The organism is Paenibacillus sp. FSL H8-0283 (genome assembly GCF_045040675.1).
Classification (GTDB): domain Bacteria; phylum Bacillota; class Bacilli; order Paenibacillales; family Paenibacillaceae; genus Paenibacillus; species Paenibacillus amylolyticus.
Genome location: NZ_CP150295.1, coordinates 5,475,399 through 5,533,069, shown reverse-complemented (window position 1 = coordinate 5,533,069; position 57,671 = coordinate 5,475,399). Strand labels below are relative to the sequence as shown.

The 57,671-nt window shown below is 46.8% G+C and carries 49 protein-coding genes, 9 tRNA genes, 3 rRNA genes and 1 other annotated feature (2 of these 62 cut by a window edge); of the genes, 58 read left to right on the top strand and 3 right to left on the bottom strand.

Annotation, left to right across the window (positions count from 1 at the left end; all coding sequences use genetic code 11):
• The 39 genes from mreC to yajC all read left to right on the top strand — a co-directional run.
• Positions 1-60, top strand: the 3' portion of a protein-coding gene (gene mreC, locus MHI52_RS24445; protein WP_124117730.1) for a rod shape-determining protein MreC. 813 nt of this gene lie to the left of the window's left edge; the window shows 60 of its 873 coding nt (coding positions 814-873); the start codon falls outside the window, past its left edge; its stop codon occupies positions 58-60.
• Positions 60-593: a rod shape-determining protein MreD gene (gene mreD / locus MHI52_RS24440; protein WP_091037552.1), complete on the top strand. Its 534-nt coding sequence runs from the start codon at positions 60-62 to the stop codon at positions 591-593. Before mreC ends, mreD begins: the two co-directional genes overlap by 1 nt.
• A 74-nt stretch (positions 594-667) precedes the next feature.
• A complete protein-coding gene (gene minC / locus MHI52_RS24435) occupies positions 668-1,330 on the top strand; it encodes a septum site-determining protein MinC (RefSeq protein WP_017692615.1) in 663 nt (220 codons plus the stop codon).
• Positions 1,331-1,333: 3 nt separating this feature from the next.
• Complete coding sequence (gene minD / locus MHI52_RS24430) at positions 1,334-2,128, top strand: septum site-determining protein MinD (RefSeq protein ID WP_036605908.1); 795 nt, start codon at positions 1,334-1,336, stop codon at positions 2,126-2,128.
• A 150-nt stretch (positions 2,129-2,278) separates the two neighbouring features.
• Positions 2,279-3,130, top strand: a complete 852-nt coding sequence (locus MHI52_RS24425) for a M23 family metallopeptidase (protein WP_076320302.1) — start codon at positions 2,279-2,281, stop codon at positions 3,128-3,130.
• A complete protein-coding gene (locus tag MHI52_RS24420) occupies positions 3,123-3,983 on the top strand; it encodes a M50 family metallopeptidase (protein ID WP_036605910.1) in 861 nt (286 codons plus the stop codon). The genes MHI52_RS24425 and MHI52_RS24420 overlap by 8 nt, the downstream gene beginning before the upstream one ends.
• A 106-nt stretch (positions 3,984-4,089) precedes the next feature.
• Entirely contained in the window at positions 4,090-5,340 is a 1,251-nt protein-coding gene (locus MHI52_RS24415; protein ID WP_127548270.1) for an Rne/Rng family ribonuclease, read from the top strand.
• 56 nt (positions 5,341-5,396) lie between these two features.
• Positions 5,397-5,481 (top strand) — a sequence feature (ribosomal protein L21 leader region).
• Between the two features lie 14 nt (positions 5,482-5,495).
• Positions 5,496-5,807: a 50S ribosomal protein L21 gene (gene rplU, locus MHI52_RS24410; RefSeq protein WP_017692620.1), complete on the top strand. Its 312-nt coding sequence runs from the start codon at positions 5,496-5,498 to the stop codon at positions 5,805-5,807.
• Between the two features lie 14 nt (positions 5,808-5,821).
• Positions 5,822-6,151, top strand: a complete 330-nt coding sequence (locus tag MHI52_RS24405) for a ribosomal-processing cysteine protease Prp (protein ID WP_036605912.1) — start codon at positions 5,822-5,824, stop codon at positions 6,149-6,151.
• A gap of 23 nt (positions 6,152-6,174) precedes the next feature.
• Positions 6,175-6,486, top strand: coding sequence for a 50S ribosomal protein L27 (rpmA, locus tag MHI52_RS24400; RefSeq protein WP_017692622.1), 312 nt, complete (start codon positions 6,175-6,177; stop codon positions 6,484-6,486).
• Between the two features lie 90 nt (positions 6,487-6,576).
• Positions 6,577-7,374: a Spo0B domain-containing protein gene (locus MHI52_RS24395; protein ID WP_235193928.1), complete on the top strand. Its 798-nt coding sequence runs from the start codon at positions 6,577-6,579 to the stop codon at positions 7,372-7,374.
• A gap of 17 nt (positions 7,375-7,391) precedes the next feature.
• The gene (gene obgE, locus MHI52_RS24390; RefSeq protein WP_036673545.1) at positions 7,392-8,702 is read left to right on the top strand and encodes a GTPase ObgE; all 1,311 of its coding nucleotides are present in this window, start codon (positions 7,392-7,394) and stop codon (positions 8,700-8,702) included.
• 228 nt (positions 8,703-8,930) lie between these two features.
• Entirely contained in the window at positions 8,931-9,368 is a 438-nt protein-coding gene (locus tag MHI52_RS24385; RefSeq protein WP_017692625.1) for an ACT domain-containing protein, read from the top strand.
• Positions 9,369-9,426: 58 nt separating this feature from the next.
• Positions 9,427-10,713 carry a homoserine dehydrogenase gene (locus tag MHI52_RS24380; protein WP_017692626.1) on the top strand — a complete coding sequence of 429 codons (1,287 nt, stop codon included), beginning with the start codon at positions 9,427-9,429 and terminating at the stop codon, positions 10,711-10,713.
• A gap of 115 nt (positions 10,714-10,828) precedes the next feature.
• On the top strand, positions 10,829-11,899 hold the full coding sequence (gene thrC, locus MHI52_RS24375) for a threonine synthase (RefSeq protein ID WP_405157804.1): 1,071 nt from the start codon (positions 10,829-10,831) through the stop codon (positions 11,897-11,899).
• A complete protein-coding gene (thrB, locus tag MHI52_RS24370) occupies positions 11,896-12,864 on the top strand; it encodes a homoserine kinase (protein WP_340028530.1) in 969 nt (322 codons plus the stop codon). Before thrC ends, thrB begins: the two co-directional genes overlap by 4 nt.
• Positions 12,861-13,733: a prephenate dehydratase gene (gene pheA, locus MHI52_RS24365; protein ID WP_340934692.1), complete on the top strand. Its 873-nt coding sequence runs from the start codon at positions 12,861-12,863 to the stop codon at positions 13,731-13,733. Before thrB ends, pheA begins: the two co-directional genes overlap by 4 nt.
• A gap of 148 nt (positions 13,734-13,881) precedes the next feature.
• Complete coding sequence (gene ilvE / locus MHI52_RS24360; protein ID WP_017692630.1) at positions 13,882-14,766, top strand: branched-chain-amino-acid transaminase; 885 nt, start codon at positions 13,882-13,884, stop codon at positions 14,764-14,766.
• Positions 14,767-14,961: 195 nt separating this feature from the next.
• Positions 14,962-16,590 (top strand): LysM peptidoglycan-binding domain-containing protein, encoded by a 1,629-nt coding sequence (locus MHI52_RS24355; RefSeq protein ID WP_405157803.1) that lies wholly within the window; start codon positions 14,962-14,964, stop codon positions 16,588-16,590.
• Between the two features lie 544 nt (positions 16,591-17,134).
• A 16S ribosomal RNA gene (locus tag MHI52_RS24350) occupies positions 17,135-18,687 on the top strand.
• A gap of 367 nt (positions 18,688-19,054) precedes the next feature.
• A 23S ribosomal RNA gene (locus tag MHI52_RS24345) occupies positions 19,055-21,980 on the top strand.
• Between the two features lie 74 nt (positions 21,981-22,054).
• A 5S ribosomal RNA gene (rrf, locus tag MHI52_RS24340) occupies positions 22,055-22,171 on the top strand.
• The 16S, 23S and 5S rRNA genes sit together here with 9 tRNA genes alongside, the layout of an rRNA operon.
• A gap of 83 nt (positions 22,172-22,254) precedes the next feature.
• Positions 22,255-22,330 (top strand) — tRNA-Asn (locus MHI52_RS24335).
• Between the two features lie 4 nt (positions 22,331-22,334).
• Positions 22,335-22,406: transfer RNA gene (locus MHI52_RS24330), tRNA-Glu, on the top strand.
• 7 nt (positions 22,407-22,413) lie between these two features.
• Positions 22,414-22,489, top strand: a tRNA-Val gene (locus tag MHI52_RS24325).
• Between the two features lie 18 nt (positions 22,490-22,507).
• A tRNA-Met gene (locus tag MHI52_RS24320) sits at positions 22,508-22,581 on the top strand.
• 27 nt (positions 22,582-22,608) lie between these two features.
• A tRNA-Asp gene (locus tag MHI52_RS24315) sits at positions 22,609-22,686 on the top strand.
• A gap of 24 nt (positions 22,687-22,710) precedes the next feature.
• Positions 22,711-22,785, top strand: a tRNA-Gly gene (locus MHI52_RS24310).
• Between the two features lie 6 nt (positions 22,786-22,791).
• Positions 22,792-22,868: transfer RNA gene (locus MHI52_RS24305), tRNA-Arg, on the top strand.
• Positions 22,869-22,884: 16 nt separating this feature from the next.
• Positions 22,885-22,963 (top strand) — tRNA-Leu (locus tag MHI52_RS24300).
• Between the two features lie 7 nt (positions 22,964-22,970).
• A tRNA-Pro gene (locus MHI52_RS24295) sits at positions 22,971-23,044 on the top strand.
• Between the two features lie 203 nt (positions 23,045-23,247).
• Entirely contained in the window at positions 23,248-23,940 is a 693-nt protein-coding gene (locus MHI52_RS24290; protein ID WP_405157802.1) for a BofC C-terminal domain-containing protein, read from the top strand.
• A 306-nt stretch (positions 23,941-24,246) separates the two neighbouring features.
• Positions 24,247-24,750, top strand: a complete 504-nt coding sequence (gene ruvC, locus MHI52_RS24285; RefSeq protein WP_017686765.1) for a crossover junction endodeoxyribonuclease RuvC — start codon at positions 24,247-24,249, stop codon at positions 24,748-24,750.
• Entirely contained in the window at positions 24,747-25,361 is a 615-nt protein-coding gene (gene ruvA, locus MHI52_RS24280; RefSeq protein ID WP_405157801.1) for a Holliday junction branch migration protein RuvA, read from the top strand. The genes ruvC and ruvA overlap by 4 nt, the downstream gene beginning before the upstream one ends.
• Before the next feature lie 55 nt (positions 25,362-25,416).
• Positions 25,417-26,427, top strand: coding sequence for a Holliday junction branch migration DNA helicase RuvB (gene ruvB, locus MHI52_RS24275; RefSeq protein ID WP_036616868.1), 1,011 nt, complete (start codon positions 25,417-25,419; stop codon positions 26,425-26,427).
• Positions 26,428-26,532: 105 nt separating this feature from the next.
• Positions 26,533-28,620, top strand: coding sequence for a SpoIID/LytB domain-containing protein (locus MHI52_RS24270; protein ID WP_405157800.1), 2,088 nt, complete (start codon positions 26,533-26,535; stop codon positions 28,618-28,620).
• Positions 28,621-28,626: 6 nt separating this feature from the next.
• Positions 28,627-29,655 carry a tRNA preQ1(34) S-adenosylmethionine ribosyltransferase-isomerase QueA gene (gene queA, locus MHI52_RS24265; RefSeq protein ID WP_047844089.1) on the top strand — a complete coding sequence of 343 codons (1,029 nt, stop codon included), beginning with the start codon at positions 28,627-28,629 and terminating at the stop codon, positions 29,653-29,655.
• 43 nt (positions 29,656-29,698) lie between these two features.
• Positions 29,699-30,835 (top strand): tRNA guanosine(34) transglycosylase Tgt, encoded by a 1,137-nt coding sequence (gene tgt, locus MHI52_RS24260; RefSeq protein ID WP_036616872.1) that lies wholly within the window; start codon positions 29,699-29,701, stop codon positions 30,833-30,835.
• Positions 30,836-30,902: 67 nt separating this feature from the next.
• Positions 30,903-31,214, top strand: a complete 312-nt coding sequence (gene yajC, locus MHI52_RS24255; RefSeq protein ID WP_036616875.1) for a preprotein translocase subunit YajC — start codon at positions 30,903-30,905, stop codon at positions 31,212-31,214.
• Positions 31,215-31,339: 125 nt separating this feature from the next.
• Here yajC and MHI52_RS24250 read toward each other — a convergent pair whose 3' ends face one another.
• On the bottom strand, positions 31,340-31,732 hold the full coding sequence (locus tag MHI52_RS24250) for a TIGR04086 family membrane protein (protein WP_036616878.1): 393 nt from the start codon (positions 31,730-31,732) through the stop codon (positions 31,340-31,342).
• Positions 31,733-31,960: 228 nt separating this feature from the next.
• Here MHI52_RS24250 and MHI52_RS24245 point away from each other — a divergent pair, with 228 nt between their 5' ends.
• Positions 31,961-32,674 (top strand): YetF domain-containing protein, encoded by a 714-nt coding sequence (locus MHI52_RS24245; protein ID WP_405159422.1) that lies wholly within the window; start codon positions 31,961-31,963, stop codon positions 32,672-32,674.
• A gap of 3 nt (positions 32,675-32,677) precedes the next feature.
• Here the strand turns inward: MHI52_RS24245 and spoVB are convergent, their stop codons facing one another.
• Complete coding sequence (spoVB, locus tag MHI52_RS24240) at positions 32,678-34,300, bottom strand: stage V sporulation protein B (RefSeq protein WP_405157799.1); 1,623 nt, start codon at positions 34,298-34,300, stop codon at positions 32,678-32,680.
• Between the two features lie 227 nt (positions 34,301-34,527).
• On the opposite strand from spoVB, the gene MHI52_RS24235 reads away from it, so the two are divergent.
• The 6 genes from MHI52_RS24235 to MHI52_RS24210 all read left to right on the top strand — a co-directional run bounded on the left by MHI52_RS24235 (position 34,528) and on the right by MHI52_RS24210 (position 41,039).
• Positions 34,528-34,767, top strand: a complete 240-nt coding sequence (locus MHI52_RS24235) for a post-transcriptional regulator (protein ID WP_036617497.1) — start codon at positions 34,528-34,530, stop codon at positions 34,765-34,767.
• Positions 34,768-34,858: 91 nt separating this feature from the next.
• Complete coding sequence (secD, locus tag MHI52_RS24230) at positions 34,859-36,109, top strand: protein translocase subunit SecD (RefSeq protein ID WP_076252966.1); 1,251 nt, start codon at positions 34,859-34,861, stop codon at positions 36,107-36,109.
• The gene (secF, locus tag MHI52_RS24225) at positions 36,099-37,007 is read left to right on the top strand and encodes a protein translocase subunit SecF (protein ID WP_127551044.1); all 909 of its coding nucleotides are present in this window, start codon (positions 36,099-36,101) and stop codon (positions 37,005-37,007) included. The genes secD and secF overlap by 11 nt, the downstream gene beginning before the upstream one ends.
• A gap of 73 nt (positions 37,008-37,080) precedes the next feature.
• A complete protein-coding gene (locus MHI52_RS24220; RefSeq protein WP_353883341.1) occupies positions 37,081-38,040 on the top strand; it encodes a cation diffusion facilitator family transporter in 960 nt (319 codons plus the stop codon).
• A 40-nt stretch (positions 38,041-38,080) separates the two neighbouring features.
• On the top strand, positions 38,081-40,489 hold the full coding sequence (recJ, locus tag MHI52_RS24215) for a single-stranded-DNA-specific exonuclease RecJ (RefSeq protein ID WP_353883340.1): 2,409 nt from the start codon (positions 38,081-38,083) through the stop codon (positions 40,487-40,489).
• Between the two features lie 37 nt (positions 40,490-40,526).
• Positions 40,527-41,039 (top strand): adenine phosphoribosyltransferase, encoded by a 513-nt coding sequence (locus tag MHI52_RS24210; RefSeq protein ID WP_017686780.1) that lies wholly within the window; start codon positions 40,527-40,529, stop codon positions 41,037-41,039.
• Between the two features lie 153 nt (positions 41,040-41,192).
• Here the strand turns inward: MHI52_RS24210 and uraA are convergent, their stop codons facing one another.
• Entirely contained in the window at positions 41,193-42,509 is a 1,317-nt protein-coding gene (uraA, locus tag MHI52_RS24205) for a uracil permease (RefSeq protein ID WP_405157798.1), read from the bottom strand.
• A 373-nt stretch (positions 42,510-42,882) separates the two neighbouring features.
• On the opposite strand from uraA, the gene MHI52_RS24200 reads away from it, so the two are divergent.
• The 12 genes from MHI52_RS24200 to MHI52_RS24145 all read left to right on the top strand — a co-directional run.
• On the top strand, positions 42,883-45,060 hold the full coding sequence (locus MHI52_RS24200) for a bifunctional (p)ppGpp synthetase/guanosine-3',5'-bis(diphosphate) 3'-pyrophosphohydrolase (RefSeq protein ID WP_036616894.1): 2,178 nt from the start codon (positions 42,883-42,885) through the stop codon (positions 45,058-45,060).
• A gap of 12 nt (positions 45,061-45,072) precedes the next feature.
• Positions 45,073-45,534, top strand: a complete 462-nt coding sequence (gene dtd, locus MHI52_RS24195) for a D-aminoacyl-tRNA deacylase (protein ID WP_405157797.1) — start codon at positions 45,073-45,075, stop codon at positions 45,532-45,534.
• A gap of 76 nt (positions 45,535-45,610) precedes the next feature.
• Positions 45,611-45,778 (top strand): hypothetical protein, encoded by a 168-nt coding sequence (locus MHI52_RS24190; RefSeq protein WP_017686784.1) that lies wholly within the window; start codon positions 45,611-45,613, stop codon positions 45,776-45,778.
• A gap of 266 nt (positions 45,779-46,044) precedes the next feature.
• Entirely contained in the window at positions 46,045-46,551 is a 507-nt protein-coding gene (locus MHI52_RS24185; protein WP_036616900.1) for a type 1 glutamine amidotransferase domain-containing protein, read from the top strand.
• A 104-nt stretch (positions 46,552-46,655) separates the two neighbouring features.
• A complete protein-coding gene (locus MHI52_RS24180; RefSeq protein ID WP_036616903.1) occupies positions 46,656-47,102 on the top strand; it encodes a hypothetical protein in 447 nt (148 codons plus the stop codon).
• 631 nt (positions 47,103-47,733) lie between these two features.
• Positions 47,734-49,002 carry an SEC-C metal-binding domain-containing protein gene (locus MHI52_RS24175; RefSeq protein WP_405157796.1) on the top strand — a complete coding sequence of 423 codons (1,269 nt, stop codon included), beginning with the start codon at positions 47,734-47,736 and terminating at the stop codon, positions 49,000-49,002.
• 822 nt (positions 49,003-49,824) lie between these two features.
• Positions 49,825-51,078, top strand: coding sequence for a histidine--tRNA ligase (hisS, locus tag MHI52_RS24170; protein ID WP_405157795.1), 1,254 nt, complete (start codon positions 49,825-49,827; stop codon positions 51,076-51,078).
• 213 nt (positions 51,079-51,291) lie between these two features.
• The gene (gene aspS, locus MHI52_RS24165) at positions 51,292-53,070 is read left to right on the top strand and encodes an aspartate--tRNA ligase (protein ID WP_036616911.1); all 1,779 of its coding nucleotides are present in this window, start codon (positions 51,292-51,294) and stop codon (positions 53,068-53,070) included.
• 18 nt (positions 53,071-53,088) lie between these two features.
• Complete coding sequence (locus tag MHI52_RS24160; protein ID WP_282320412.1) at positions 53,089-53,847, top strand: tRNA threonylcarbamoyladenosine dehydratase; 759 nt, start codon at positions 53,089-53,091, stop codon at positions 53,845-53,847.
• Between the two features lie 259 nt (positions 53,848-54,106).
• Entirely contained in the window at positions 54,107-55,390 is a 1,284-nt protein-coding gene (locus MHI52_RS24155; RefSeq protein ID WP_405157794.1) for an NCS2 family permease, read from the top strand.
• A gap of 73 nt (positions 55,391-55,463) precedes the next feature.
• Entirely contained in the window at positions 55,464-57,263 is a 1,800-nt protein-coding gene (locus MHI52_RS24150; RefSeq protein WP_405157793.1) for an ABC transporter ATP-binding protein, read from the top strand.
• Between the two features lie 148 nt (positions 57,264-57,411).
• On the top strand, positions 57,412-57,671 hold the 5' end (the start) of the coding sequence (locus MHI52_RS24145; RefSeq protein WP_127551060.1) for a TetR/AcrR family transcriptional regulator. It continues 406 nt past the right edge of the window; the window shows 260 of its 666 coding nt (coding positions 1-260); its start codon is at positions 57,412-57,414; its stop codon lies off the right edge, out of view.

Sequence of the window (57,671 nt, the reverse complement as noted above, 5' to 3'; positions counted from 1 at the left end):
GCAAGTTTCCTTGACTGGAAAGAGCTGATTGTCATTATCCCGCCTGAGGTAAAAGAATAATGGTAACGCGCAAGCAAGTTTTGTTCCTGTTACTATTCGTTTTGTTCATTGCGGAAGGTACTATTTTGCCGCTGCTCATCCCTTCTGGCTGGCACATGCGTATTTCTGCCAATCTGGTCTATATCGTAATTTTGTTTATCGCTGTATATCATCATCGTCACACGGCACTAGTACTCGGTATATTTTTTGGACTATTGCATGACGTTGTATTCTACGGCGAGATGATTGGACCTTATGGATTCTCGATGGGATTATCGGCATATATGATGGGACTCATTTTTCAAGCACCGCGTGCGCCACTGCCGGTTATGGTATCGGTTGTCATTTTGGGAAGTCTGCTTAATGACACCATGCTATTTTTCCTGTACAAGCTCTTCCAACTTAACCACGTGACCTTTGACTGGGCGTTGATTGAATACATGATTCCTAATTTGTTCATTCATTTTGTGTTTGCCTTGATCATTTATGTCCCGCTTCGGAAACAACTGGAGCGGATCGGCAAGAGACGGAGCAAGACAGAAGAAGCTTCCTAAATACATTTATGGAGCGCAAAGCAGGAACTTGGGGCCCCGGGCACGAAATGTAATGAGATGGGAGGGACAGGCTTATGACGGTAAAATCGAATCACGTAACGATTAAAGGCATCCGAGACGGCCTGGTTTTCCTGTTGGACGATCAATGTGAATTCGAGGAATTGCTCTATGAGCTCCGCTATAAGCTGGAACACAGCCATCAAAATATTTTGACCGGACCGATTGTTCATGTGGATATCAAGTTGGGTGCCCGCGAAGTGACAGAGGACCAGAAAGAAGCAATCCTCGATATATTGAAGCAAAAAGGGAATTTGCTTATTCGATCCATCGACTCACCTGCACTCCAACCGGAGGTTAAAGGACCACCGCCAATTGTAACCATGTGTGGTATGGTGCGTTCAGGTCAGGTGCTTCATCATGAAGGAAATCTCCTGTTTCTTGGGGATATCAATCCGGGGGGCACAGTGACGTGTACCGGAGATATATATGTGTTGGGTTCACTCCGAGGTATGGCTCATGCCGGAATTGGTGGGGACGAGGAAGCGATCATTGCCGCTTCGGTATTTGCACCGACGCAGCTGCGGATTGCGGATATCATCAGTCGTCCTCCCGATGAATGGGAGAGCCGAGAGACCGGAATGGAATTTGCTTACTTACAGGACAATCAGATGCAGATAGACAAAATGAGCAATATCGTTCGGTTACGCCGAGATTTTAATGTGTTTAAAGGAGTGTAGCTCATGGGAGAGGCGATCGTGATCACTTCGGGTAAAGGCGGCGTGGGTAAAACAACCACCTCGGCAAACATCGGGACAGCGCTGGCGCTGCTCGGCAAAAAGGTTTGTCTGGTAGATACCGATATCGGCCTTCGTAATTTGGATGTCGTGATGGGACTCGAAAACCGTATTATTTACGATCTGTGCGACGTTGCGGACGGCCGCTGCCGTCTGAATCAGGCTTTGGTCAAAGACAAGCGTTTCGAAGAATTATACATGTTGCCTGCGGCGCAGACGAGAGACAAAAACTCAGTGTCGCCAGAACAGGTCAGGGATATTATCCTTGAATTGAAAAAAGATTTTGAATACGTCATTATTGATTGCCCAGCCGGCATAGAGCAGGGTTTCAAAAATGCGGTAGCAGGAGCAGATCAGGCCATCGTGGTCACTACACCGGAAAATGCTGCAGTGCGTGATGCGGATCGTGTCATCGGCCTGCTGGAGAGTTCGCACATTCAATCACCAAAGCTGGTGGTGAATCGAATTCGCAATAATATGGTTAAATCGGGTGACATGTTAGATATCGATGGTATTTTACAAGTACTTAATATTGACCTGATTGGCATCGTGCCTGATGATGAACTGGTCATCAAAGCGGCCAATTCAGGAGAACCTACGGTCATGAATCCGGATTCACTTGCGGCAATTGCGTATCGCAACATTGCACGACGCATTCTGGGAGATACGGTCCCATTGATGCAGCTGGAGCAGAAAAAGGGTGCTTTTACTCGTTTCAAAAAGTTCTTGGGAATGGGTTAACTCATTTAAATGGACTTATTCATTATCTGATTACATGACAGCCGTGGCTTATAGCCCGGCTTTTTTTTGTTACCTGCGGGCAGGCTTGTTCATATTATCAACCACCTCTTCATAGGATGTAGTAAACAAGCCTCGGCGGGAGGACATTCCATGAACACGAAACTCAGAATCAAGCAGAGACGAGAAGAACGTATCCGGCGACTGATGGATGGTGCCACTGTGGAGGTCTTACAGGAGCAGAAATTAGGTTCACTGTTGGACAAGAATGAGATCATACACCCAAAACCATTTACGCCGCCTAGTGAGGGGACACAGGAAAGAGATCCGGAATGGTTGTGGAAAAAAGAGAATGGTCATTTCGTTCCAGGGGGGCATTCGAGATTCAACCTGTTCAAGTCACTTCTCAAACGGACGGTTATTAGCGCTTTGATATTTGGCGGAGTATGGGGTCTATTTCAGTTGGATACATCGTGGACGACATCACCCAAAACAGTAATTGCGGATGCACTCCATCGGGATATGGATTTTGCCTCAGCAGCGGCTTGGTATGAACGGCATTTTGGAGGAACGCCTTCGTTTCTTCCGGTCCTCGGACATACGACGGATGCCGTGAACGGATTGAAAGTAAGGCAGTTACTGGGCAAACCGATCTCAGGCACAGTGGTTCAGCCATTCGCGCTGAGCATGAAGGGAATTGAGATCGTTCCGGATGCCGCAGGTGCAGAACTTATACAGGTCGCAAGTTCTGATGCTGGGCGTGTCATGGAGGTTATCGGAGATGCAGCAAGTGGATTCACAGTTGTCATCCAACATACAGGCAATGTCACGGCAATATACGGTCGGCTGAACGAAAGTGAAGTGAGCGTGAATGATTGGGTGGAAGCGGGGAATCCAGTGGGGAGTCTCAAGGCTACGGGTGGTGAACAACCGGCCACGCTCTATTTTGCAGTCAAAGAGGGGGAGGAGTACGTAGACCCGGCGGAAGTTGTTGCCCTTGATTAGGGTGTGGGGAGTCCATATTACGTTTCATCCGTTTTTTGTAATTATCATGATGGCCTCCCTTCTGACTGGACATTTTATTGAACTTATTACGTTGTTTGCCATCGTATTCATTCATGAATGTGGACATGCTGCGGCGGCAGCACTTCTGGGCTATCGTGTCTTGTCGATCCAGATGCTTCCTTTTGGAGGAGTTGCGGTTATCGAAGATGGAGGTACGATCACGGCCTACCGGGAAATCATGATTGCTCTGGCTGGTCCATTACAAAACATCCTGATGGTTGGCGTGGTTATGCTGTTGCAGTATGGCAATCTGGGCGATCCGGTATTTCTCAACTATATCATTCAGGGGAACCTGCTCATTGCCCTATTTAATCTGCTGCCTGTACTTCCTCTGGACGGAGGTAAAGTTGTTCAGGCACTTGTCAGTCTGTGGGCACCTTACTATACAACATTAATGTGGACTTACAGAATTAGCATTCTGTGTAGCGTAGGGGTTATTTTATATGCTATCAGCCGATGGTTTACTGGAGACTACGGCCTACCGCTCAACATTCTGTTAATCGGCCTTTTTTTGTTCTATTCCAACGTAACGGATTACCGAAATGTGCCCTATCGCTTTATTCGTTTTCTGATGAATCGAGAGGGTGCGTTTGCTCGTCACGCGGCTACTGGCAGTTTGGCGCAGCCAATAATCTCATTCCCGGCGAAACCTTTGGACACTATTTTGCGTCTATTAAAGAGAGAAAGATACCATATGGTATACGTGATGAACAGACAGGGTCGAATTATGGCCGTATTGCCTGAGCAACGGATTATCGGTTCCTATTTTCAACAAAATGGTAATAAATTGTAGTGTTCTGGTGGACCTGTTCTGAAATGGGTTAATATATGTACAATGAGAATTGAAAAGATACTGAAATGGATGTGGATGATTTGAATTGTCTTCTAGAGGTGAAGCCATGAAACAAATGATAGTACATAATGAACATAACCTCATGCAAATGGCGCTTCTGGAAGAAGGCAAAGCTGTGGAATTTACGGCAGAGCGTACACGTGATCGTGGACTGCTGGGTTCCTTTTTCAAGGGACGGGTCGTGAATGTGTTACCAGGTATGCAAGCTGCTTTTGTGGATATTGGTCAGAAAAAGAATGCGTTTCTCTATGTGGACGATGTGTTGCATCCCCATCTGGAGAAACAGCCCAAGGTGAAGCCTTCCATCTCGGAGTTGCTTCGTCCGGGTCAGGAAGTCATTGTTCAGGTTCTGAAAGAACCGGTAGGAGGCAAGGGAGCCCGGGTGACGACTCATTATTCACTCCCGGGCCGTTGGCTTGTCTACATGCCTGTTGCTGACTATGTAGCGGTATCCAAGAAAATTGCCCGTGAAGGGGATCGTTCCCGTCTTAAGGCACTTGGGGAGCAACTGAGGCGGGATGAAGAAGGACTTATTATTCGGACCGTATCTGGAGAAGAGCAGCATGAAGCCATTAAGTCGGACTTGGAAACATTACGTTCGCAGTGGTATCTGATTCGTGAAAAAGCGGACAGTTTGCCTTCACCAAGCCTCTTGCATAGGGATCATAGCATGGTACAGCGAATCATCAGAGATGTGTATACGCCAGGGAGTGACGAAGTCATCACTGATAGTGAAGGACAAGCCCGTGAGGTAAAAGCATTGCTCGAAGAGATTAGTCCTGGTCATCAACCCAAAGTACAGGTGTATCGGGGAACAGAATCCATCTTTGCTGCCTATGGTGTGCAGGAACAGTTGAATAAGGATTTTGCTCGGAAAGTGTGGTTGCCCGGAGGCGGATACATTGTTATTGATCATACCGAAGCTCTGACTGTAGTGGATGTGAACACGGGTAAATATACGGGAGCAGGCGGTGACAGTCTGGAAGAGACCGTGACAGAGACCAACATACAGGCAGCAGTGGAGATTGCCCGTCTAATGCGCCTGCGGGATATCGGTGGCATGATTATTGTCGACTTCATTGATATGGAGGAAGCTTCGAATCGGCATGAAGTCGCAGCAACCTTGGAGGGTGAGCTCAAGAAGGATCGGACCAAAGCATTTGTAATGGGTTGGACCAAACTGGGTTTGCTCGAACTTACCCGTAAGAAAGTGCGGGAAGAAAGTACGTTGCCCTATGTGGAGCCGTGTTCTTCCTGCCATGGAACGGGAAAAAGATATATTTCACCTTTGCATTGATTTTTGATATATTGCGTGATATAATCTTCAAGTATGTGTTTAGCCTAATGGTCTTGCACATGCTGTAACCGCACTGGCCGGGTATAAGAACAGTTCCGCAAGGACACTGTCACCTGAGAACGGGCGAGTCTGAGACATGAGGAGGTGCAAGGCAAATGTACGCAATTATTGAAACAGGCGGCAAACAGTACAAAGTCCAAGAGGGCGATGTTCTGTTCATCGAGAAATTGACTGCGAACGATGGCGAAAGCGTAACGTTCGACCGTGTCCTGGCTGTATCTAACGATCAAGGTTTGACAGCAGGTACACCATTGATTTCCGGAGCTACTGTAACGGCTAAAGTGGAGAAACATGGCAAAGGACAAAAGGTTATCGTATACAAATACAAACCTAAAAAGAACTACCATGTGAAGCAAGGTCACCGTCAACCGTACACTAAAGTAACTATCGAAACAATCAAAGCGTAAAGAAGGTGCGATAAGTGATTATCGTTCAAATCTTTCGTGATGAGGACGGGAACATCGAACGTTTTTCCATTGAAGGGCATGCTAATTTTGCCAAGCGGGGAGAAGACATCGTATGTGCCGGGGTATCCGCTGTTACAGTGGGTACGGTGAACTCGATTGAAACATTGACCGGTGTCGAAATGGATGCCAAGATGAAGAATGGCTTTTTAAGCGGTTCTTTACCTTTGTTAGAGAGAGGGGAAACCTGGTCCCAGGTACAATTGTTACTCGAATCCATGGTGGTTATGCTCTCTAATATTGCAGAGTCATACGGGAAGTATATTAAAATACAGCAATTCAAATAAGCAAAGAAGGAGGACAACCAATCATGTTGAAATTAAATCTTCAGTTATTCGCATCGAAAAAAGGTGTAGGTTCCACGAAGAACGGACGTGACAGTAATGCTCAACGTCTGGGTGTTAAACGTGCTGATGGTCAAACTGTAACTGGTGGTAGCATTCTCGTTCGCCAACGCGGAACGAAAATTCACCCAGGAACTAACGTTGGCATCGGTAAAGATGACACTTTGTTCGCGAAAATCGACGGCGTTGTAAAATTCGAACGTTGGGGACGCGATCGCAAAAAAGTAAGCATCTATCCTGTTAATGTTGCTCCTGTAGCAGCAGCAGTAGAAGCGTAATATCGGCATTCCGCCTAAGGAGCCTTCGGCATTTTTGCCGAAGGTTTTTTGTATTCAACGGTTATTCGATAATGAACTGGCAGAAGAGACATGTTATACTTGGTTACGGTGGGTGTAGACCAACCGAGTTTTGTAGAACGGGGAGAAGCCATGAAATCTTGGAAAAGAGTGCCGTGGATTGCGGCATGTTCACTTCTGATTCCTTTGGTTTTCGTTATGTTGTATCCGGCGATGATCTCAAGCGTCGTGTGCGCATTGTGGTCCGTCGCAGTATTGCTCATTTCTGTGAATGCGATGAAGAAACAGGCGGAGGCGGAACGCAGAGCCATCATACAATCCATGGAAAAAACAGCAATTGCTTCATTAAATCATCATCGACACGACTGGATGAACGACCTTCAGGTGTTATATGGATATCTTCGACTGGGCAAACTTGATAAATCCTTGCAATGTGTGGAAAGAATAAAAGAGCGGGTTACAGAAGAAAGCCGAATCTCCAGATTAGGTATTCCTTCCCTCGTATTTTATCTTCAGTCTTTTCGTGCCAGTGGAATTGCGCTGGACTTGCATGTGGAAATAGAAGATGAGTTGCAGCTTAGTGCTCTGGTCTCTCCCGAGGATGGCGAGTCACTTACCGGGGCGATTGCTGATGCAATCAGGGCCTATCAATATGGCGGCGGCCGGTCTTCTTGGGGAGAGGTTCGCAAACTGACCTTAAACTTCGGACAGGATCATGGAGATGTGGTTGTCCGACTGGACGGGGATCAAACACCCGATCCGGAAACACTGCGGCAGCTTACTGCCGTACTCAAAGGAAAAAAAGTCAGAACGGAGCAGTTTCCGTCTGAGGATACGTTTATACAATTCAGAATGCCGTGTGGAATATAGGAAGAAGGGGTTAACCAATGTTTGTAGATAAAGCGAAGATTTATGTAAAAGCCGGAGACGGAGGGGACGGAATTATTTCGTTCCGTCGTGAGAAGTATGTACCAAACGGCGGACCTGCCGGGGGCGATGGAGGCAGAGGAGCTGACATCATTTTCCGCGTGGATGAAGGTTTGCGTACGTTGATGGATTTTCGTTACCAGCGTCACTTTAAGGCCCCACGTGGTGAGAAGGGACGTAACAAAAGTCAGCATGGTGCAAACGCGGAGAACATGATTGTGCGCATTCCACCAGGAACTATCATCTTGGATGAAGACAGTGGAGAAGTACTGGCGGATATGACACGTCACGGTCAACAGGTTGTTATTGCTCGTGGTGGTCGGGGCGGACGAGGTAACATCCGATTTGCTACACCGAACAATCCTGCACCTGAACTTGCTGAGAACGGTGAAGAAGGACAAGAGCGTTACATCGTACTCGAACTGAAAGTGATGGCAGATGTTGGTCTGGTTGGTTTCCCGAGTGTCGGGAAATCCACATTGCTTTCTGTCGTTTCGTCAGCCAAGCCAAAGATCGGTGCATACCATTTCACAACCATTACACCGAATCTGGGTGTAGTCGGTGTAGGAGAAGGCCGAAGCTTTGTCATGGCTGATCTGCCTGGACTGATTGAAGGTGCGCATGAAGGAGTCGGACTGGGACATGAGTTCCTGCGTCATGTCGAGCGTACTCGTATTATTGTTCATGTCGTAGATATGTCGGGTTCGGAAGGACGCGATCCTTTTGAAGACTGGCAGAAAATCAATGACGAATTGAAGTTGTACAATCCGCTTCTCGCCGAGAGAACGCAAGTTGTAGCAGCTAACAAGATGGATATGCCAGACTCTGAAGCGAACCTGGAGCAATTTTTACAGCAAGTTCGTGAAGTGCAACCTGATATTGAAGTGATGCCAATTTCATCCTTGACTCGTAAAGGGATTCAAGAACTTCTGTATCGTGCAGCTGATCTGCTGGATCAGGCTCCAGACGAGCGAGTGGTTGAAGAGGTAGCAGATGTATCTGAACGTAAAGTATACAGTCTGGACAAAAAAGAAGACGATGGTTTCAAAATTGTGCGTGAGAATGAAATGTTCGTTGTCGAAAGTGCCAAGATTGACCGCATGATGAAACGGATGCAACTGAACTCGCACGAGGCTATACTGAAACTCGCACGTACACTGCGTTATATGGGTGTGGATGCTGAGTTGCGTAAGCGCGGAGCTGTAGAAGGCACCATCGTTCGTATTGGAGACTTTGAATTCGAATTCGTGGAAGGCAGCAGTTACTACTAAGTAGCCGTCTTCCGTGGAGAGACAGATTGATATAGGAACGCAGAGGAGTGGGAAGTTGACCCGCAACTCTGCGTTTTTTTGTTTTTTCCTGACATGGGAGAGGGATAAACTTGTATACTGTGAGGAACGTATTTCAAAAAATAGGCGTGTCATGTATTGCCCTTTTGTCATAGATCCTATATAATGTCCACTATATGAATACATGAGTCTTTGAGGAGAGGACGTTCTGTGAACGAACGCTATTACTTAGTACGGGAAGATATTTTACCAGAGGCAGTGGTGAAGACCATGCAGGTAAAAGAACTACTGGCTTCTGGGGATGTTAAAACAGTGCATGAGGCGGTTGAACAGGTCGGATTAAGCCGGAGTGCCTTTTACAAGTACAAAGATGGAATTCATCTGATCAACCAGCTTGAGCGCGAGAGAATTGTAACGATCTCCATTGATCTGGAGCATCAGTCGGGGATCTTGTCTCGTGTGCTTGGACATGTAGCTGGTTATGGAGCTAACGTACTCACGATTAATCAGAGTATCCCGCTTCAAGGAAGAGCCAATGTTGTCATTTCGGTGGAAACGACACATCTTCATGGCGAAATTGGTGAAATGCTGGATCGAATGCAAGATATGCCTGGAGTAAGACGTACACGTATTGTAGGCCAAGGGTAATTAGGCTTTAACATACAGGACTGACGGACAAGAATAGACATTAGGGGGTAGATCGTTAGTGAAACCGGTAAAAGTCGGATTGTTGGGTCTGGGAACTGTCGGAACGGGAGTCGTTCGCATTGTGGAAGGGAATCAGGAGGATCTGAGCAGTCAGGTTGGATCGCCGATTGTCATCGAGAAGATCGCAGTGAAAAATACAGAGAAAGAACGTGTTATTGCTGTAGACCGTGCCAAGCTTACGGAAGATCCTTGGGAAGTCATTCGTCATCCGGATATTGATGTCATCGTTGAAGTCATGGGCGGCATTGATCAGACGAAGGAGTATATTCTTGAAGCGTTGGAACGTGGGAAGCATATCGTAACAGCAAACAAAGATCTCATGGCACTGCATGGTACAGAGATTTTGGCGAAGGCACAGGAAAAACAATGTGACGTGTTCTATGAGGCGAGTGTTGCTGGAGGGATTCCGATCATTCGTACGCTGATTGAAGGTTTCTCTTCTGATCGGATTACCCGCATTATGGGGATTGTGAACGGAACAACGAACTTTATTCTGACCAAAATGAGTCAGGAAGGTGCATCCTATGAAGAAGTACTGGCTGAAGCACAGGCTCTGGGATACGCCGAATCCGATCCAACTTCCGATGTGGAGGGACTTGACGCAGCTCGCAAAATGGCGATATTGAGTACACTCGGTTTCCGCACCAATGTGGAGTTGAAGGATGTAACCGTTAAAGGAATATCCTCCGTAACTCGAGAAGACATTATGTATGCCAAAAGATTGGGCTATGAGATGAAGTTACTTGGTATTGCGGACCGTATTGGCGATGAGATCACGATCAGCGTTCAGCCGACAATGGTTAGACAGAATCACCCGATTGCTTCAGTCAACGGTGTGTTCAACGCAGTATATGTACACGGTGAAGCTGTAGGGGAGACGATGTTCTACGGTGCGGGTGCGGGAGAACTCCCAACGGCAACTTCGGTTGTAGCTGACATTGTGGCGGTTACCAAAAACCTTAAACTTGGCGTGAACGGTCTCAAAGCAATTGTGCCTTATAAGATTAAGCGACTGCAAAGCGACGAGCAGATCGTGTCGAAAAACTTTATTTTACTACACGTAGACGATAAAGCCGGTGTATTGGCACAAATTACACAAATTTTCGCAGAATATGATGTCAGTCTGGCGTCGGTTGTTCAACAGCCGAATGAGCACAACCCGGATGCCGAGATCATTATCGTTACACATAATGCAAGTAAGGCAAGCATGGATAAAGTGTTAAAACATTTTGAATCACTCAGCGTCATTCGCCGCATTAAGAGTGTCTACCGGGTCGAAGGATAATTGTCCTTATCCCATACGGCATCTCAATTATTTCAGTTATAACGTACAAGTTAATCATATCCGGTTCAACAGGTCATCATTCCAGATTATTAAAACATAAAGGAGTTTACCCACAATGAGATATCAAGGACTTTTGCAAACGTACAGAGAGCACCTTCCAGTTAATGAAAATACACCCCTGCTTACGCTTCAGGAAGGAAATACACCGTTGATTCATGCAGAGAATCTGTCTGAGGAACTCGGTTTGAATGTTTATTTCAAGTATGAAGGTTTGAACCCTACGGGATCTTTCAAAGACCGCGGTATGGTTATGGCAGTTGCCAAAGCTATGGAAGAAGGCAGCCGTACGATCATGTGTGCATCCACAGGTAATACGTCAGCAGCTGCAGCGGCCTACGCCGCACGTGGTGGCCTCAATTGTATCGTACTGATCCCGAATAACAACATTGCACTGGGTAAACTGGCCCAAGCCATGATCTATGGAGCTAAGGTGATCGCGATCAATGGTAACTTTGACCGTGCACTGGATATTGTGCGTGAGATCACAGCCAAACATCCGATCACGCTTGTAAACTCTGTGAATCCGTTCCGGATTGAAGGACAGAAGACAGCAGCGTTTGAAGTAATTGAACAACTTGGCGAAGCGCCTGACGTTCTGGCTATTCCAGTCGGTAATGCGGGTAATATCTCGGCTTATTGGAAAGGTTTCAAAGAATATAAAGAGGCAGGCAAGTCCAGCACGCTTCCACGTATGGTTGGTTTCGAAGCAGAAGGTGCGATGGCCATTGTCAAAGGTGAGCCGATCCTTGAACCTGAAACGGTAGCAACAGCAATTCGAATCGGTAATCCGGCGAGCTGGAAAACGGCGGTAGCTGCAGCTGAGGAATCTGGTGGACAGATCAACTATGTAACGGATGAACAAATTCTGACAGCGTATCGTACACTTGCTTCTCGGGAAGGAATCTTTGCTGAACCTGCTTCTGCGGCTTCCCTTGCCGGTGTATACAAACTGAAGAGTGAAGGGTACTTTAAAGGCGGAGAGACTGTCGTTTGTGTACTGACAGGTAATGGCCTGAAAGATCCTAATATTGCGATCAAAACAGTAGCGACTGAGCCACTTGTTGTTGAAGATACGGAAGAAGCAGTAATGGCGGCTATTGCACAACTGGAGCAGCAATCTGTATGAGTTTGCGTGAAAAGGTAACCGTAAAAATACCTGCAAGCACAGCCAATCTCGGTCCGGGGTTTGATACCCTGGGCATGGCATTGTCTTTGTATGCCTGGTTGGAAATGAAACCTGCCGAGCAGACGTCATTTCATCTTCACGGCAATCATTTGACAGGCCTGCCAACAGATAAATCGAATTTGATTTACGAAGTGGCACAGATGGTATTCAATGAAGCTGGGGTATCCATCCCTGAATTGGAGATTTCCATGTATTCCGATATTCCGCTTACGCGGGGACTCGGGAGCAGTGCATCAGCCATCGTTGGTGCATTGGCAGCAGCGAATGCATTAATTGGTTCTCCTTTATCCGATGCGAAGCTTCTGGATATGGCCACATCCCTCGAGAAGCATCCTGATAATGTGGGAGCATCTCTGTATGGCGGTATTATTACGGCTGTATGGAATGGTCAACAGGTAGATCATATACGTATTGAACCACACCAGGATCTGCAGGCTTTGGTTATTGTACCTGAATTCCAGCTGTCTACTTCAAAAGCAAGGAATGTAATTCCAGAGCAATTTGGCATGTCTGATGTGGTGTATAACATTAGCAGATCTTCACTGCTCGTTGCCGCTTTGGCGAGTGGACGACTGGATATGATTCAGAAGGCGATGTCAGATCGAATTCACCAACCATATCGGGCATCATTGGTGCCAGGCATGGCTGAGATATTGGAACATGCTGTTGATCATGGAGCGTTGGGAGCTGCCTTGAGCGGAGCTGGCCCGACCGTATTGACTTTGGTAGATCGTCATGACACCCGGAAAGCGGGATTGGAACAATATTTGCTGGACACTATGGAGCGGGAGGGCATATCTGCTTCTGCACTGTGGCTCGATCCGGATTTGGACGGTGTAACCGTGCTGCCTGATCAAGACGAACGTCCTTTTCTGGACAGAATCAAAGGGGAAGTTAATGCATGAAACGAATTGCAGTATTACCTGAAGGCTCAGTCTCTCATGAGGCAATTGATTTCCTTTTCAACGGGGAACCATTAGATTTGCTTCATTCCAAGCTGATTTCGGATGTGTTTAGAGCAACGGATAGCGGGAATGCACAATACAGCGTCATTCCGATTGAAAATACCATTGAGGGTTCCGTTAGTCTTCATATGGACTGGCTTGTAAATGAAGTGGACATTCCGATGCAAGCGGAGTGGGTATACCCATCCATCCAGAATGTCATTGGACATGGCTCGGAATTTAAGACGGAGAGCGGCGAGTATGATTTTAGTAAAATTACCAAGATCATGTCTCACCCTGTGGCTATTCCGCAGTGTCAGAATTTTATTCGGTTGCATTCACCCGGGGCGGATCTTGAAGGTGTGAACAGTACAGCCGAAGCTGTAGAAATTGTGAAAAAAAATCCAGGTAAGGGCTGGGTAGCGATTGGTACCAAACTTGCTGCTCAGAAGCATGGTCTGGACATTATGGCTGAACGGGTTACAGATCATGACAACAACTACACCCGTTTTGTGCTCATTGGCCATGAACCTGTGAACATTCCACGTGAACCGGATCATGTAAAAACCAGCTTGCTGGTGACGTTGCCAGAAGATGCACCGGGTGCATTGCATCAGGTATTGTCGGCTTTTGCATGGCGGAAGCTGAACTTGACCCGTCTCGAATCTCGTCCAACGAAGAAACGATTGGGCAGTTACTATTTTTACATTGATGTTGTGGAAACGGTCGATTCGGTATTGCTTACCGCAGCCATGGCGGAAATTGAAGCATTGAATTGTCAGGTGCGCGTTCTGGGTAGCTATCCTTGTTATACATATCCTTCGAGATAATTGACCTGATGGTGTTTGGGAATGTTAGAAGGTTGTCATAAGTCGGGGTAGAATGAGCGAGTAATGGCTTGTCATTTGGTGTACAATGGACGGGTTAATAACGTTTCGGAGTACAGGGAATGGATATTTTATGGAGGTGCAGTCATCAGTGGCAGAACAATGGATCTATTTGGATGGTCAGTATGTGACCAAGGAGAACGCAACCGTTTCGGTATATGATCATGGATTTTTGTATGGAGATGGAATTTTCGAAGGTATTCGGATCTATAACGGAAATATTTTCAGATGTAAGGCCCACTTGGATCGTTTGTATGATTCGGCAAAATCCATTAGTTTGAACATTCCGCTGTCCATTGATGAGATGCTGGAAGTCATGGCTGAAACGGTGCGCCGCAATGATATGCGTAATGGTTATATTCGTCTTATTGTATCGCGTGGCCCTGGTAATCTGGGGTTGGACCCGTTACGTTGCCCTAAGGCATCCGTAATCATCATCGTGGAGCAATTGGCGATCTATCCGGAGGAAGCGTATCTTACTGGATTGAAAGCCGTGTCGGTATCCCAACGCCGGAACATTCCAGACGCATTGAATCCAAAAATTAAATCGTTAAACTATCTGAATAACATCCTGGTTAAAATCCAGTCTAACTATTCAGGTGCTGGTGAAGCAATTATGCTGAATTCCCAAGGTTACGTAACTGAGGGTTCAAGTGATAACATCTTCATCATCAAAAATGGTGTAGTGTACACGCCGCCTTGTTATCTCGGAGCACTTGAAGGGATTACACGTCAAGCGATTATCGATCTATGTGGCGAACTGGAGCTTGAATTAAAAGAAGTGCCATTCACCCTGCATGATGTGTATATCGCAGACGAAGTCTTTTTCACCGGGACAGCTGCAGAAGTTATCGCTGCATATGAAGTCGATGGAAGAACAATTGGCACGGGAGTAGCAGGTCCGGTAACGCTGAGACTGCTGGAAGCATTCCGTCAGATTGTTGACAAAGATGGATATAAAGTGTGGGAATCTTAAGTTAGAATTGCATAACATAGGGAACAGGAATCCTCCTTGTCCGATAAAATTCTGCATACCTGGTGTATGGGGATTTTGGAGACAGGAGGATTTTTTTTGTTTAGTTGATGTCATTAGCCCGGTTTCTGCATAGGATGTAGTAACGGTATGGGCGAATGTACTGCCCAAGTATGACGTCTAGGAGGTTAGTTCCCTGTGAAAATACACATGGTGAAAAAAGGCGACACATTATATCTGCTGTCCCAAAAATACAATGTAGCGCTGGAAAAATTGATCGCGGCTAATCCGCAAATCACAAATCCCGACAAGCTGGATATTGGCATGAAGGTCAAAATCCCTGCAGAGCCAGTAACACCGAAACCGGAGGGTGTGCTCCACAGTCACAAGGTGCAACAAGGAGATTCGTTATGGAAGTTGGCACAAGCCTGGGGAGTTCCTTTAAAAGACATGGTCAATGCCAATCCACAGTTGAAAAATCCGAACGCTCTGCTGGTGGGGGAGACAGTTTATATCCCTTCTATGCACGCACAAGGAAACAGCACATCTAATTCGGGTGCCGGTAACATTGCTGCTCATGAAAAGTTGTCACCTGAAGGTAAGGAATACACGGGAGTCAAAGAACCGGAACCACCGGCTCCAGTTATGCCAACTCCTCCTGCTCCGGTAGCAGAGGTTCCAGTTCCAGTCCCAGTTCCTGCTCCACCACCAGCCAATACGGAGAAGCCGAATGTGAAGCCTGAATTGGAGGTACTGCCGCAGTTACCGGAGCTTCCTGAAGTGAAACCCGAAAAGGAAACGCACAAAAAAGAAGAGGTTAAACCCGAAGTTTATGTAAAACCGGTAGCAGAATCGAAGAAATACACAATGCCTAATCTTTCGCCTGAAATTATGCCTTTGCCTGTAATGCCTAATACAAAGTCTCCAACTGAGGTTGCACCAGCAACGAAAAAACCTTGTGGTTGTGGTAATAAGTTGCATCATGCGCCAGCCGAGCACCCTTATGTTCAAATCCCGGTTTCTGTACAAGAGGTGTATGGTGCTCAGCAAGACATGTACACGGCTGGAGCGAGTAACAATGCGTCGTTTCCAGGGATTCCGGAAGTTAGTCCTTATAGTGGCAGTGATCTGCCTAACAGTCCGTGGACTGGCGCGGATCAGGGTTATAACCACAATAACGTTATGCCGAATCTGTCCGCAGAAATGCAAAACAACTCATTTCCGATTGCGCCAGCTGGCGAAGTGAATAGTCCATTCCCAACATATGCAGCACCTAGTCATATGAATCATCAGCCGCCTTTCATATCTCCATACTCAATGCTTCCGTACCCTCCATGCGGATGTGGCTCACATACACATATGCCTCAGTATACTTATCCTTCTCATGGTTATCAGGATCCGGCTTGGAATATGTATGGTCCTTCGTACGGTATGCCGCCTGAAATGTCCACATCAACGATGCCAAACCAGCCTATTGAGTATGCTTATCAGAATCCGTACCCTACTCAGAACATGGTTCCCCCGTCCCCGCTTGGAGCATTTGGTGAAATGTATCCTCCTCAGGGGCAAGGGAAGGGTGGCAAAAAAGGGGGGCGTGAAGACGCTAACTTAAGTCAGGTAGCAATTGAAGAGGTTGGATCAGATTCGGAAGGGAAGTCTAAGCAAGCAGGGAATAAGCCGGCCGCTGCAAAACGCAGAACAAGCAAGGCTCCTCTGAAGAATAAATCCAAGGTATCCGTGTCCGGGAAAACATCCAGAGAGGGTGCAGCTACTTCCAACCAACGGAAATCCGATAAAAAGCGTCGTAATCCATGGATACAAAACTAACCTGAGGATTGTGATTGATGAATAAGTGAGGGACCTGTTATATAAGCGGGAAGCCAGCTCTGTAATAGAGAGCTGGCTTCCCGCTTACTTGAGTGAACATTGAGTTGCACATAACGGAGATAGTTGCTCAGGAAATAATAGAAAGCATTTTATTAAGAAGTTATTGTAAACCCTTTCATGAATGTGTTAAAATATTTGTACCTTATGAGCATGACCTAATATGATAGGACAAGATAGGGTACGGATATGATAGCTCTAGCTAATGTAAAACTACTAAAGAAAAGAAATGAAAAAAACTGTTGCATTACATTCAGCCGTATGATATATTATTTAAGTCGCCGCTGAAACACAGTGCTGACACGGGAAACATAAGAGGTAATGAAACAAGTTTGATCTTTGAAAACTGAACAACGAGTGAGTAAACATTCTGCTTGCAGAATGAACGCGAAAGTTTGAGACAAGCCTTGGCTTGAATCGGCTGGAGCACAAATGAGATTTTTAATCTCGTCAGATTCAAAATGAGCTTATCGCTCTTTTCAATACTTTATTGGAGAGTTTGATCCTGGCTCAGGACGAACGCTGGCGGCATGCCTAATACATGCAAGTCGAGCGGAGTTGATAGGAAGCTTGCTTTCTTGATACTTAGCGGCGGACGGGTGAGTAACACGTAGGCAACCTGCCCTCAAGTTTGGGACAACTACCGGAAACGGTAGCTAATACCGAATAATTGTTTTCTTCGCCTGAAGGAAACTGGAAAGACGGAGCAATCTGTCACTTGGGGATGGGCCTGCGGCGCATTAGCTAGTTGGTGAGGTAACGGCTCACCAAGGCGACGATGCGTAGCCGACCTGAGAGGGTGATCGGCCACACTGGGACTGAGACACGGCCCAGACTCCTACGGGAGGCAGCAGTAGGGAATCTTCCGCAATGGGCGAAAGCCTGACGGAGCAATGCCGCGTGAGTGATGAAGGTTTTCGGATCGTAAAGCTCTGTTGCCAGGGAAGAACGCTTGGGAGAGTAACTGCTCTCAAGGTGACGGTACCTGAGAAGAAAGCCCCGGCTAACTACGTGCCAGCAGCCGCGGTAATACGTAGGGGGCAAGCGTTGTCCGGAATTATTGGGCGTAAAGCGCGCGCAGGCGGTCATTTAAGTCTGGTGTTTAATCCCGGGGCTCAACCCCGGATCGCACTGGAAACTGGGTGACTTGAGTGCAGAAGAGGAGAGTGGAATTCCACGTGTAGCGGTGAAATGCGTAGATATGTGGAGGAACACCAGTGGCGAAGGCGACTCTCTGGGCTGTAACTGACGCTGAGGCGCGAAAGCGTGGGGAGCAAACAGGATTAGATACCCTGGTAGTCCACGCCGTAAACGATGAGTGCTAGGTGTTAGGGGTTTCGATACCCTTGGTGCCGAAGTTAACACATTAAGCACTCCGCCTGGGGAGTACGGTCGCAAGACTGAAACTCAAAGGAATTGACGGGGACCCGCACAAGCAGTGGAGTATGTGGTTTAATTCGAAGCAACGCGAAGAACCTTACCAGGTCTTGACATCCCTCTGATCGATGCAGAGATGTATCTTTCCTTCGGGACAGAGGAGACAGGTGGTGCATGGTTGTCGTCAGCTCGTGTCGTGAGATGTTGGGTTAAGTCCCGCAACGAGCGCAACCCTTATATTTAGTTGCCAGCATTTCGGATGGGCACTCTAGATAGACTGCCGGTGACAAACCGGAGGAAGGTGGGGATGACGTCAAATCATCATGCCCCTTATGACCTGGGCTACACACGTACTACAATGGCCGGTACAACGGGCTGCGAAATCGCGAGATGGAGCCAATCCCAACAAAGCCGGTCTCAGTTCGGATTGCAGGCTGCAACTCGCCTGCATGAAGTCGGAATTGCTAGTAATCGCGGATCAGCATGCCGCGGTGAATACGTTCCCGGGTCTTGTACACACCGCCCGTCACACCACGAGAGTTTATAACACCCGAAGTCGGTGGGGTAACCGCAAGGAGCCAGCCGCCGAAGGTGGGATAGATGATTGGGGTGAAGTCGTAACAAGGTAGCCGTATCGGAAGGTGCGGCTGGATCACCTCCTTTCTATGGAGAATCGTTTCCTGCAACGGAAACATTCAAATAAGCAGGTTCTTAGAACCTGCAACAGCGATTTATTTCGGTCCGTCACTTCGGTGTGGATGAAATGAAGAGCACAAAACACTCACTCGTTGTTCGGTTTTGAGAGCTCAAACTCTCAAACAGCTTGCTTTTGCATGGAGCTTGTTCTTTGAAAACTAGATATCGAAACGAAACAAACGCGAATTAGAACATTCCTTTAAGCTGAACTTGTGCAAACAAGTCAAGTGTATAAAGGTAGTTAAATTGCTTTTGTGATGGTATCGGGTGAGAGCGACTTTTGGCTTTGCGCAAGCAAAACAAGGGAAGCGAGCGACCGAAACCGGAACAAAATGGTTAAGCTACTAAGAGCACACGGAGGATGCCTAGGCGCTAGGAGCCGATGAAGGACGTGGCGAACAACGAAACTGCCTCGGGGAGCTGTAAGCAAGCTTTGATCCGGGGGTGTCCGAATGGGGAAACCCAGCTGGGGTAATTTCCAGTTACTCATAACTGAATACATAGGTTATGTAGAGGCATACCAGGGGAACTGAAACATCTAAGTACCCTGAGGAAGAGAAAACAATAGTGATTCCGTCAGTAGCGGCGAGCGAACGCGGAGAAGCCCAAACCAAAGAGCTTGCTCTTTGGGGTTGTGGGACGTCTCACATGGAGTTACAAAGGAACCGGTTAAGCGAAGAGGTCTGGAAAGGCCCGCCAAAGAAGGTAAAAGCCCTGTAGTTGAAAGTTGGTTCCCTCCGAGACGGATCCCGAGTAGTGCGGGGCACGTGAAACCCCGTATGAATCCGGCAGGACCATCTGCCAAGGCTAAATACTTCCTAGCGACCGATAGTGAAGCAGTACCGTGAGGGAAAGGTGAAAAGCACCCCGGAAGGGGAGTGAAATAGAACCTGAAACCGTGTGCTTACAAAAAGTCAGAGCCCGTTTTAGGGGTGATGGCGTGCCTTTTGTAGAATGAACCGGCGAGTTACGTTCCCGTGCAAGGTTAAGGTGAAGAGCCGGAGCCGCAGCGAAAGCGAGTCTGAATAGGGCGAATTAGTACGTGGACGTAGACCCGAAACCGGGTGATCTACCCCTGTCCAGGGTGAAGGTGCGGTAACACGCACTGGAGGCCCGAACCCACGCATGTTGAAAAATGCGGGGATGAGGTGGGGGTAGCGGAGAAATTCCAATCGAACTCGGAGATAGCTGGTTCTCCCCGAAATAGCTTTAGGGCTAGCCTCGGAAAACAGAGTCGTGGAGGTAGAGCACTGATTGGGTGCGGGGCCCGCAAGGGTTACCAAGCTCAGTCAAACTCCGAATGCCATAGACTTACTTCCGGGAGTCAGACAGTGAGTGCTAAGATCCATTGTCAAAAGGGAAACAGCCCAGACCATCAGCTAAGGTCCCCAAGTGTGTGTTAAGTGGGAAAGGATGTGGAGTTGCACAGACAACCAGGATGTTGGCTTAGAAGCAGCCATCATTGAAAGAGTGCGTAATAGCTCACTGGTCGAGTGACTCTGCGCCGAAAATGTAACGGGGCTAAACACACCACCGAAGCTATGGCTTGATGCTTTGCATCAGGGGTAGGGGAGCGTTGTATAAGGGTTGAAGGTGTACCGTAAGGAGCGCTGGACATTATACAAGTGAGAATGCCGGTATGAGTAACGAAAAGATCAGTGAGAATCTGATCCGCCGAAAGCCTAAGGGTTCCTGAGGAAGGCTCGTCCGCTCAGGGTAAGTCGGGACCTAAGGCGAGGCCGAAAGGCGTAGTCGAAGGACAACAGGTCGAAATTCCTGTACCACCGTAAGCCGTTATGAGCAATGGGGGGACGCAGTAGGGTAGTGACGCGGACTGATGGATGTCCGTCTAAGCAGTAAGGCTGATGTGTAGGCAAATCCGCACATTGTAAGGCTGAGCTGTGATGGGGAGCGAAAATTATAGTAGCGAAGGTCATGATCTCACACTGCCAAGAAAAGCCTCTAGCCAGGTGATGGTGCCCGTACCGCAAACCGACACAGGTAGGCGAGAAGAGTATTCTAAGGCGCGCGGAAGAACTCTCGTTAAGGAACTCGGCAAAATGACCCCGTAACTTCGGGAGAAGGGGTGCCCCGGTAGTGTGAATAGCACGAGGGGGCCGCAGTGAAAAGGCCCAAGCGACTGTTTAGCAAAAACACAGGTCTGTGCGAAGCCGTAAGGCGAAGTATACGGGCTGACGCCTGCCCGGTGCTGGAAGGTTAAGGGGAGTGGTTAGGAGCAATCCGAAGCTGTGAACCGAAGCCCCAGTAAACGGCGGCCGTAACTATAACGGTCCTAAGGTAGCGAAATTCCTTGTCAGGTAAATTCTGACCCGCACGAATGGCGTAACGACTTGGGCGCTGTCTCAACGAGAGATCCGGTGAAATTTTAATACCTGTGAAGATGCAGGTTACCCGCGACAAGACGGAAAGACCCCATGGAGCTTTACTGCAGCTTGATATTGAATTTGGGTACGATCTGTACAGGATAGGTGGGAGCCTTTGAAGTGTGAGCGCCAGCTTGCATGGAGGCAACGTTGGGATACCACCCTGATCGTATCTAGGTTCTAACCTGGTACCGTAATCCGGTGCGGGGACAGTGTCAGGTGGGCAGTTTGACTGGGGCGGTCGCCTCCTAAAGAGTAACGGAGGCGCCCAAAGGTTCCCTCAGAATGGTTGGAAATCATTCGAAGAGTGCAAAGGCATAAGGGAGCTTGACTGCGAGACCTACAAGTCGAGCAGGGACGAAAGTCGGGCTTAGTGATCCGGTGGTACCGCATGGAAGGGCCATCGCTCAACGGATAAAAGCTACCCTGGGGATAACAGGCTTATCTCCCCCAAGAGTCCACATCGACGGGGAGGTTTGGCACCTCGATGTCGGCTCATCGCATCCTGGGGCTGAAGTAGGTCCCAAGGGTTGGGCTGTTCGCCCATTAAAGCGGTACGCGAGCTGGGTTCAGAACGTCGTGAGACAGTTCGGTCCCTATCTGTCGTGGGCGTAGGAAATTTGAGAGGAGCTGTCCTTAGTACGAGAGGACCGGGATGGACGTACCGCTGGTGTACCAGTTGTTCCGCCAGGAGCACCGCTGGGTAGCTATGTACGGACGGGATAAACGCTGAAAGCATCTAAGCGTGAAGCCCCCCTCAAGATGAGATTTCCCAGTATGTAAGACCCCTTGAAGACGACGAGGTAGATAGGCTGGGGGTGGAAGTGCAGCAATGCATGGAGCTGACCAGTACTAATCGGTCGAGGGCTTATCCAATAGCAAGTTGTAATTCGCGTGTTCCGTTTCGAATCTAGTTTTCAGAGAACGATCTCTGAAATGTAAGCTACGCGTTTGGTGGCGATGGCGGAGGGGTTCCACGCGTACCCATCCCGAACACGACCGTTAAGCCCTCTAGCGCCGATGGTACTTGGACCGCAGGGTCCTGGGAGAGTAGGACGCCGCCAAGCGAACTCTTTCATCATACATAGAAAACAGGCTCTGCATGTTGATGTTGTACGATGAATTGCATTTGCACTGCAAATGCATATATTCCCTGATAGCTCAGTTGGTAGAGCACTCGACTGTTAATCGAGTTGTCACAGGTTCGAGCCCTGTTCGGGGAGCCATTAAGGCCCGTTGGTCAAGGGGTTAAGACACCTCCCTTTCACGGAGGTAACAGGGGTTCGAATCCCCTACGGGTCATATAGATGGAGGCTTAGCTCAGCTGGGAGAGCATCTGCCTTACAAGCAGAGGGTCGGGGGTTCGATCCCCTCAGCCTCCACCATATAAATTTTTATAACGACGCGGGGTGGAGCAGCCCGGTAGCTCGTCGGGCTCATAACCCGAAGGCCGCAGGTTCAAATCCTGCCCCCGCAATTATACTTTCCTTTGAGAAAGTGATCTGGAACCGTGGTGTAGTTGGCCTAACATGCCTGCCTGTCACGCAGGAGATCGCGGGTTCGAATCCCGTCGGTTCCGCCATTTTTATATTTATTAATACCGTATGCGGAAGTGGCTCAGCGGTAGAGCATCGCCTTGCCAAGGCGAGGGTCGCGGGTTCGATTCCCGTCTTCCGCTCCAATATTTGCGCCCTTAGCTCAGCTGGATAGAGCGTTTGACTACGAATCAAAAGGCCGGGAGTTCGAATCTCTCAGGGCGCGCCATTATAACTTCAAATTTGCCGGCGTGGCGGAATGGCAGACGCGCTCGACTCAAAATCGAGTGGGAAACCGTGGAGGTTCGAGTCCTCTCGCCGGTATATATAACGGGATGTAGCTCAGCTTGGTAGAGCACCTGGTTTGGGACCAGGGGGTCGCATGTTCAAATCGTGTCATCCCGATCTCTAAAAACACTATCTATAATTAGATAGTGTTTTTTTATATTTATCTATATAAGATTCTATATATGCAGGTTCCGGTATTCACTATGACAAATTCTCTAACCTAACACATGTGTGTTCCTTCTTCAGACAACAAGTTAATTGTGCATAAAGCCTCAATCTTTAGGTCACAATAGGTTTAAAAAGTGATAGAAGGGGTTCATGTGAACACGTTTAACTTCAGAAAACAATTCAAGAGACGCTGGCGAAGGTGGAAACGAACAGTATGGATGACGGCGGCTTTGCTTGCAGTTACGATATTGGCTTACAGCGGGTTGTCCATCTCATCGGCGATAGAGCGTTTGCTGACAACTAATTTTAGTGAGGCAACCAGTGTGATGGGCCCTGTTACGCAGGAAACAAGATCAGAACAGGAGATTCAGGCGTTAGTAGAGCAACTTGATTCTGATCCGGATCATTTAACAAGTGTGGTTTTGGAGACAAAGTACATCTGCGGAGTGGAAACAGAGCAGTTAGGCAAGATGGCTAGACCACAGTTGAAGATGCTGCTGGCTCAACATCCGGAATGGGATGCTACCGTTGGAACATCAGATGAGTTGCATTTGAAGCAACGTGTAGATGACCTTTCACCGCTTTGTAAACAACAGGCTTATATCAGCATAGATGCTGTAGGGAACCTTAATTTGTACGAAGGTAAGCCTGGAGAAGAGAAGGTTATTCGTACGTTCTTTCAATTGGATGTTGGGACATTGGAGAGTTCTTTGCCAGAAGGGGTACTGGAGCAATTGCAGCAGGGTATTCGGATTCAGGACAAGGATGAATATGATAGCGTAATCTCTACGTTCAGTGACTATGCCGTGGATGAAGACCATCATTTAATCCGTAATGGCGGGTAATCCAAACGTCCTCACCTACGGTATTAAAATTGTGAAGTACTGAAACGATGGTGGCAAGCAATAACATTGGTGGTTTACGTAACCAAGCGATTGAATCTAAAATACGTGGAATGTGATGAAGGACATCGAAGAGATGTCCTTTTTGTCGTTTGAACTGAAATACATGAAAATACGTATAAACACGTAAAAAATTCACGAATAAAGGCGAGTAATCAGTTAGACAAAGTTTTTCCTGCCGCAGGGTCTATCTTTTGTTATAATGAAATGAACGATACATATGTTCGCTTTTGTGAGGGAGAGATGGTTTTGCGTTTTTTGGGAATTGACCCGGGGATTGCGATTGTTGGTTTTGGTTTTGTGGATAAAATCGGCAGTAAGGTGGTACCCGTACAATATGGATGTATTCAGACGGAAGCTCATACCCCTGAAGAGGAACGGTTGCTTCACGTATATGAAGGTATGGTGCAATTGATTGATAAATACAAACCGGACGCAGTAGCGCTGGAGAAACTTTTTTTCAATCGGAACGTTACAACAGCAATGTCTGTCAGTCAGGCTAGAGGCGTTATGGTACTCGCTGCCGCACAGAAGGGTCTGCCTATTGCAGAGTATACGCCAATGCAGATCAAGCAGGCTGTTGTGGGGTACGGTAAAGCAGAGAAGAAGCAAGTACAGGAAATGGTCAAAATGTTCTTGCGTCTTCAGGTCGTTCCTAAGCCGGATGACGTAGCGGATGCATTGGCTGTAGCCGTGTGCCACGCACACTCTTATACATTAAATTCCAAGTTGAATGAGGTATTGCGAAAATGATTGATTTTCTAAGAGGACAGTTCATTCATGTAGAGAATGATTATATTGTGCTGGATGTTCATGGTGTAGGTTATCGCGTATTCTGTCCAAATCCATTTGCGTTTGCGAAGCAAGAAGGCGAAATTACCGTGTACACTCACCATCATGTACGTGAGGATGCGATGTTGCTGTTTGGATTTGTTACACGGGATGAGCAGCGTTTGTTCCGTAAACTGATTGAAGTATCCGGTATCGGTCCAAAAGTAGCTCTGGGCATACTCGCTGGAGGTACACCAGAACATGTGGTTACGGCGATTTACCAGGAGAATCTTACGTTCTTGACCAAATTGCCAGGCATCGGCAAGAAGACTGCACAACGCATGATTCTGGATCTCAAGGATAAGCTGGATAGTTTTGGCGCGGCAGCGTATGCAACAGGGTTGTTCGCTCCTCCATCGGAAGAGTCGGGAAGTGGTTCAGCCTGGGATGAGGCAAGTGAAGGTCTCAAGGCACTTGGGTATACTGACAGTGAGCTTGATAAAGTATGGCTCAAATTGAAAAAGGATGTTACTACAGCAGATTCCGTTGATGTGTTGATGAAAAAGGCGTTGCAAATGCTGTTTACGGGATAATACAAATTGCATATTATAATATAGCTGTAGCCTGCAAAAAAAGGTAGGGATGAACATGGATGATCGGATTATTTCCGCGAACCTGATGATGGAGGACCAAAATGTTGAGTTGAGTCTCCGTCCCAGGTATCTGAATGAATATATCGGGCAGAATCAGGTGAAGGAAAATTTAAAGATATATATTGAAGCTGCCAAATTTCGTAATGAGGCATTGGATCACGTTTTGTTATATGGACCACCTGGACTTGGTAAAACAACACTTGCCAATATTATTGCCAACGAATTGGGCGTTAATTTACGAACTACGTCAGGCCCGGCCATTGAACGCCCGGGTGATCTTGCAGCATTGTTAACCAATCTGCAGGAAGGCGATGTCTTGTTTATTGATGAGATTCATCGTTTGCATCGTACGGTTGAAGAAGTCATGTACCCTGCTATGGAAGATTCGGCATTGGATATTATGATTGGTAAAGGTCCAAGTGCACGTTCCGTTCGGCTGGATCTGCCACCATTCACTCTGATTGGGGCTACAACGCGTGCTGGCTTGCTGTCTGCTCCACTTCGAGATCGATTTGGTGTTATCAGTCGATTGGAATTCTATACGGTTGATGAGCTGGCTTATATCGTCTCACGCTCTACCGAAATTTTAGGTGTGGAGATTGTGGGAGATGCTGCGCAAGAGATTGCATTGCGCTCACGTGGGACACCGAGGATCGCGAACCGTTTGTTAAAACGAGTACGCGACTTTGCACAGGTGCGTGGTGATGGGATTATAACGCAGACACTGGCGGAAGAAGCGCTACAACGTCTCCAGATTGATCCGCGTGGCCTGGATGACATTGACCATAAGATGCTCAAATCTATGATCAACAGCTTCCGGGGAGGTCCCGTAGGATTGGATACAATTGCTGCTACAATCGGTGAAGAAAGTCAGACGATCGAGGATGTTTATGAACCGTATCTGCTTCAGATTGGTATGATTCAGCGTACACCAAGGGGCAGGATCGTAACAGATCTCGCCTATCATCATTTGGGTTTGCCTGTTCCACCAAGAGACGGGAAATAATCAAATCTGTTGAACATGCTCATTTGAAGGTTCACCATAAACATTGAAATAATCACGTGTTAACCCGATATAAAGTGAAAGAAATGCATGGGGAGGAGTCTGATTGTGGGAAAAGCAATACGAACGAAGAAGTGGAGTCGTCGATTGAAGGTACTGGCGGCAGCTCTTTTGACAGTGGGTTGTCTGCAAGTGCCTGCGTATGCAGCAGGAAATGATGGACAGACGATCCGGGTAGCCATGTTTGCAAATCTGGGTAGTACGTATAAATCAACTACACCACTCATTACGCTTGAATCGACGGGACAATGGAGCATCCAATCGGAGAGTGGCGCAAATGTAAGCCTTCCGGCAGGGCAGGTCCGTTTCAGTGCAGATGGATTCCGAGTAAAGGTGTTGGAAACAGCGGACTTTAAGGCAGCATCTGCAGCAGCAAAATTGTTGCAGGCAACCGCAGATAAACCGTTGCTGTTCACAACGTCTGTGAATGGAAATGCCATTTACCAGCTCTACACAGGCAACTATGCAACGGAGGCACTGGCAGGACAAGCTGTTACACGAGTACAAAAGGTAGCAGCAGCTCAATTGGCTGGTCAAAAGCCAGCTGTAACGGGAAGTAAACGCCTGTCTGCTGGAACCTATGGTTCGATTCAGGAAGCAGAGGCAGCACAAGCCACCCTTTTATCAACAGGAGTTAGTAGTGTCTATCCAGTCCTTCAACTGAGTGGTGGAAGCCAAGCATACGCGGTATGGGTGGGTGAAGCTTCAACGGATGCGGAATTAACCGCATTGAAGAACAGTGTGGAAGCCAAAGCTCCGGGGGTAAGCCTTTCACCTGTCAACACTAATGCAGGGCTCATCATCCGCCAGGATGCAGGATTAAGTACGGATGCACTCAAAACAGCTCCGCATTACACCATTGCAGGTACTGAATCCAAAGCATTGGTACAAGGGAATGGCAATGGTATCAAAGTAGTGGAACGTTCCCAGCGAACGTATCGTGGAGATATGGAAATCAGCATCGTAAGTGGTGATCTGGCGTTGGTCAACGTTGTTCCACTAGAGCAATACCTGTACTCTGTCGTAGGGGCAGAGGTGTATTCCTCCTGGCCTGCTGAAGCTCTGAAAGTTCAAGCCGTAGCTGCTCGATCCTACGCGCTTCAACAGGGTGAACGTTTCAAAATTGCGAATGTTGTGGATACAACGCTCAGCCAAGCCTATAACGGGATTGGTTCGGAGAACGATAAAGTAACCAGTGCAGTGGATGCAACGGCTGGAGAAGTGGTCAAGAGCGGTGGGAAAATCATCGAAGCTGTATTCTCCTCCAATGCTGGCGGCCAGACGGCTCATCCTTCTGAGGTATGGAACGGCGGAGCAGGTGTGTTCACCAATGTGGTTAGCTCAGGAGATACATCAGCCCAGGCAGGATTACATACATGGTACCATGTGCTGCTGGGTACAGGCGTTAGCGGGTACATTCGTGAGGACAACATCAAAGAATTAACGACCAAGACCAATGCAGGACTGGCAAAAGTGACGGTAACGGCTCAGAATACCAATGTGCGTGCCGTTCCGTTAATTCAATCCACCGTTGAACCTGTAGCCAAAATGAATCCAGGCAACGAAGCTGTTGTACTGGCAAAAGTAGCTCAATCCAACGATTATGCTTGGGTGAGAGGACCTTTCACGTCTGCCCAGTTGGTTAAATCCCTTCAGGGTAAAACAACAGCGTCTGTTCCTGCTTCAATCTCAACCTTGGAAGTGACCAAGCGTGGACCTTCCGGAAGAGCACTTGAAGTCACTGCCAACGGACAGGCTATGACGGTGAAATATGCCGATACATACCGCTCTGCGCTCGGTGGATTACCGAGCACTTTATTTGATATTGCAGGGACCGGAAGTTATACTGTATTAGGCGCTGACGGCAAAACAGCCAGTAAAACCGGCTCAAATGGTGCCTCTGTATTGTCTTCTTCTGGCGCAGGAACATCATCCGGTAATGCACTTGTGGTTATGAGTGGTGATGGTCAAGCGAGAGCGGTGACGCAGGGTCAGACCTTCATGTTCATCGGTCAGGGCAATGGCCACGGATTGGGCTTGTCCCAATGGGGAGCCAAAGGCATGGCAGATGAAGGGTATGATTACCAGGCAATATTGAAACACTATTATCAAAATGCGACTATTGTTAAGGAATGAAACTAAATGAATGTGAACTTATATGATTTTGAATTACCAGAGCAATTGATAGCACAGACGCCGTTGCTTGATCGCACGGCATCCCGTTTGCTCACCTTGAACAAAGATAGTGGTGAGATTAATCATCAAACGTTTCCTGATATTATCGATTTTCTGAATCCCGGTGATACATTGATTCTGAATGATACACGTGTTCTACCAGCCCGTCTGTTCGGTACAAAAGAAGATACCGGAGCAAAAGCGGAAGTGTTATTGCTCAAAAATGTGGAAGGCGACAAGTGGGAAGCACTGGTTAAGCCGGGTAAAAAGCTGAAAGCCGGTTCAGTCATCGTATTTGGTGATGAATTGAAGGCAATCATTGAAGAAGAGGGCGAGATGGGGGCACGTACACTTACGTTTACGTATGATGGAATCTTCCAAGAGATTTTGGATCGTCTTGGTGAGATGCCGTTGCCACCTTATATCAAAGAGACATTGGATGACCGCGAACGGTACCAGACCGTGTATGCCAAGCATGAAGGGTCGGCGGCTGCACCTACAGCGGGACTGCACTTTACGGATGAATTGTTGGATCAGATTCGAGCCAAGGGCGTTAATGTCGCCTTCATTACGCTTCATGTAGGACTGGGAACATTCAGACCAATGTCGGTTGATGTTGTTGAAGATCATGTTATGCATGAGGAGTATTACTCCTTGTCACAAGAAACGGCAGATCTGATTAACCAGACCAAAGAGAATGGACACCGTGTTTTTGCGGTTGGGACAACGAGCTGCCGGACTTTGGAAACGGTAGGCAGCAAATTTGAAAATGGAATACTGCAAGCGAGCAGCGGATGGACCAGCATTTTCATCTATCCGGGCTATTCCTTCAAAGTGATCGATGGGATGCTTACGAATTTTCATCTCCCGAAATCCACGTTGGTTATGTTGGTTAGTGCACTAGCAGGCAGGGAACATATTATGCAGGCATATGAGGAAGCCATCCAAGAGAAATACCGGTTCTTCAGCTTCGGCGATGCCATGTTGATATATTAGTATAACGGTATAACGATTAACTTTTAGAGGATGATTAAAACCAATGGCAGCAATTACGTATGAACATATCAAAACTTGCAAACAATCCGGTGCACGTCTGGGACGTGTACATACACCTCACGGTATTATTGAGACACCAACCTTTATGCCTGTAGGTACACAGGCGACTGTCAAAACAATGAGCCCTGAAGAGTTGAAAGAAATGGATGCTCAGATTATTTTGAGTAATACCTATCACCTGTTTCTGAGACCAGGACATGAAATCATCCGTGAAGCTGGCGGATTGCACAAATTCATGAACTGGGATCGTCCAATTTTGACAGACAGCGGCGGATTCCAAGTTTTTTCTCTTAGCGAGATGCGCAAGATTACGGAAGAAGGCGTTAACTTCCGTTCTCATCTGAATGGAGACAAAAAGTTCCTTTCTCCTGAAGTGGCGATGGAAATCCAGAATGCACTTGGCTCCGATATTATGATGGCGTTTGACGAATGCCCACCGTATCCGGCTGAATATGAATATGTAAAAAAATCACTCGAAAGAACAAGCCGCTGGGCAGAACGTTGTCTTGAAAGTCACGCTCGTCCGCATGACCAAGGTCTCTTTGCCATCGTACAGGGAGGCATGCATGAAGATCTTCGCCGTCAGAGCGCCGCAGATTTGACTTCCATGGATTTCCCGGGGTATGCTATTGGTGGACTGAGTGTTGGAGAACCGAAACATTTGATGTATGGTGTATTGGATTATACGTTACCTTTGTTGCCGTCCAATAAACCACGTTATTTGATGGGGGTAGGTTCGCCCGATGCGTTGATTGAGGGATCTATTCGTGGAGTGGACATGTTCGATTGTGTTCTGCCTACTCGGATTGCCCGTAACGGAACAACGATGACCAGTCAAGGACGTCTGGTAGTTCGTAATGCCAAGTTTGCAACCGATTTTGGACCATTAGATCCTGAATGTGATTGCTACACTTGTCGTAACTATTCCAGAGCTTATCTGCGTCATTTGATCAAAGCAGATGAAACATTTGGCCTGCGTTTGACAACGATCCATAATCTTCATTTCTTGCAGAATTTGATGCGTAATGTACGTAAAGCCATTATGGAAGATCGTTTGCTTGATTTCCGGGATGAATTTTTCGATCAATATGGTCTTCATGACAATGACAAAGGTTTCTGATTGAGTTTTTGAGGAAACCGGCGTAACAAGCAATATCTGTATGTATAGTCGATAAGGGGGAGTTTGAATGTTTCAAGGAATGCCTCTAGCAGGAGCGCAAGGCGGTGGGATCGTATCTTTGATTGTACCTTTAGTACTCATGGTTGCGATTTTCTACTTCTTAATGATTCGTCCACAGAACAAAAAGCAAAAGCAACGGAATTCCATGCTAAGCCAATTGAAAAAGGGCGATAAAATTGTAACGATTGGTGGCCTTCACGGTACGATCGCTGAGATTACGGACGATGTGGTTGTATTGCGTGTAAACGATGTAACTAAGCTTACATTTGACCGTAATGCAATCAGCACGGCTGTAGCTCGTGATACGGCTGTTGAATAGTTACTGTAACATAGAATAACGAGGGTGCGTTTGTGGCGTATTCCCTAGTAGAGAACCGGATCTCCTTGGAGACCCGGTTCTCTTTTTTGATTTATGAGGGAAGGTCGATGTTCTTTACCAGTCAGTTAGGAGCGATGCGTATTAACACCGAACATGCCACCGAGAGCTGAAATGAAGAACGCGCTAAGCAGTTGTAAACTATCCTTCCAATTAAACGAAGCATCCAGCGCGAGAAATCCGATCAACAGCACAAGCAGTCCATATACGATTCCGGTAATCCCTCCGTAGTACCATCCTTTTTCACCAGAACGTTTGCCTGCGACAAAACCACCAACCAATAATGACAAGCCATGAACAACATAGGTATACAATGAGAGGTCCTGTTCCCGCATTCCGCTCATCCAGAGAAACAAGGAGAGAATAAATGCCCCGATAAACATCCATACAAAAGCCTGACAGAGGCCTGACAGAATCGGATTGGACACTCGAAACGAAACCAAGCGGCGGATCAATTGCATGAAGCAACCCCCTTGTACAAGTTATAAGTTAATACAGTGTATGGTCAAGCCTTCGGACTTATGAACTGTTTTCCATTAAATGAACGGATTATTTCTGCATGAGCATGTAAGGTTCAGGTCAAAATAGGGATTGCACTACCCAGCTAACTGTTAAAAACTCAGTTTCGAAGGAGGACCCCTGTTGTGAACTTCCCAGATGTCGGATCACATATCTTTCGAACCATTCTCATGTACTTTCTGGTGTACTGTGCAATGAGGGTTATGGGTAAACGTGAGATAGGTAAGCTATCCATGTTTGATCTTGTTGTGTCCATTATGCTTGCTGAAATGGCTGCTTTTGTCATTGAAGATATTGATAAACCGCTCTCTCATGGGATTGCCCCCATGCTTACCTTGATCATTGTACAGATCGGAATGGCCTTTATAGGTCTTAAAAGTCGGCGTCTTCGCCTGATAATTGATGGCAAACCTACTGTTTTGATCTCCAAAGGGGTTCTTCACCGGGATGAGATGCGGAAGCAACGATATAATCTGGATGATCTATTGCAACAACTCCGTGAACAGAATGTAGACAGTATCGGTGAGGTTGATTTCGCTATTTTGGAGACCACAGGCAAGCTGACCGTTTTTCCCAAGGATGAGAATACTTCTAACGACAACAATTCTTCCGGTTCTGACTCAGAAGATTCTTCTTCCAGTAAAACCAAAACGGGAAAAAACCAGATTGACGGATTTCCAAATATCAAATATGAAGGTCTGCCACTCCCCTTAATTATGGACGGAAAGGTCCAGGATCAGAATCTGGAGATCATCCAGAAAACGAGATTTTGGCTGAAAAATCAAATTCAACAGAACGGAATTATGGATTTCAAAGATGTATTTATATGCTCCATTGACCACAATGGGAAGATATATGTCAGTCCAAAAGATGATAAAAAATGAAAATCATTTGCCTGAGCGGCGCTTGAACCATGAACCAATCAAAGGAGCACGGGACAGATCATGAAAGTCAATCATTTTGGTCCAGCCCATGACGATGAAATACACGATAAGCCCGACAAAAGGAGCGAGAAGCATCCTCACCCAAAAAGGCAATATCATGGCAGTCTCTTCGTATACGAGTAGGGTCGCTGCTCCCATGATAAACATTCCTGCACCCGTCTTGACCCAATCCATCATTTTGAAGCGGAACTGTAGCAGGCTACGTACGCTTTGGGCATGTAAAAGGGTAACTACCGTAGAATTCACACAGATAGCGATGACTGCACCGAAGATGCCATATTCAGGCTGGGAAGCAAGCGTTAAAATCAACGTGATTTTAATAACTGCACCTATAAACGTATTTAGCAATGCTTTACCCGGACGGTCAAGAGCTTGTAATGCAGCTTGAAGAGGAGCTTGAATATAAATGAACAAAGCAAAAGGAGCCATTAGCTTCAGCATGCTTCCGATCGATGCATCATTATACAGAACAAGACACATCGGTTCGGCAAGCACATACATAAACACGGAAAACGGAGCACCTGTCACAAGTGCCAAGCGTAAGGCCTGATGCATTCTTTTGTGAATCAGTGCGCGATCTCCCTGAGCAGAAGCTTCGGACAGTGAAGGCACAAGTGATGTCGCGAGCGATGAGGTTAGTGCCCCCGGCAGCAGCAACAGAGGAATAATCATACCTTGTAATGCACCATATTGTGCTGTAGCAAGTCCTTTGGATATGCCTGCCAGAGCCAGACTCTGGGCAGTAACGATGGTTTCGGCCAGATAGGATAAGGAGCCAACCAATCGGCCTGCTGTAACAGGAATAGAGATTGCAAGCAAACGCCGGATTAATCCCGGCTGTGGAGTACCGGTTTCTTTCAGAACTGAAGGTATTGGGTTTAAAGGTTTAGCTGTGAGATTGGACATGTTCTGTTGGTTAGCGAGCGGTAATTCTTTCTTCTGCCTGTTATACTTCCACAAGAGTACAAGCATACCGCCGAATTCTCCAACGAGTGCGCCCAGCATGGCACCAGCAGCAGCTTGGGCAATACCGTGGGGGAGGAGAAGCCAGGCAAACCAAATGACACAGACGATACGAATGATGGTTTCAACAATGGATGAAATGGCAGTAGGCATCATGTTTTGCTTGCCTTGGAAATACCCTCTGTAGACAGCAGATACGGCGATAATGGCAATCATGGGGCTCATACTAACGAACGTATGGTACACCCGCTCATCTGTGAGCACGTACTTGGTAACCCAGGGTGCAAACAGGATGCACAAAAACATGAATACAACACCCAGGGTCAACGTAAAGCTTAAGCTTACTTGCAGGATTCGCTGGGGGGAATAACGATTGGCACCGGTATCAGCTTCGGCTACGAGCTTGGCTACGGCGAGCGGAATACCACCCGTAATTAATGTCACTAGTACGATAAAAAAGGGATAGCTCAATTGGTAGATGCCAACACCTTCTGCACCAATGACTCGTGGCAGCGCAATGCGCGGGATGAAACCAAGTATTCGATTAATTATGCCTGCCGCGAGCAGGATCATGGCCCCCTGGATAAATGTCTGTTTCTTCAAGACTACCCCTCTTTCCCGGTTGAAAGTACAGGCTATCAACATAAACGGGACAAAGCCGTTGTTCTTCATCCTATGCCAGTCCTTTATCTTCTCATGACAACTTGGACACGATTAACAAAAAGAACCATATTCAGCAAGAAGGAATATGATCAGGCGAAGTCGAATCATGTAATATTGATGCCGCATAAAGGCTTGGATGTACGAAGGGAGGCTCCCCGTTGGAAGAAATGAATGATGTGGAGTTGGAACAGTCAATAGAGATGCTCTGCCGTAGCAAAGCGGAGGAATTAAGGCTTGTCGGTTACGAATATGTCACCAGCAAAGATGTCTGGAATTGCGTCAGTCATAAATATGAAAAACAGGGCATTCCACCGCTTCACCAGCTGGTGAACGACATTTTGTCACTGAAAGCAACAAGCTTTATGAACTTTATGACCGTGTCTGCATACCGGGGGTCCTCTTTCTAGACGAAAGGGATCTTTTTTGTTGAAAATTGACTGCTTTTTACGGCATCGCTATAATAGGAATATTGAGAACGAAAGGGGATCTAGGAACGGCATGAAAAGAATTATCAGTTTCATTCTGGTCGTGCTTGTCACCACAGGGGTAATGGTGGGAACAAGCCCGGAACTGCTCAAAAATATACGCTTGGGCCTTGATTTAAAGGGAGGCTACGAGATCTTATATGAAGCAGAGCCGCTCGAAGCAGGTCAACAAGTCACCAAAGCATCTTTGGTGCAAACGGCCAAAAGTCTTGAAAGCCGCGCCAATGCGCTCGGAACAAGCGAACCGGAGGTAACCACTGAAGGAAGCAACCGGATTCGATTGAAGTTGGCAGGGGTAACGGATGAGGCTGAAGTTAGAGCCAAAATGAAAGAACCGGCTGTTTTGACCTTCCGTAGTAAAGCTGAGAACGACAAGGAAGGCGAATACACCAAAATTGAGCTTCGCGGAAATGAATTTGTTGAGAATGCAGCCAAAGTTGTGTTCACTCAATTGAATGAGCCGATGATTGACATTCAAGTGAAAGACAAAGCTAAATTTTCCGAGATTACCAAACGTTTGATCGGACAACCTCTTGCGATTTATTTGGACGATGAGCTACTCTCTGCTCCAACCGTTAGACAACAGTTGACAGATGGTTCCGCTCAGATTTCGGGTGCTTACACACGTGACGAAGCAAACCAGCTTCGTGACACCATTAACCTGGGTGCATTGCCACTGAAACTTACAGAGAAGTATTCACAAAGTGTTGGTGCAACACTTGGTAAGCTTTCTCTGGATCAGACCATTAAAGCAGGATTGATTGGTTCCGTTATTATTCTTGTGTTCATGATTGGGCTTTATCGCATTCCTGGTATTATTGCGAGTTTTGCCTTGATTACACATACGTGGCTGGTACTTGCGATCTTCTATATGGGAGAATTTGTACTTACCCTTCCAGGTATTGCGGCGTTTATCCTGGGTATAGGGATGGCGGTCGATGCCAATATCATCACGTACGAACGGATTAAAGAAGAGATGCGAAGTGGTAAGTCGATTTTGTCATCGGTTAAAGCGGGGAGCAAACATTCCTTCCGTACAATCATTGACTCCAATGTCACTACCATTATTGCGGCCGCTGTTATGTTCTTCCTGGGTACAGGTGCGGTTAAAGGTTTTGCACTCGTGCTGATCTTTGATATTGTCACCAGTATCATCACGAATATTTTCTTCTCCCGCTTCCTGTTGACCCTGCTCGTACGGGCTAACGTGTTGAAGAAGCCTAAGTACTTCGGAGTGAAGGAGAGTGAAATTCGTGCGCTTTAATTGGAATTTTGATTATGTTAAAGGTAGTAAGATTGCCTATATCTTCTCGATTATTCTTACGATTACGGGGATCATCAGCATTCTGGCTTTGGGTTTGAATTATGCAGTTGATTTCCGTGCTGGATCGAATGTGGATATCTCGGTATCCAAAGCAATCACAGCGGAGCAGATTAAACCTATCGTTAAGGACATCGGTGTTGATGAGGGTGATGTTACCATTACACCGGGGGCTGACCGTGTAAATGTTCGTTTCTCCAATGAATTGGATGAGACCCAAGAGAGCAAATTTAAACAGGAATTTAGCAAACTGGATGCATCGGCTTCCTATGAAGTAAATACCGTTGATCCAGAGATGGCCAAAGAATTGGAGCGCAACGCGATCTACGCGGTACTCATTGCAAGTATCGGGATCATGATCTATGTTGCGATCCGGTTTGAGTGGCGCTTTGGTTTGGCTGCGGTTATCGCACTCTTCCATGATGCATTTGTCGTAATAAGTGTGTTCTCCATCTTCCGTTTGGAAGTCGATCTGACCTTTATTACCGCAGTATTGACCATTGTCGGGTTCTCGATCAACGATACGATCGTTATTTTTGACCGAATTCGTGAGAATCTGCGTTTTGCCAAAAAGACAACCAAAGCCGACCTACGCGAGGTAGTCAATCGCAGTTTGGCTCAAACGATGACACGTTCCCTGAATACAACATTCACCGTGTTTGCAGCTTCAATCTGTTTGTTCATATTTGGTGGAGAATCCATTCGCATGTTCTCGCTTGCGATGGTTATCGGAACATTGTTCGGCGCATATTCTTCAATCTATATCGCTGCCCCACTATGGCTGATGCTCAAAGGTAAACAAGTGGATAAGCCAAAAACAGTAGCTAAAGAATCTAACTAAACATCTTATTGTGAAGCCGCGTCTGCCAGGCGCGGTTTTGCAACTTTATGTACAGAATTAAGGGGGAATATTCATGACCAGAGAACATATCCCATCTGCTCAGGCTGCCACATGGAGCGGTATTGCCGGTAATATGGGACTTGCGGTGATCAAAGCGGGAGTCGGTTATATGGCAAACAGCAAATCATTGCTCGCTGACGGCTTGTATTCTGCTTCTGAAGCTGGTTCTGCCCTGGCTGGTCTCTTTCCCTCCAAGTCTGTACGCGATAAGAGCAAGGCTCGCAGGGGACGGTTTAAAGAACATTCAAGTGTTGCTAGACCCGGAATCTCAGTATTGTTATCTGTGCTGATTCTCATGGGTGGATTACAGCTTGCCATCTCCGCATTGGGTAGTCTCTCCGGAAGTGAACCGGAAGCACCCGGCAAGTCGGTACTTTTGGTGGCTGTTGCAGCTTTGGCTGTGAAAGAAGCGATTTTTCAATTTCAGTACAGATATTTCCGTAAACGAAACCAGTCTCAGGCGCTGGCCTATGCACAGCAACATCGCCGTGCACTCTATTGTTCGCTCACCGTGTTAATCGGCATTATAGGATCGATGGCTGGTGAAGAGACGGGATTGAGCATGCTGCTCTACCTGGACCCCACGGCTGCGTTGATTGCTTCCTGTTTTGTGCTTCACAAGGGTTACCGAATGATTGTGGACACAGTCTATGGTTCACTTGTTCAGGAACTGGAGCAGGAAGAAGCCTCAGATTTCAGGGAGACCGTACAGCGGGTATATGGCATCATTACCATTGAGCATTTGGTTGCACGTGAACAGGAACATGACGTTACGATTGAGCTGGTCATTAGTGTGAATCCGAGAATCTCAATACTGGAAGCACAGGAGATTGCTAATCGGGCCAAGACTCTACTGTTAACCCGTTTCAGTCATGTGAAAGAAGTACAGATTCAAGCGATACCTTATGATCCAGGTTATCCCTATAAATCCAATCATGAACTGCCCGATCACGAAGCGACATTAATTCAGTAGTGAAGCGCGGGTCCAGTAGATCAGGAAAGGAGCGTTATCATTGCTTTATTCGCAATACCGGTGGAATACACCGAATATCGATTTGGAGGCGGCTGCGGGACTCTCGCAGGCGCTTTCCGTTTCACCCCTTGTTGGACGTTTGCTTGTGAGTCGAGGAGTGCACAATGAGAAGGAGGCCGAACGTTTTTTGCATCCTGATCTGAATCAGATGCATGATCCCTATCTGCTCCTCGGCATGAATGAAGCTGTGCCACGTATCAAGCTGGCATTGGAGCGGGAAGAACATATTTTGATCTACGGGGATTATGACGCTGATGGCGTATCCAGCACATCGCTCATGATCCATTTGATGCGTCATCTTGGGGCTTCGTACGATATATATATCCCTCATCGCTCGAATGAAGGGTATGGATTGCACAACCATGCGTTGGATTGGGCCCATCAACAAGGCGTTTCATTGATTATTACCGTGGACACCGGAATCAGTGCTGTTGAACAGATTGCCTATGCGGCAACGCTGGGCATCGAAGTCATTGTGACAGATCATCACGAGCCGCCTGAAATTTTGCCCGAAGCCTTTACACTTATTAATCCCAAACTTCCAGGATGCCCGTATCCTTTTAAAGGTTTGGCAGGAGCGGGAGTAGCCTTGAAGCTCGCTCAGGCATTAATCGGGGAAGTGCCCGGTGAATGGATGGAGATTGCCGCCATCGGCACCGTTGCCGATCTGATGCCTTTGGAAGGGGAGAACCGGGTTATCGTCAGTTATGGAATAGAATCGATGCGTGGTTCACGTCTTCCTGGTGTGAGTGCATTGTTGGAAATCAGTGGTGTGGATCAGAGTCAGGTGACTTCGATTAATATTGCCTTTGCCATGGCACCTCGTATTAATGCCAGTGGACGTTTGGATCATGCCGGGAGAGCGGTATCACTTCTCACCACCGAGAATCTGGATGAAGCTCATACGCTTGCGGGCCAGCTTGATCTATTGAATCGGGAGCGGCAGCAAGTCGTAGAGGGCATATTACAAGAAGCAACGGCACAGTTGGAACAAAAGATACAGCTTCGTTCAGGATCCGTTCCAAATGTAATCGTATTGGCTGGTGAGGGCTGGAACGTCGGAGTGGTTGGTATTGTGGCTTCCAAATTACTAGAGCGTTATTACCGACCTACACTTATCCTTGGGATCGATCCAGAGAGCGGTGTCTGCAAGGGCTCTGCGCGCTCCATTGAGGGCTTGGATATCTATCAGGCACTCACAGTCAATAAACACACTATGGACCATTACGGGGGACACCCTGCTGCAGCAGGTATGACCTTGCATCGGGAACAGTTGGAAGAACTTGAGGCTGGTTTGAATGAGTTTGCTGCATCTGTATTAACTGAAGAGGACTTTGTACCTCAACGTCTTGCGGATGATGAATGCAGAATCAGTGATGTTCCGCTGAAAGTGATCCAGGAGATCGACAGATTGCAGCCTTTTGGAATGAGCAATCCTTCGCCACGGTTTGTATTGAGAAGTGTGACTGTGAAGGAAACCAGAACGATGGGACGAGAGAAACGCCATCTGAAACTGGTTCTGGAACAGGATGGTCAGCAACTGGAAACCGTCGCTTTTGGCAAGGGAGCGTTAGCAGAGTTTCTTCTCCCAGGTTCCGTTATTGATGTGATGGGAGAACTGTCCATCAATGAATGGAATGGGATGAGAAAACCTCAATTGATGCTTCAGGACATTCATGTTCCTCAGGTCCAAGTGTTTGATTTGCGCGGTAATGCCGAGCCATTAAATGCGATGAAACATTTCTTGAGCTCACTTGAGGTGCATCTGCGATATAAATCTGGTTCTGTTGGTGCTATTGTTCGGAAAGAAACAGATGTTTCCGAGGGAAATTCATTGTATGAACCTTGCCTTTGGGTATATGATAGAAAGGTCGGGTTATTTCCGTGTAATGCTGCTGCACAGCATTATGGACAGGAACAAGTCCGGACGTTATTTGTGTTTGATACGCCGGAAACCCCGGAACAACTTAATGCCATGCTGGCTTTGTTCAGTGGAGCTGAGAATATCATCCTTCTGCACGGATCAGGCAACCGCCGAGATCGCCTTCAGATGCCTTCCAGAGAACTCTTTAAGCGTATTTATATGCAGGTGTTGAAATGGAAAGCTGAACCCGTGGAGGAACAAGAGATTACTCCTGTGCTCAGTCGTCAGTGTGGTTGTTCACCGCGCATGATTACGATGATGTTGGATGTATTCGAAGAGTTATCCTTCATTACCCGTGATAACGGCAAAATTGCGTTTGTGGATAACCCGCCTAAGCGTGAACTAACCGCTTCACGTCACTATCAGGCGCTCGAAAATATGGCCGAGATAGAACAGGTGATGCTGGATGCAGCCACACCGCAACTGACACAATGGATGATATCCCGGATGAAGGGCGTATCTTAGATGGAAGTTTGTGTATTTATTTTAGGAGGAGATTATTTTGGATTTTAAAGATTATATTCGTGTCATTCCTGACTTTCCACAACCGGGAATCAGCTTTAAGGACATTACAACATTGTTGAAGGATGGAGAAATGTACCGCAATGCGATCAATGAACTGAAAGTGATGGTTTCTGATCTCAAAATTGACGTTATTGCTGGACCTGAAGCACGTGGTTTCGTTGTGGGCGCCCCTCTGGCATACGCTCTTGGTGTCGGTTTTGCTCCGATTCGCAAAAGTGGAAAACTGCCTGGAGAGACGATTGAAGTTGGTTATGATCTCGAGTATGGCAAGGATACACTCGCGATGCACACAGATGCGATTGAAAAAGGTCAAAATGTCCTGATCGCAGATGATCTGCTCGCAACGGGTGGAACGATTGCAACTTCCATCAACTTGATTGAACAATTGGGTGGGAAAGTTGTCGGAGCTGCCTTCCTGATTGAGCTGTCTGATCTAAATGGTCGTGCCAAATTGCCAGAAATCGATGTATTCACATTGATGAATTATTAAGCTGAAATCTCCACATGTACCGCTGTGATGAAACATGAATTGTTTTTTCCGTTTCCCGGGAAATAATATACAGCATTAATGATTATCAAAAAGCCTGTTCTTCCAACCGTAAGGTTAGGGAGAACAGGCTTTTTGATGTGTATACGATGGAAATTAATCGGGCGTTTTTTCAGTGATAGGCTGTTTACGCGAATCGTCATTCAACCAGCCCAGTACTTCAAACAATTTGAATAGCAAGCTCATGGCAATTCCGACGATGGTTGCCAATGCCATCCCTTTCAGATGAACGCCATAGAAGGTAACTTCTGTACCACTCAGTCCAATGACCAATACAAGTGTAGTAAGCAGCAGATTGGTCGGTTTGGCAAAATCGACTTTCTGTTCAACCAAAATACGCAGACCAGATGCTGCAATAACCCCGAACAGAAGCAGGGATACGCCACCCATAACTGGCACAGGAATATTGGCTACAAGCGCCGAGAATGTTCCTGAGAAGGAGAGTACGATTGCAATGACTGCTGCGCCACCAATGACATATGTGGAGTATACGCGAGTCAGGGCCATTACACCGATGTTCTCACCATAGGTTGTATTGGGAGTAGATCCTACAAACCCGGACAGAATGGTGGAGACCCCATTACCAAGCAGGGAACGATGAAGCCCAGGGTCTTTCGAGAGATCTTTGCCTACAATGCTGCTCGTTACAAGCAAATGTCCAATATGTTCAACGATAACCACAAGCGCTACAGGTAAAATGGTGAAAATAACGGACCAGTCAAATGTAGGCGTTGTTACGGTTGGTAGTGAGATGAAATCAGCGTTTGCAATAGCTTTTTTTTCAACCAGACCCATAAAATAGCCTAATACATATCCGGATACAATACCGATTAGAATATGAATGATTTTGGGGAATCCACGGAACGTTACGGCACCAATGACAGTGATACCAAGCGTGGCCATGGATAAAATGATTGGTTTGGCTTGAGGTGCCCAGTTGGGATATTTAAGGATATCGGGATTAATCAGACCTGCCATTCCGGCAGCCACGGGTACAAGCTCCAGTCCGATCAGAGCAACGATGGCACCCATAACCGCTGGTGGGAAGACGACATTGATCCATCCGGTACCCGCAAATTTAATAATGAGGGCCACGAAACAGAAAACAAGTCCTGTTATGATAAAAGCTCCAAGTGCCATGGAGTAGCCATTCTCAGGATGTTGTTTTAATACCATTGTGACAGGTGCAATAAAGGCAAAGCTTGATCCGAGATATGCTGGAATCTTTCCTTTACACATCAGTATGTACAACAATGTTCCAATTCCGTTCATCAGCAGGATCATACTTGGATCAACACCGAACAGGTTTGGTACAAGTACCGTACTGCCAAACATGGCGAACAAATGCTGAAGGCTAAGCAGTGAACCTGAGCCAAGTGGCATCTTTTGATTAACCTGAATTTCGCGTTGCAATGAATTTCATCTCCTTTTCCGAAACACAAACTTTCAATAGATTACAGAGTTTCTCTTAATTAATCAATAACATTTTTGACGTAGCAAAGCGATGGAATTTATATTTTCATGAATTTTCCTTCTATTTCAGCAAATAACGGCAATAATACATAAGAAATAAGAAATACATCCAATCCCCTGTGAGTCATAGGGAAACGAGATAGAAGTAATTCAGATCACCAATATAAAAATTGGATAAGCGCTCTTATTCGTCAGCAGTTGACGGGAAACGGGCGAAGCGTCATAATTATAGGAAATTACTTTTACGGGGAACCTGTGTTGCAGCACTGTCACGGGTTCCATTTGGTATAGAAAGGACACGGAACAGATCAGAATGGGCATAGAGCAATTACTCGAGAAGGCCGGGGCATATATCAAAGAACCCGATCTGGTGCGCATACGAGAAGCTTACGAATTTGCTGATCAGGCCCACCATGGACAGACGCGAAAATCGGGAGAACCGTATATTCTGCATCCGCTTGCGGTTGCCGACATTGTTGTGAACATGCAGATGGACACCATCTCCATAATAGCAGCGCTTCTTCATGATGTAGTAGAGGATACTACGGTCTCACTTGAAGAGATCCGCAATCATTTCGGCAATACGTGTGCCATGCTTGTTGACGGCTTGACGAAGCTGGAACGTATTCAGTTTCGCTCCAAGGAAGAACAGCAGAACGAGAACTACCGCAAAATGTTCATCGCCATGGCGCAGGACATCCGTGTCATCGTGATTAAATTGGCTGACCGTCTGCATAATATGCGGACACTCAAGTTTCAGTCGGAAGAAAGCCAGCGCCGGATTTCATATGAGACGCTGGAAATTTTCTGTCCGATTGCAAACCGTTTGGGTATCTCTGCAATCAAATGGGAAATGGAGGACATCGCCCTCCGTTATTTGAATCCGCAGCAGTATTACCGAATTGCTAACCTAATGCACAAAAAACGTGCGGAACGGGAGCAATATATTGATACGGTTATGGATGGAATTACGAACAAGCTCGATGAGATGGGAATTCAGGCAGACCTTTCGGGCCGCCCGAAACATATCTACAGCGTGTTCAAGAAAATGACTACCAAAAACAAGCAGTTTAACGAAATTTATGATCTGCTTGCCATTCGTATTATTGTGGATAATATCAAGGATTGTTATGCTACCTTGGGAATTATACACACGCTATGGAAACCGATGCCTGGACGCTTCAAAGACTACATTGCGATGCCAAAGGCGAATATGTATCAATCGCTGCATACAACGGTAGTTGGTCCCAATGGCGAACCAACGGAAGTACAGATCCGGACATGGGATATGCACCGGACTGCTGAATTTGGTATTGCTGCCCACTGGGCCTACAAAGAAGGCGCTGCGAACGGAAATCATTTTGAAGACAAGATTACCTTCTTCCGTGAAATTCTTGAACTTCAAAACGAAGCACAGGATGCATCAGAATTCGTAGAGTCACTCAAAATGGATTTCTTCTCGGATCTGGTATTTGTATTTACGCCAAAAGGAGAAGTCATCGAATTGCCGATCGGCTCTGTTCCTTTGGATTTTGCTTATCGAATCCATACGGAGGTGGGTAATCGGACCATTGGTGCCAAAGTAAACGGTCGGATTGTTCCGCTCGATTATCATCTGAAGACAGGTGATATAATCGAAATTTTGACGTCCAAACATTCTTACGGACCGAGCCAGGACTGGATGAAAATTGCGAAATCTTCTCATGCACGAGCGAAGATCAAGCAATGGTTCAAGAAGGAACGCCGTGAAGAAAACGTTGAAAAAGGTCGGGAGAGCTGTGAGCGCGAACTGAAGCGTATGGGGCTTGACCCTTCTGCGTGGATGACGGATGACAAGTTGATGGAAGCTGCCAAAAAATATGCGTTTAACGATATTGATGACATGCTTGCGGCTGTTGGATTCGGTGGGATTACTGCTGCACAGATTGTAACCAAAGCAACCGAAAAACTGCGTAAAGAGCAGGAAGAGTCCAGTTTGCTGGAATTAAATTCCGAGATGCGCGAGCTGAAACCTGCGCCTGAGCGCAGAAATCGTCCAACCAACGGTATTCGTGTTAAAGGCATCGATAATCTGCTTGTTCGATTCGCACGATGCTGTAATCCTGTACCTGGGGATGACATTATCGGATATGTTACACGTGGACGCGGCGTTTCCGTACACCGTAGTGACTGTCCGAATATCCCGACAAGTGCAGACGGTGAAGAAGCAGCACGTGTTATTGAGGTCGAGTGGGAAGAGAATATCGAAGCAAGTTACAGTGTGGATATTGAGATTACAGGCCATGATCGGAATGGCTTGCTCAACGAGGTACTTCAGGCTGTATCTGAAAGTAAAACCAATATATCTGCCGTTACAGGACGGACAGATAAAAATAAATTAGCATTGGTGCACGTCACAATTCTGATTCGTAATACGGATCATCTGCAATCCGTTGTAGAACGGATCAAACGTGTGAAAGATGTCTATTCGGTGCATCGGATTATGCAGTAAGGAGCCTGTAAGATGAGGGTGCTTGTACAACGTTGTAAAGAGGCTCAGGTGACTGTGGGAGACGAGCTGACAGGTAAGATCGAATCCGGATTAATGCTACTCGTGGGCATTACCCATGAGGACACCGAGAAGGATGCCCAGTATCTGGCTGACAAAGTTAGTGGGTTGCGGATATTTGAGGATGATCAGGAGAAGATGAATCTCAGTCTGCTTGATGTAGGCAGTGCTGTATTGTCTGTTTCCCAGTTCACCCTGTACGGAGATTGTCGCAAAGGAAAGCGTCCGAGCTTTGCGGCTGCGGCCCGACCTGAAGCGGCAGAACTGTTATATGAAACGTTTAATCAACTGCTACGGGATAAAGGTATCCAGGTTGAAACCGGGCGTTTCGGAGCGATGATGGATGTAACATTTACCAACTGGGGACCCGTGACTTTGATGCTTGAAAGTCCGGTTCGTCAGGAACCACGTGCATAATTCCATGGGGTTCAGGCCATAATAAGGGATAATTCGTTGATGACCATTTCATGATCAAAGGAGTATCCATCCAATTATGCGCCAATCTGCGAAAGAAACACGTACCCGTTCAGAACCTTTGTTACTCCCTGGCAACCTGTATGAATCATTGCACCTTGCCCGTTCGGCTGCTGAGTATGTTGCAACGATCTGGGCACTTCAGGATTCGGACAAAGGGAAGCAGAGTCATCTTCCGCGATCTTGAATGTCTACACAGGGATATAAACATCCGATATTTGGATTATACAGATTTTGAAAAAGTCCTGATTCCTTCCCGAATCAGGACTTTTTGTCGTGAGTTGATCTTTTTAACTATTCGTTTGAAGACTTCGTTACAAAATGAAATTACATTGAATTGTTATAAATTGCTCTGGTGAGGGTAATAACAAAACGAGGCACAACGAAGTGCCAATGTACTGCAAGACCCGATTTTATAAAGAAAGTTCGAACACGGAAAGGAGAACATACGTTATGAGTAAAGTTGCTTTTTTATTGGCGAATGACTTTGAAGATTCGGAGATGCAGGTCCCGTATGACGAAGTAAAAAAAGCTGGACATGAAGTGGAGATTATCGGATTAAAAGCCGGTGAGACCCTTAAAGGTAAAGGAGGAAAGGCCTCCTATACCACAGATAAGGCGATTGGTGATGCTTCCGCTTCAGATTATGATGCAGTCGTGATTCCTGGTGGATCATCCCCTGAGAATTTGCGAAGTGATGCGCATATCTTGAAGTTTGTCACCGAGATCAACAGTGCGAAGAAACCAATTGCTGCGATCTGTCATGGTCCGCAAATTTTGGCTAGTGCCGGTCTGTTGAAAGGCCGTACCATTACATCCTATCCACCACTTAAGGATGATATGGTAAACGCAGGAGCAGAGTTCAAGGATCATGAGGCCGTTGTGGATGGAAACTATATTACATCCCGAACACCTGAAGATGAGCCAGCGTTTGTACGTGAACTGCTAAAAGTTATATAACTTCAGCTAGTGCAACTGACATATATTGATGTATCTTAGCTACGTTACATCGTGGGGTTACGAAACTTCACGTTGCATTTCATTCCGAAAAAGGAGGGTTTGACATGACAAAACATATTCAGGCGTATTTTCGAACCGAGGACGAGGCAGAGGGAGCAAGAACTTCACTTCAGACGTTCCGTACAGAGCATTTGGAAGTAGGTCAACTGGACAGTGCGGTAGGTAGAGACACGCGTGTTATGGTGCCACTGGTGCCTTATAATACAGCAGGTGGCGTAGGCACCAACGGAGCAATGGGTGTAGGTGCAGCCCCTGGTGTTCCAGCTAGCGAAAATGTGATCCCTGTAGTAGCCAATGTGGACCGTGATGCAGAACGGGATACTCGTGACAGAGTGAATGAGGATGGAGACCTGCTGAATGCTGCAGATGTGTCTTCGGCCGATTATGATGATCTGCATTATGTTCTGTCTGCCAAAGTAAGGGATGAGGATTATGACGAGATTGTTCATAAGCTTCGTTCCAACCATGCCTATGTGGAAGATTTGAATTAACGTGTAGATACTTCTTGGCCCTTGCACTGCTCGACCACACAGTCGAGTGATGTGCAAGGGCTTTTTAATCAGGAGGATATTAAAAAACTAACTTATAAAGCGCTATCATTTTTGTAATATTACTGTAATATTAGATACATAAGCCTTTAACATAGTGGGCTTATAATAACACACATGACCCCCTTTTTTTATATATCCTTTGAGCCTGCACACCGTGTGCAGGCTATTTTTTTTGAGCTGAGAATGTGTATGTTTTGGGCAGAGCTTACCCCTTTATTCAATTTTTGCTAGAATAGAGAGATGGGTTTATATATTCTACAGCGAATTGTTCTCATAGTTGGGCTACATTGGACGGTAAATCTAGCTCCAGTGATTGGGTTCAGGCGAATCCAATCCTATGACAGAGAGTATGAGGAACTCATCGCCAGAGTGATCCGTCATATTCCAGATGAACATATACTCGCTGAAACGGCCCCACCTTTTTTATATAAGTACGGGGCAGCCGTTTCTGCTTGATCGATGGAATTTGAAAGTTATATAGAATGCCTCGTTTGAGAAATGACACCTACAATGCTAAAGCAACAGAGTTCTCATGCGAATGGCTAGAGACAGATTTAAGGGGGAATTAGTTTTGAGTAAGGTTGGAAGAAATGATTTATGCCCATGCGGTAGTGGGAAAAAATATAAGAAATGTTGTCTGAACAAGGAGTCCTCTGCAGTAGAATCCATACTGGGGATAATATCAGCGGAGCAACCGGTTCGGGAAGCCTCCATGCAGCCTGAGAGCAAACTGACCTTGACCAAGCTGAAAAAGATGGTGGCAAGCGATTTGAAATGGGAGCACCCGGCTCACGAACAGCTGGCCCTGCAGACTATTGAGAACATGAGGAACCAATACGAGCCCGAGGTAATTTTGGAAGCTCTGGTGTTATGGAACGGCTACTCCCGTCAGACCCGCCCTACTGTGAAGAAGACAGGCTCGTTCTCTGCTGCAATTGAGTATTTGCTGTCCGAGGAATACGGCTTCCATGTCTCAAAGGCTGAGCTGGCTGATAAATATGAGGTAACGACAGGCACGATCTCCCGGAAGGTTAAGGAGATGAATAGTTACATCGAAGAATACGGCATGGGCGGTGAAACGGACGAGCTATTGATGCTGAACGGTCCAGGCACATCGAAAGACAAAGCACAGGCTCTGCTGTCTAAGGCGAGGGAAGCGAGCTCTTCCAAACGGAGAGTACATCTGGCGGAAACAGCGCTGGAGATGTATCCTGACAGCTCTGATGCGTATCTTATTCTAGCTGAGGAATCGGACAATGAGAATGATGCACGATCTTACCTCAAGGAAGGAATCGCTGCTGGCAAACGTGAACTGGGCGAACTGTTCTTTGAGGAGAACAAAGGGGACTTCTGGGGGCTTCATGAGACTCGTCCCTATATCCGGATATGCAAAAGCTATGCCGAATCCTGCTGGTTTGGTGGAGATACCAAAGAAGCAGCACAGATCCTGGAGCATATGCTAGAGCTTAATACGGAAGACAATACCGGAGCACGTTACCTGCTCGCTGCTGTGTATTTGTACAGCAACCAATTGGAACAGGCAGAGCAATTGCTGGAGGAGTATGGAAGAGGTGACGCCGCAGCGGCCTTTGCTTATGACAAGATTATTCTAGAGTATAAGAAAAACGGAATCACCTCCCAGCTCAAAATGCTGTACCGTGTGGCGCGGGGTGTGAACAAACATGTGCCTGATTACCTGTTGGGTTTGAAACGGCTGCCGCATAACCTCCCTGACTTTGTCGGCATGGGCGACTCCGACGAAGCGATTGAATATGTCATTATGCATTCCCGTTTATGGGCGAGCGCGCCGGATCTGTTGAAGTGGATGTTGCAACAATAGAGGAATAAGAAGCGAATAGAAGTTGGAATTCATATGATGAATCCAGCTTCTATTATCCGTGATTTCTGTCACTCCCCCATCCGGTGCAGCGTGTGAGTAAAATTTTTTAGAGCTATCTTTTCGTGTTAACCCTTGACTTTAGCACTGCGGTTCATTACAATCAGAAAATAATACGTTGACTATAGTCAATACAAGTCGATTTTTGAACTATATTACTGATTTGATGACGGGACCAAGTACTCCGTGCCCACATGACCAGAGAGGAATCCCAAGGCTGTAAGGATTCTCTTGATGAGCGGACGAATGACTTCCCCGAGAACAGACGGCGAACACAGCAGAGATGATCTGTTGACCAGTAGCCGGCCTGCGCAGGACGTGCGTTACACGTAGAGCGGAATATCTGCTTGATCAGGGTGCTGTATGCAATCTTGAATCATCAGAGATCACCTGAACGGCTAAATTGTCAGGTTTCCGGAATGTGGGTGGTACCACGGGTGAATGTATATTACACAATCTCTCGTCCCTTTGTTTGCTGTATATACAGCGACAGGGCGAGGGATTTTTTTGTTATATAAGTTGATTTAAAAGAAATACACGAAAACGGAGATTGTAGAACCAAGCTGTAGAAGCGAAGCGTTCGCCTAAAAGATTTCTGAAAGAAAGCTGCATCGGAAGCATATGCTATCACCAGATTTCCACATTATAAAATTAATTCAAAAAATCTGGGGATAACAGCGATTGTAAGGTTCTTCTGCCCGCGCAGTGATCACGTGTAGAATTTTTTAACTTTTAGAGAAAAAAATCAATGCTGGAGGGATCAAGATGGCTTTTCAAAAACCGACTGGAACGCAGGACTTACTGCCTGGAGTTGTCGAGAAATGGCAGTACGTAGAAGAAAAAGCACGAGATCTGTGTCGACGGTTTAATTACCGTGAGATTCGTACACCGATCTTCGAACAGACTTCTTTATTTGTACGCGGTGTAGGAGAGACTACCGATATCGTTGAGAAAGAAATGTATACCTTTGATGACAAAGGAAATCGCAGCATGACTCTTCGTCCGGAGGGAACAGCGGGTGTTGTCCGTGCGTATGTGGAGAATAAAATCTACGGCGAACCGGATCTGAGCAAGCTCTATTACATCGGTCCGATGTTCCGGTACGAGCGTCCCCAGGCAGGCCGTCAGCGTCAGTTCCACCAGTTTGGTGTAGAAGCCATCGGTGCGCTGGACCCCGCGATTGATGCCGAAGTAATCGCACTAGGTTACCAGTTGTGTGTAGAGCTCGGCTTGAAGGATGTCAAAGTGGAGATCAACTCCGTTGGTAACTCAACCAGCCGTGCAGAATACCGCGAGACGTTACTTGGGTTCCTCAGACCGATGAAAGACAGCCTGTGCAAGGACTGCCAGTCCCGCATGGAGCGTAATCCGCTGCGTGTACTCGACTGTAAAGTCGATCAGGACAAATTCGCTGGGGCACCGTCCATACTGGATAGCCTGGATGAAGAGTCTTTGAATCACTTTGCCAAGCTGCAGGCATACCTGGATGATTTTGGTGTGGATTATGCTGTGAACAATCGTCTGGTACGGGGCTTGGATTATTACACACTGACTGCTTTTGAATTAAAAGCCCAAGGTATTGGAGCAATTGATACCGTTGGCGGCGGTGGTCGATACAATGGTCTCGTTGGAGATATCGGTGGACCTGATCAGCCGGGTATCGGCTTCGGTATTGGTCTGGAGCGTATTCAACTGATTCTGGAGCACCAAAATATTGAGGTCACTACGCTGGCTCCACTGGATGTGTACTTTGTTGCTCTGGGAGAGGCAGCTGATCGTGAAGTGAACCGTCTGTTGTTCAAACTTCGTCAGTCTGGACTGTCTGGGGAACGTGATTATCTGGGTCGCAAGATGAAAGCACAGATGAAATCAGCTGACCGTTTCAAATCCCGCTACACTGCCATCCTTGGTGATGACGAGCTGGAGCGTGGTGAGATCGCCCTCAAATCAATGGATACGGGTGAGCAACAAACCGTGAAACTTGATGACCTGGTAGCGACAATTCGCGAAGGTAAATAAGCACGAAGTGTTACATTAAGATCAAAACTTTCGAGTAAAACAATTGATCCGGCAAAAGTACTGAGGTTCACCGACGATTCCAATTAAGCGGAAGTTGGCGAGCCAGAGGTAACATGCCTTTTCGAATACATGGTCTACACGTAACCGGACTGTTGAAGAGCAGGTACTAACTGCCCACACAGAACGGAAATTCACATAATGAGGAGTTTGGTTATGAAAAGAAGTCATCATTGCGGCGCATTAACACCCGCACACATCGGTGAAACAGTAACATTGAACGGTTGGGTTCAGACCCGCCGTGACTTGGGGGGCGTACTCTTCATCGACCTGCGTGATCGCAGCGGGATTGTACAAGTTGTCTTTAACCCGGCTTATTCCGGTGAAGCTCTGCAAATCGCAGATCGCGTACGTAGCGAGTATGTTATCGCTGTAACGGGTAAAGTTGTTAAACGTGATGCTGAAACAGTTAACAAAAACCTGCCTACTGGCGAAATTGAAGTTCAAATCACAGAAATCGAAGTGCTCAATGCAGCCAAAACACCTCCATTCTTCATTGAAGATGGTGTCGAAGTTGATGAATCCCTTCGTTTGAAATATCGTTACCTGGACCTGCGTCGTCCGGAAATGTTCGAAACATTGAAACTGCGTTCCAAAGCATCCAAAGTGTTCCGTGACTACCTGGATGGAGAAGAGTTCGTTGAAGTGGAAACACCAATCCTGACCAAGAGCTCCCCGGAAGGTGCACGTGATTATCTCGTACCGAGCCGTGTGCATGAAGGTGAATTCTTCGCCTTGCCACAATCCCCACAAATCTACAAACAGTTGCTGATGGTGGGTGGCGTTGAGCGTTATTATCAGATCGCTCGTTGTTTCCGGGATGAGGATCTGCGTGCAGACCGTCAACCAGAATTCACTCAAGTCGACATCGAGACTTCTTTCTTGCAACAGGATGACCTGCTGCCAATGATGGAAGAACTGATGGCCAAATTGCTGCGTGAAACCAAAGGAATTGAGCTGGAACTGCCTTTCCAACGGATTACGTATGCAGATGCAATGGGTAAATACGGTTCAGACAAACCAGATCTGCGCTTTGGTATGGAACTGGTTGAAATGAACGATATCGTAGCAAACAGTGGTGTGAAAGTATTTGCTTCTGTCATCGAAAAAGGTGGAGAAGTGAAAGTGCTGAACGCTAAAGGCTGTGGTACATGGAGTCGTAAAGAGATCGATGATCTCGGACCATTTGCTGCACGTTACGGTGCGAAAGGTCTGGCTTGGATTCAAGTGAAAGACGGCGAGTTCAAAGGGCCAATCGTGAAGTTCTTCACGCCTGAAGAAATCGAAGCTGTCAAAGAGCGCACTGGTGCTGAAGATGGCGACTTGTTGCTCTTCTCCGCAGACACGAAAAAAGTGGTTGCTGACGTTCTGGGCGCACTGCGTCTGAAAATCGGCCGTCAACTGGGTCTGATTGATGACAGCAAATTCAAATTTGCTTGGGTTGTGGACTTCCCACTCCTCGGATATGATGAAGATGCGAAACGTTATGTGGCAGAACACCATCCGTTCACTCGTCCAAAAGACGAAGATGTACATCTGTTTGACACAGATCCAGGTGCAATCCGCGCTCAAGCCTATGACCTTGTTCTCAATGGTTATGAAGTAGGTGGCGGTTCGATGCGTATCTACAAACGTGATGTTCAGGAGAAAATGTTTGCTGCCCTTGGACTCTCTACAGAAGTAGCGAATGAGAAATTCGGCTATCTGTTGGAAGCTTTCGAATATGGAACTCCACCGCATGGTGGTATTGCCTTTGGTCTGGACCGTCTCGTGATGTTGCTGGCAGGTCGCACGAATCTGCGTGAAACCATTGCCTTCCCGAAAACGGCAAGTGCAACGGATCTGCTCATGAATGCACCTTCTGAAGTGGATGACTCTCAATTGGAACAACTTCACATCCGTGTAGCCCGTAAACCGGTAGCGGAAAAGAAATAAAGGAGGCATCGATTCTCAATGCTCCATCAATTTTCAAGAACAGAACTTGCGATCGGACCGGAAGGTCTGGACACGTTGAAGAATAGTACAGTCGCTGTGCTCGGTATTGGCGGCGTAGGTGGTATTGCTGTAGAAGCTCTTGCCCGTAGCGGCGTTGGGCGTATCATCCTGATTGATAAGGACGTCGTGGACATCACCAATATTAACCGCCAGATTCATGCTCTGACTACGACAGTGGGGCAGAAAAAAGCGGATCTGATGGTGGAACGTGTGAAACTGATCAATCCGGAATGTGATGCAATTGCCCTGAATATGTTTTACACGGAAGAAACATATGAGGAATTGTTCAAATATGATCTGGATTATGTGCTGGATGCATCCGACACGATTATCTACAAAATCCATCTCATTAAAGAGTGCCTGAAACGTAAAATTCCGATGATTTCCAGCATGGGTGCGGCGAATAAAATGGACCCGACGAAATTCCAGGTTGCAGATATTTCGAAAACGACCATGGACCCGATTGCCCGTGTTGTGCGTACGACACTTCGTAAAGACGGCATCAAAAAAGGTGTGAAAGTGGTCTTCTCGACTGAAAAACCGATGAAACCGCGTGAGGATGTAACACAAAAAATCGTTCCCGAGAATGCTCCGGAAATTCGCAAGGCTAAACAGCCACCTGCGAGTAACTCATTTGTGCCTCCGGTAGCCGGACTGATTATGGTCAGTGTTGCGATTAAGGATTTGTTAGAAATTGCAGAGAACAAGCAGCTGTAACTTGCTACCAACTGAAGAAGCGTGGATGCTGATAAGGCATCTGCGCTTTTTTGTGTGATCATACTTCGCAAGAGAGGAGCGGATGGGACGTCAATCGTCTATGATAGCCGAACTGTATTCCTAGATAAATGTCAGAGTTACGTCATGTACTTCAAAGTCAAAACCGTGTATGATATTCACTGCTGCGCGAAATGATGATACATACATAAAGAATTTGCGGCTACAGAGAGGGGAATAGAACGAAATGAAACACGGATGGATGACCAGACGTCTTGGCATGGAGCCAGGAGACCAGTGGAAGAAGGAAGTTGTGGCGGGAGCCATTTCCTATTTTGCCGTGGTCTATATCGTTATGGTCAATGCTACAATTCTTTCCGATGCCGGGATGCCTTTGCAGGCAGCTATGGTTGGAACACTGCTGACGTCCATTGCAGGATGTTTGCTCATGGCATTTGGCGGAAAATCACCGATTATCGTGGTACCCGGAATGGGGATTAATGCATTTTTCACGTATACACTTGTACATTCCATGAAATTAAGCTGGCAAGAAGCGCTGGCTGTTGTAACCGTTACAGGTATACTGTTTGCCATTGTTGCGTTTACGTCACTATACAAAATGATCAGCGAAGCAATCCCGAAAAATCTGCAGCATGGCATTACGGTCGGGATTGGTTTGTTTCTGACATTTATCGGTTTGCAAAAAAGTGGAATCGTTATCGCACATCAGACCACGTTTGTTGCGATTGGGCATTTCAATGATCCCAATGTCATTACAGCCTGCGTTACGCTGGTGCTTGCCTTGATTTTATTTATACGTAACGTACAGGGTGGACTTCTGATCAGTATTCTGGTCGGGACAGGCCTTGCCTATGTACTTGGTGCAGTGAACCCGGGTGAGTCTGTATCAGCTATGGATGCGCTGCGTCAATACGGCGGCTTGTTTGGCGAATTATCTTTGATGAAACTGGCTGATGTCGCATTCTGGATCGCGGTATTTTTGCTACTGCTAATTGTGGTGTTCGAAAATATAGGATTAATTACCGCTCAGACACAGATGATTGGTCGTCCAGAGCGGTTCAAAGGAAGTCTACGCGCACTATCCATTAGTACCGTATTGGCAGGCGTATTCGGAAGCAGCCCTCCAGTTGCTGCAGCCGAGACTACAGCCGGAATTGCAGCAGGCGGTCGCACAGGTTTGACTCCGCTCGTTACAGCCGTGTTATTCGGGGCTACTTTTTTCTTCATCCCACTGCTCGGTTACATTCCGGACAGTGCAATTGCACCCATTTTGATCATTATTGGTGGCCTGATGGTACAAGGTGTGAAAGATATGGATTTTGGTGACTTCACAGAGGCATTCCCGGCATTTCTGATCATGGTCATGATTCCATTTACATATAGCATCGTGGACGGTATGGCGTTTGGATTTATTGCCTATCCATTAGCGAAGCTGGCAGCAGGTCAAGGTAAACAGGTGCCTGTGGTCATGTATGGCATTTCCATCCTCTTTTTAGCCAACTTTGTGTTGCATGGAGTTTTGTAATAACAAAAGGCAACGTCATGTAAGTTCATACGTATGATCTCTGGTGAGCAGATGGAGAACGGGAGGAACGGGAATGGAAGAGCAGCAACAAGCAGGGCAGAATGAACCGAAGGTAGGAAAAAAGGGATTTAAGGATTTCGTCAAGCTTATCGCCTCCACGAACCCGCCAAAACTGATCTTGATTCTGGCCCTCATCTTAACCCTGATTCAAACTACAGCCGGACTGATCGTGCCATTGATGACCAAAGGTCTGATTGATGGATTAACCACTTCGGCATTGAACAAATCTGTTATTTTGTTATTGCTTGGGGCATTTGTGATTCAGGCGATTGCCTCGGGTATTAGCATTTATATGTTAAATTACGCCGGACAACGGGTGGTCGCAACACTTCGCACCAAGCTGTGGAACAAGGTATTGTCGCTGCGAATGCCATATTTCGATCGGAATCGTACAGGCGATACGATGAGCCGGATTACGAATGATACAAGCCAGATCATGACGTTGATCGCGGATTATCTGGTTTCCTTTGTATCCAACATCGTTGCTGTTGTGGGTGGCGTGGCATTACTATTTTACTTGGATTGGGTGATGTCGCTCATTATTCTGAGTCTGGTGCCGCTTACGCTGTTGATCCTGTTGCCGGTCGGGAAGAAAATGTACAAGATCTCCAAGAAGCAGCAGGATGAGATGGCAGGTCTTACGTCCGTGCTCAGTCAGGTTATTGGCGAGATTCGCTTGGTCAAAGCCTACGGCACGGAGAAACAGGAAGTGGAAGCAGGAGATTCCCGGATTCGTAAAATGTTTGCTTTTGGCTTGCAGGAAGCGCGCATTCTTGCTCTGATCGGTCCTTTGTTTACATTTGTCATGACCGCCGTACTGGTCGTTATTCTGGGTGTGGGGGGAATGCGCGTAGCGTCTGGACTGTTGTCGCCTGGTGAACTGGTTGCGTTCATTTTGTTGTTGTTCCAGGTCATTATGCCAATGGGACAATTCACGACGTTATACTCTCGTTTGCAAAAAGTCGTAGGTGCAACGGAGCGGATACAAGCGATCCTTGCCGATGAGGAAGAGCCACATGACAGCACTAAGGTAGCACCAAAAGGAAATGAAACGATTGCATTCCATGATGTACATTTTTCCTATGTTACAGGTGAGGAAGTGTTGCACGGAATCAATTTGACGGTACCTACACGCAAAGTGACAGCCATTGTCGGCCCAAGCGGTAGCGGCAAATCAACGCTGTTCTCTTTGATGGAGCAGTTCTATATGCCCGATTCAGGCCATATTTCATATGGGGGACAAGCGATAACGGATTATTCTTTGGCCTCCTGGCGTAGCAAGATTGGGTACGTATCTCAGGAAAGTCCACTTATGGCGGGTACGATCAAAGACAACATCACGTACGGATTAGGTCGTGAGGCCACGATGGATGAGATCCGACGAGCTGCTGAGATGGCCTATTCTGCCGACTTTATAGACAAGTTGCCACAGGGATATGACACGGAAGTGGGCGAGAGGGGAATCAAGTTATCCGGGGGCCAACGTCAGCGGATTGCTATTGCTCGTGCTTTACTGCGCAGTCCGGATATTCTTATGTTGGATGAAGCCACATCCAGTCTGGATAGCACCTCGGAGTATGAAGTACAACAGGCTTTATCCAACCTGATGGAAGGAAGAACTACGATCGTGATCGCGCATCGATTGTCCACAGTGGTGGATTCCGATCAGATTGTTGTATTGGAGCATGGACATGTTACCGGAACAGGAACTCATACGGATTTAATTAACAATCATCCGGTATACCGTGAATTAGCGCAGAAACAGTTTGTGGCACAGGAAGGCAATGCAACTACAGTACAAAACGAAGAGTAATTCTCATTAATGCAGGGTCTCCGTAATACCCATGAGGTATTTCAACGGAGATCCTTTTTGCTCATCCTTTAAATTCCTCATATTTACAATAAGACCAACATACTCTATATTATAGATACCGACCGTTGGTATGTATAAGGAGGAACTTATGGCCAGAAATAAATATCCTGAGCAGACACTGGACCTGATTCTGACTGTCTCAACTCAAATGTTTACCGAAAAGGGATATGAAAAAACCAGTATTCAAGACATTATAGATGAATTAGGTATGTCCAAAGGTGCAATATATCATCATTTCAAATCCAAGGAGGATATCCTTAGTGCTGTGATGGAGAAGGAGCTTGGGCGGGCAGAAGACATGTTTATGGAACTCATCCAGAACACGCATGCTCCGAATGCCAGGCAGAA

Excerpts from the sequence above, each read along its gene's own strand:
- mreD (WP_091037552.1), top strand. The coding sequence starts at position 60 with ATGGTAACGCGCAAGCAAGTTTTGTTCCTGTTACTATTCGTTTTGTTC.
- minC (WP_017692615.1), top strand. The coding sequence starts at position 668 with ATGACGGTAAAATCGAATCACGTAACGATTAAAGGCATCCGAGACGGC.
- minD (WP_036605908.1), top strand. The coding sequence starts at position 1,334 with ATGGGAGAGGCGATCGTGATCACTTCGGGTAAAGGCGGCGTGGGTAAA.
- MHI52_RS24425 (WP_076320302.1), top strand. The coding sequence starts at position 2,279 with ATGAACACGAAACTCAGAATCAAGCAGAGACGAGAAGAACGTATCCGG.
- MHI52_RS24415 (WP_127548270.1), top strand. The coding sequence starts at position 4,090 with ATGAAACAAATGATAGTACATAATGAACATAACCTCATGCAAATGGCG.
- rplU (WP_017692620.1), top strand. The coding sequence starts at position 5,496 with ATGTACGCAATTATTGAAACAGGCGGCAAACAGTACAAAGTCCAAGAG.
- rpmA (WP_017692622.1), top strand. The coding sequence starts at position 6,175 with ATGTTGAAATTAAATCTTCAGTTATTCGCATCGAAAAAAGGTGTAGGT.
- MHI52_RS24395 (WP_235193928.1), top strand. The coding sequence starts at position 6,577 with ATGTTATACTTGGTTACGGTGGGTGTAGACCAACCGAGTTTTGTAGAA.
- obgE (WP_036673545.1), top strand. The coding sequence starts at position 7,392 with ATGTTTGTAGATAAAGCGAAGATTTATGTAAAAGCCGGAGACGGAGGG.
- thrC (WP_405157804.1), top strand. The coding sequence starts at position 10,829 with ATGAGATATCAAGGACTTTTGCAAACGTACAGAGAGCACCTTCCAGTT.
- thrB (WP_340028530.1), top strand. The coding sequence starts at position 11,896 with ATGAGTTTGCGTGAAAAGGTAACCGTAAAAATACCTGCAAGCACAGCC.
- pheA (WP_340934692.1), top strand. The coding sequence starts at position 12,861 with ATGAAACGAATTGCAGTATTACCTGAAGGCTCAGTCTCTCATGAGGCA.
- ruvA (WP_405157801.1), top strand. The coding sequence starts at position 24,747 with ATGATTGATTTTCTAAGAGGACAGTTCATTCATGTAGAGAATGATTAT.
- ruvB (WP_036616868.1), top strand. The coding sequence starts at position 25,417 with ATGGATGATCGGATTATTTCCGCGAACCTGATGATGGAGGACCAAAAT.
- queA (WP_047844089.1), top strand. The coding sequence starts at position 28,627 with ATGAATGTGAACTTATATGATTTTGAATTACCAGAGCAATTGATAGCA.
- tgt (WP_036616872.1), top strand. The coding sequence starts at position 29,699 with ATGGCAGCAATTACGTATGAACATATCAAAACTTGCAAACAATCCGGT.
- yajC (WP_036616875.1), top strand. The coding sequence starts at position 30,903 with ATGTTTCAAGGAATGCCTCTAGCAGGAGCGCAAGGCGGTGGGATCGTA.
- MHI52_RS24250 (WP_036616878.1), bottom strand. The coding sequence starts at position 31,732 with ATGCAATTGATCCGCCGCTTGGTTTCGTTTCGAGTGTCCAATCCGATT.
- MHI52_RS24245 (WP_405159422.1), top strand. The coding sequence starts at position 31,961 with ATGTACTTTCTGGTGTACTGTGCAATGAGGGTTATGGGTAAACGTGAG.
- MHI52_RS24235 (WP_036617497.1), top strand. The coding sequence starts at position 34,528 with ATGAATGATGTGGAGTTGGAACAGTCAATAGAGATGCTCTGCCGTAGC.
- secD (WP_076252966.1), top strand. The coding sequence starts at position 34,859 with ATGAAAAGAATTATCAGTTTCATTCTGGTCGTGCTTGTCACCACAGGG.
- MHI52_RS24220 (WP_353883341.1), top strand. The coding sequence starts at position 37,081 with ATGACCAGAGAACATATCCCATCTGCTCAGGCTGCCACATGGAGCGGT.
- MHI52_RS24200 (WP_036616894.1), top strand. The coding sequence starts at position 42,883 with ATGGGCATAGAGCAATTACTCGAGAAGGCCGGGGCATATATCAAAGAA.
- dtd (WP_405157797.1), top strand. The coding sequence starts at position 45,073 with ATGAGGGTGCTTGTACAACGTTGTAAAGAGGCTCAGGTGACTGTGGGA.
- MHI52_RS24190 (WP_017686784.1), top strand. The coding sequence starts at position 45,611 with ATGCGCCAATCTGCGAAAGAAACACGTACCCGTTCAGAACCTTTGTTA.
- MHI52_RS24185 (WP_036616900.1), top strand. The coding sequence starts at position 46,045 with ATGAGTAAAGTTGCTTTTTTATTGGCGAATGACTTTGAAGATTCGGAG.
- MHI52_RS24180 (WP_036616903.1), top strand. The coding sequence starts at position 46,656 with ATGACAAAACATATTCAGGCGTATTTTCGAACCGAGGACGAGGCAGAG.
- hisS (WP_405157795.1), top strand. The coding sequence starts at position 49,825 with ATGGCTTTTCAAAAACCGACTGGAACGCAGGACTTACTGCCTGGAGTT.
- aspS (WP_036616911.1), top strand. The coding sequence starts at position 51,292 with ATGAAAAGAAGTCATCATTGCGGCGCATTAACACCCGCACACATCGGT.
- MHI52_RS24160 (WP_282320412.1), top strand. The coding sequence starts at position 53,089 with ATGCTCCATCAATTTTCAAGAACAGAACTTGCGATCGGACCGGAAGGT.
- MHI52_RS24155 (WP_405157794.1), top strand. The coding sequence starts at position 54,107 with ATGACCAGACGTCTTGGCATGGAGCCAGGAGACCAGTGGAAGAAGGAA.
- MHI52_RS24150 (WP_405157793.1), top strand. The coding sequence starts at position 55,464 with ATGGAAGAGCAGCAACAAGCAGGGCAGAATGAACCGAAGGTAGGAAAA.